Raw genomic sequence first — 57,671 nt, forward strand, 5'->3', positions numbered from 1 at the left:
TATTGCGGACGAATGCCGTCTTTGGATTACTGTGCATTTCTATCCAAATGAAACACATCATCAGGTAGCACAAGAAATCGAGAGCTTTATCCGTAAAATTGCAGATGCCGACCCATGGCTGCGGGAGAATCCTCCGCAATTTCAATGGGGCGGTGAATCTATGATTATTGATCGAGGGGAAATCTTCCCGTCTTTAGAAGTAGACCAGAATCATGCAGCCGTACAAACATTATTCTCGCTCCATGAGAAAACACTTCATCGCCAGGCGACGATTGATATGTCCCCAACGGTTACAGACGGAGGGTGGTTTAGTGAGTTTCAAATTCCAGCGGCTATTTATGGACCGGGAACGCTGCAGGAAGCGCACTCTGTGAATGAAAAGGTAGCGGTAAAGCAGCTTATTGAGTTTACGAAGGTAATCCTTGCATTTATTTATGAATGGTGTCATACGAGTAAAGCTGAATAAGAGATAAAAGGAAGGGACGCAGGCGTTGTATATGTTTGCGTCCCTTTTTTTGTACTTTAAGAAAGAGGAACAAACTTATATCCGCAAGGTATTGCATACGTGCCAATTCAGTATATCGATGTGTTTGATGCAATACGTGTTATTCGGAAGGCAGGAGGTGTTCCGGTCCTGGCTCACCCTGGTCAATTCAATAACTTTGAGGCAGTTACGGGGTGGGTGGCAGCTGGACTCGACTCGAAGGAATTGAAGTGAAGCATCCGCTGTATAATGAAGAACACGAAATGAGGGCACGAGAGTTAGCCGAGCGATATGGTCTTGTTCAAACAGGCGGTTCTGACTTTCATGGGTTCTATGGTGATTCTGGTGCACAGCTCGGTTCAAAAAACATCGGTATGGCTCATTTTGAGGAGCTGAAAAAACGAAAAGAGCAGCTTGAACGGAAGAAGGAGCAGGTGTAACAGGTAAGAGTCAACTTCACTAATCATTCCTAGTGAAGCGAATAAAGGGCAAAATATAGCAGCAAAACGAGTCCCTAAATGAGTATAATAAAGATGACCAAGCAAAGAAGGGAGAAATCATTTTGCCACATATTGTTATTCGGGGAATTACACTTGAACAAACAAAGGAAATCAGCAAGCCTTTAGTGGAAGAGCTTGCAGCTATTTGCGATTGTGGAACAGATAATTTCACATTCGAAGTACCACAATCTGTTTTTATCTTTGACGGAGAAGAAGTACCATCGTTTCCTCTAATTGAGGTGAAATGGTTTGAGCGTGGACAGGAAATCCGTGATAAATTCGCCCAAGCTATTACAAAGTATATAATGGGGACAGGTATTCAAGAGGTAGAGGTTACATTTATTTCATTGGCAGAGTCCGCTTATTACATAAATGGAAGCAGATGTGACGAATAGAGTATTTGTGAGAAACGGAAGCCAGTCGTGTATATTCGAAAGGCTTCTGTTTTCTTTTTTTATTTGAAAAGCTATAAAATTTGAGCCAAGAAGGAATTCGATGTATGGATAAATCATAGAAATACACTATGGGTATGAAGCAGTTATTTTTACCTTTTGTTACACTGTAGGAAAGTATAAATTTCTGGACGGAAGCCAACTCGACGTAGCCGGAAATTTTAGGAATACAGTATAAGTAGGGCTGCGCCTCTGTCTTCACCCAAGGGCAGGGCTTGCCAATCGGCGAGTTTTCTTCAACAAATTACGTAGTTTTTATTGCAAAAGGTGACGATATGAGTAAAATTTTCAACAAAAATATGTAAGCGGTCACAATTTAAGTGCGATTAGGTGTGGTGTTTTGAAAAAAATGGATATATAATAAGGCTGTAAGAAATAACTTAATTTGAGGGAGGTAATGGAAATGTCTCTCGTTCAATTTGATGAAGTATATGAAATCTGTTGTGAAATGGCCGATGTAAAGGTACTGAGGACAGTGCAACCAGTTATTCCGGAGCAGGATGAGCCTTACTGGTGGGAAGATGCAGTGCGGGAAGTATTGGATAAGAAAGAGGAAAAGAAAGAAGAAAAGAAAGAAGAAAAGAAAGATATTTTTATCATGACATGAGTCCTCATGCAGTGGAAAGGAAAGCATATAGGTGAAACATACGGTGTGTACTTAGATCCCTTGTTGTTCTGTTTATAAATGGAGCAGCAGGGGATTATTTCATTTTAGGAATAGCTTTTTGTATTACTGTCATATTGAAAATTCAGTTTCAAATTTTAAGAATTACAAGTATAATCAAACTTTCTTTATCATCATATAAAATAATTCTTAGCTGTTTTTAGATTTGAACCAGAACAGCTTGAAAGCATATTTGAATTATACAGACTGGAGAGAAACGAATGAAGATGGAAATACAAAAAGCCTATGATTATATAGAGCTATGGAAGGAATCCATGACAGATCATAACGGAAACATACCGAAGCGATTAAAAGATGACCAGGCTGAAGAGGATTTTTGGTCTTCTATGCTGAAGAGAAAGGAACGGCATAAACCAGATCCATACGCACAAATCGTGCAGCAGGAACTTCTGACGCTTTTAAACAGTGATGATCACGTATTGGAAATTGGTCCTGGATGGGGAAATTATACCTTTGCAATCGCCGATCAAGTTCAGAAGCTTACATGTATAGACAGTTCAAAAAGCATTGTCCAATTTCTAGAAGCCCAAGCTGCTGACAAAGGTATCGGTAACATGCAGCTGATTCATGAAAAGTGGGAGAATGAAAAAGCAAGCGCAACATATGACGTGGTGTTTGGATTTAACTGTTACTATCGAATGTATGATATAGGGAAGGCATTATTAAAAATGAATGAGACGGCAAATCGTCTAGTAATTGCAGGAATGACAACCGGGCCGGAAAAACCTCACTATATGGAGCTCCAGCAAATGGGATATAAAATCAATTTAAGACGCCGGGATTATATTCATATTTTGAATGTATTGTATCAGCTTGGAATTTTAGCAAATTGCAAGATTGTGAAATTACAAAGCAAAAAAAGCTATTCCTCTTATGAAAAATTGCTTCGTGACAACACTACAAAGATTTTGGATACGGCCTATAACGCTCGTGAGGTGGAGAGTGTTATCAATAAATATGTGTTAGAAAAAGACGGTACATATGAGTATGTATATCCGTTTCATGCTGCTTTAATATATTGGAATCCGGTGCGTCTCTGAAAATAAAAGTTTATGTAGGGATTTTCTTGTAACGGACTAGCCTGTGGGCTTGGGAAAGTATTATCTTTGGCGAACTGATAATTCAGATTCGCCTAATTTTTTCATTTTTGTCCGGTTTTTATTATAGTTATATCTTTATATTATGTATATAGTATTTTGATTGTAATAAACTCATAGATCTTTGTCATTGTTCTTGCATTTTAACAAAGAAAGTATAAACTTTTAGCTAGGAGACCATTCGACGTAGTGAGAAATTTTAGGCATACAGTGTAAGTGTAACTAGGCTTCTGTCTTCGCCAATCGTCGAGTTTTCTTTAAAAAACCGAAAGTTTCTTTGAAATCATGTTAAAATTTTTACATAAAACCTCTTTATTGTCATGTAAATGAAAGTTAAATAAAACTTTGTCACACAAAAAATATGATAAAATAAAGAGATTGAAAAAGGACAGTTGTCCAAATTTTGGTCCCTATTTTTAATGAATTTACTGTATATCGGAGGAAAACCATGACAGTCGAGAAGCAGTTTATTAACAAGTCATATTATGAAACCTTTTTAATAGAAAATGAAACGAGACAGCCGATTGAAGTACTTGGAGCGTTGTACCGGACAGAGGAAAGCAGTGAGACCGCTGATTTGTCTTATATTCGTTTTGCGCAAGGCGAGATCTATTACCACAGCAAGGATTTAGAAGCAGCTATTTTTAAATGGGAAAAGGTCGAGAATGAATTGCAGCCGTGGGCAATAAAAAATATCGCTGATAGCTATTTTGAGATTGGCATATTAGACCGTGCCGAAGAGCTGTATACATCTATTGTTACAGATTGCAGTACGTTAACGACAGAAATTGCACTACAGCTATTTTCGCTTCATATCGAACAGAATAAAACGGAGTCTGCTTTCAAAGTAATTCAGGAGGCAGTATCGCTCAACCCTGATTATCCAAACGTCACATCCTTAGCTCGTGCCTTTTATGAGGAACAGGAAGATTGGAATAGCGCCATTGAGCTTGCGGCGAAGGAATCTATTCGAACAGAATCCCTGCAATGGTTTGTAATTTTAGAGGGCTATGTAAGTAAGGGCTACACGAAGGAAAAGGCGCCAGGTTATTTCTATGAGCTGTTAGCTGTGCTGCACAGGTTGGATCACGGGCAGTTTGTGCAAATGGTTTCTGTACTTTGGCAGAGCTATAAAAACCAAGACTCTTATTTGGCTTGGATACAAATTATTAATCTTGTATTTGTAGAGGCTGAGGTGAATCCTTATAATGCTTGGGATGAGATCTCTTTTCTATATGAGGATGCATACCATGAGTTCATGGCGGGACAATATTTTATTAGTGAGTTGCACGACGTTTTACCGAACTTACTTACAAATTGGTTGAAGCTGACTCCTCATTTGCGTGCTGTATTTCCAGCAGCGGCATTGTTGGCATGGAGCGAAAAGTTTCCGTACAGTATAGAAGCGAGCTTTGTAAGTACTGCTAAGGATTTAATCTATCGCTCTGAGTATAGCCATGATTTTCTAGAGAATGCGCTTCGGCTTTTTGATTCCATTACACAGTGGGCGGAGCGAAATGATTTAGAGGCAGGGCCGCGATGGGATTGGCTCGCTCACCAGCTTGCAGACGCGAAAACACGTCATCTTGTAGTTACTGGTGTAAAGGGGAATGGAACATCCTCCTTCATTAATTCCCTACTAGGGGAGACTGTATCTGGATATGCAGCTGGTGCAGCTGTTGCTATTAGCGATGGTCCAGAGACGGAAATTGCGATTATGGATGAAACTACAGTAAGGACAGTTTCTAGTCTTGCTGAACTTGAGCTATCCAGTCCTCAAGGAGAGTACGTTCATGTCAGAGTACCAAGCCAGTTTTTATACGATCATGCTCTTACTATTTTCGATATACCAAACTTTCAAGGCGCTGAACTGTTTGAATATGCTCGTGCCTCCAATGGTCTGTTAGTCGTGCTTAATGTGAATGAGCCGTTTACGGAGCAGGAACGGAGGGTGCTGCTTCAGGTTCGAAAGCAGCTGCCTAACCTGCCAATTCATTTTCTATTGAATAAGATGGATACCATTTACAGTGAGCAGGAAGCGATGCGGATTACAGAAGGTACGCAGCTGCGCATACAGGCTGATTTTCCTAATGCAGCGGTTTTACCGTATTCTTCCCTATATGCAAGCAGACAGCAAGTAAGTGATATGACAGGCTTTTTAGCGGCTGTTTTTGCACTTAATGGTGCGGAAGAGGGACGTGCAGCGAAGATTTTATACCTCATTAAAGATATGATTATGTATCTAATTAGAAAGCGTGAGGAGAAGGAAAGAAGATTAGCAGGTTCTATCGAATGGAATGAAGATGTGCTTGCAAAGCTGAATGCTGCTATCCATAAGGTAAGTGATCTGGAGCAAGAAAAGGCACAGCACATCGCAAAATCGTATGCAGTTGTAAAAGAGGCGATTCAAGATGAGCTTACGGAGCAAATTCCAAAGCTACTGCAGGAGTGCTCTGACATTTTGAGAGAGGATAGCGATTTCCGAAATATTCATGTGCAGCTCAATGAAGAGATGAATAAGAGAATCCAAAGCTACTTGCAAAATAAAATACTGCCGGAATGTCTCGTTTCGATGCAGGAGTGGATTGCCTCGTCCCGTGAGGAGCTGCTGCAGGGTCAGGACTATTTAGAGGAAATGAGCGAGGCATTTAATGCGCTGTACGAAGAAGAGAAGATCAGACTCCAGTGTGATTTTAGGGTGATCGATGATTGGCAGCGCGATGCGGAGCGCATTACAAGTACGGTGCAAGTTGGGGAAACGAATGTGTTCCTGCGAACCAAGCCGTCACAACTTTTATTAAAGAGCGCTGGGAAATTGTTCGGGGCTCTCGGACAAAATAGAACGGTGTTGTATAATCAATATAAAAAGCATGTTGAGAGTGAGGATTACAGCGAAACAGCAGCTGCCGTGACAAATAAGTTTCTCCTGCAGTTTGAATTGCTAGAAAAGGGACTTGTGCGGGATGTAGGAATGTTCTTCCGAAATCCACTTTCTATTTTGAGTAGAATTGCAGAAGAAACAGATGCAGATATTCAAAGCAAGCAACAGCTGCTTGATACGATGAAGGCTAGACCTGAAATGTATCACGATCCGCTTACGCTGTTCCAAGTGAAGCTTCGTCAGTATGAATGGGTAACAGGGACAGCTGAAGCGAGAAATCCTTTAACTTTATCTTAAATATAAAAAGCTTGTAAAACTGCAGTGGCTTGCCCTGTAGTAGTTATAAAGGCTGTCAAAGGGGAGGGAATCCTCTTTCGACAGCCTTTTTGTATGTATTTGACCGTATACGAGAAATCATTCGATGCAGAGGGAAAGCATAAGATATAAGCTAGACCTCTGCTTTTTTACAATGCAAGAAAGTATAAATTCCCAGCTAGAAGGAATACAGTATAAGTGCAACTACGCCTCTGTCTTCGCCTAAGAGCAAGGCTCGCCAATCGGCAAGTTTTCTTTACAAGATAAGAAAGGATAACTTTTCGAGGTGCTGTCTAGCTCCCAAGACCCAAAATGGCCGACTCCGAGCTGAACCTCCGCAAAAGGCAAAAAGCGCCTTTTACTCCGGCCCACCCCTACGCTACCATAAAAGGCGGGCCTTGTTCGCTTTTCTTAATATAAAGTAGTACAATTTAAGAATAAAATATGGTAAGGTTTGGGTGTACGAATTCATAAGGAGGAATGTTGAAATGACAACACATCATGAAAATCAGGCGTTACCGCCGAAAACATGTACAATTGAGCGTCTTGTGACACTTCCGGAGGATGTTGCGAAGGTAATTGCAGGACAAAAGACAGCAACGCGCCGCAATGGCAGATATGCGGATGTTGGAGAAATCATGACGCTAGAGGGGAAACAGTTTGTGGTAGAGCGTGTATATGCGCAAACACTTGGGGAATTAACAGACGAACATGCTCAGCAAGAGGGTTTTGAAAATGTAGAAGCATACAAGCAATCTATTTTGTCTATTCATCCAGGCATGCCTTGGCTTCCACATATGAGAGTGTGGGTTCACGAGTTCCGTGCGGTATAATGTAAGCGCATGCTGTATCAGTTCTTTCTTTATATACATATAGCTAGTGCCATTTTATCAATCGGTCCATTCTTTGTTTTGTTTTCTACAATCAAAAAGCTGCGCCAAGCAGAGACACAAATGGAACAAGCTTATCTTGATACGTTTCGAGCTGCTGTATATTTAGCGAAGCATGCTGGACATGTATTGGTTATTTCTGGAGTCTTATTGGCGGTTACAGGTTCTTGGTCGTGGACAACACCATGGATTGTGATGACCGTGTTCATTTTATTGGCTTCTTTATTTTTTTTGGCACGTGCATTTTCTCCGACAATTCGCAAATTTGAGGAGACGGGAGAGGACAAGGAAGCGTTGGTGCAAAAGCTCCATCGCTCCGTTTGGATTTATCTCATTTTGCTGATGACAATGCTTTGGTTTATGGTTACGAAACCTATGTTATGGTAGTGAGGCACCTGTTTTAAGGGTGCCTTTATATTTTGAAAATAAGAAAGGGTAATTTTTTTTGGGGGGGTGGCTAGCTCTAGCCCTTTGCAGTCGAATAACCATCTCTACAAAAGGCAAAAAGCGTCTTCCGTAGTGAGGAACACAAGGGAAGCTGTCATGTGAATCAACTTCGCTCGAACTAGGGTATTTGCACTGTAAGAAATATTGCTAACTCGGAAGTTATTCAATGTAAATTAGTTTTGCGTATAGCAAAAAACCATTGATAATACTTATACGATGCATATAGGGTAAGCAGTAGAGTCAACCAGCTCCAAAACCAATTCCATTTAATATACTTAATGTTATCTGTATACTTCTCAAGCAAAACTTCACTAATCGTAAGTATAGATGGAAAAACAAGGGTATATAATGTTTTTTTGATATATGTTCCTTCTTTAGGGAAATGTACATTGAATAACACACTTACTGCAGGGAAGATAAAATATTCAAATGTGAAGCTTGATCGAAAAGCATAATGAAAAAAGCGAACAGGGTAAGCGATGAGATGTAATTCTACTACTACGGCGCCAAACACCCATGTGAGAGCCTGCATGAATAGGAAGCTTACATGGGCTTCACGATATTTATGCTTTGGTACAAAGATGTACAACAAGACTATTGTAATAACCCAAGATACTATTTCGATTTTAGTTTCAATAGCCACCTCAGGTCCCTCCATTCTAAATCTTCATTCCTCTATATATTAAATATTAACCAAAAAATGTCTGAATCAATCCAGCTAGAGAGTAAAGAAGGACCTTATCTAAATTTTTCTAGGACTTAAGACCTAATTTGTCATATCTTCACACGAAAAAATATTAAATATAATCTTTTTGGTTTAAAATGGTGGTAGGTGAGTTTTTTCTGCAAGAACTAATGAGGGAGGGATTTATATTGGACAATTCACAAAGAACAGAACTCCTATCCTCATCAACAGAGGGCGAATTGGAGACAATGGCAGATGTTATTATTCGTGAGGACGAGCTTGTTGAATTAAATAAGGAAGCGGATATGTATGTGCAGAAGCTAAGCGGTGAGAATCATGGGGATCTTTCGCATGTGTTGGCTCAGCTTTCTGCTCTCGGAGATAAGGAGCAGCGCGAGGCAGGGGAAACACTCTCGGCTTTAAAGCGCCCAGTTGCCGCAATGATGAGCGGCAAGCACGATGAAATTCCAAAAACACTGCTCTCCCTCCGTAAGGCTGTTTCAGAGCTAAACCCGAACGCCTTGGAAGCGTCTGGAGTGAAGCGCATGGTATATAAAATGCTTCGTAAAAATCCACTAGAAACGTATGTGTATAAATATCAAACTATTGATAAGCAAATTGAGGAAATTATTAAGGCATTGCTTGTTGGGCGCGATAATTTGCAGGAGGATAGTGTTAATCTTGGAATGCTGAAGGAGCAGTCGCTGCAGAAAATTCAAGCGCTTGATCGGCAAGTGTATCTTGGGGGAAGATTATCTGATATGCTTGAGAATGAACGACAAAAGCCGGAGCGGCAGCGGGATAAGCCGCTTATTAACGATGCTCTTGAGAAGATCCTCGTTCGCACTCGCAACATGCAGCAGGCGAAGAGCATTTTGCTGCAGTCGATTGCTTCGATTGATATTATTAAGAAAAATAATGAAAAGCTGCTAGAGGCGATTCGCAATGCGATTACAATGACACAAAATGTGGTAACTGTTTCTGCTTCTATTCAGCTGGCGCTGAACAATCAGCGCAAAACAATCGATGCGGTGAACGCGACAAATGAAGCAATTGAAACGATGATTCTTAGTAACTCCCGTGCACTAAAACAAAATACTGAGGAGACAACCCGTCTGCTTGAAAATCCGGCCATCGGAATGGATAAGCTTCGCGAGTCGTTCCAAAATGTATTTGCTGCGATTCAGGCGTCTGAGGAGTCGACAGAGCGTATTATTCAGTCAAGCCGCAATTTTGTAAGAGAGTTGGATTCCTTTAACGATGAGATGAAGAAAAAGCTAATTCATCATACAACGAAATAGAGAGGGGACTGTAATGAGCATTTTGACTTTTATTTTGCTTGTATTGGGAGGATTGCTGCTGCTTGGCTTAGGTACTGCGGCATTCTTGGTTTTTATCGGGAGAAGAATGTTTCTATCATGGAAAGAACCGTATAAACGGGCAACAGAATCGTTAATGCGCCTTTCAGGTCCATCTCTTTCTTTTCTGCAAGAATTTTCGCAGCAACCATCCTTATATCAATGGGTTCGTAATGAAGCGAACCGTGAGCCAGCCGCTTTGTATGCTTTGTTTTGTGCGGCTGATGATAGTGCAAAGGATCGGATTTTTGCTTCGCTGACTAAGCCGGAACAAAAAAGGCTGCGCACAGCGTTGAAGAGAAAAAAGAAATTTTCGCAGCAAGAGCTTGATGATGCAAAATATACGGTAAGACGATACATGGAAAAGGAATATCAAAATCCATTAAGAAAATCCAGCCTTTCCTTTTATAAGCTGTATTTTTACGAGGAGTATGGACAGGCGTTGCAGCATATTGAGCATTATAAAAAGGCGGTAAATCCTGTTATGCAGGAAGCTATCACAGATATTGCTGCATCTGTCCTAAGCAGTATTCCATATTATAAGGAACGTCGAATGTATGAGCAACAGCATAAATTTGAGGTGTTTTTGACAAAGGATTTACCAGATATGCTAACACTGATTTCTAATCTTCCTCCAGCGCAGCGTAAGGAAAAGGAACAGGAGCTTACCGTATATTTGCAAGAGTTCCAAGAAGAAATTAATAGTTCACATGCGGCGCTTGAGCAGGAGCTGAAAGTGAAAATGCGTGCGGCGAAGGAAAAGTTTCATGCGAACTAGATAGTTTTTATACAGGGAGATCCAATGCGGGTCTTCCTTTTGTGTTTTATTTAGCCTTGGGTATACCGTGACATTACTGTTTTTCGTTTAAAGGAAAACTCTGTTAAGTGATAATGAAAGCAACGAATCTAAAGTGTATGGATACTTTCTGCTTATTTACACTTTAAGAAAGTATAACTTTTCGGGGCGATGTCTAGCTCCCAAGTCCCAAAATGGCAGACTTCAGGCTGAACCCCTGCAAAAGGCAAAAAGCGCCTTTTATTCTGGCCCACCCCTACGCTGCCATAAAAGGCGGGCCTTGGCCGCTTTTCTTATCTTCCCTGGATTCGTTGGCCCCAAGGTTTGAATACAGATATAATAAATAATATTGCTAAAAGACTGACTTGTATTATAATCCAAATCATAAGTTGATAATGATTTGTAATAAAATCCTCATTTATAGAATCTGCTGAGAGATGAATACCATTTAAAGTCCAATAATAAATGAAGATAAATCCTAAAGCCAAACAAATCAAGGTTATAATTTCTTTTGTAATAATCCAGTAGAATCTAAATAGCCCCCACTTTGTTAAGATAGAAAGTAAAAGCCCAGTAATAACTGTTCCAATAAGCGAGGCTCTACCCGCAGTTTGTTCCAGCCGGAGCATACTCGTATAGTAGGCTTTTATTACTTGACCATCATTAGTATTTAAGACGCTAATGCACAGGATTAAAAAGGTAACAGTAACTCCTAACCAGATTGCAGAAAATAATATATGAGCCGATAACCACCATTTTTTCTGAGTCAGAGATAAGTTTTTCAAAGTCACCTCTCCTTAATTAATTTCAAATTGATATGTATAGAATCAATTATATCATTTACTTTTATGGAAATAAGTTTTTATAACTTGGAAAGAGGAATGATAAAGACCATATTTTTAACTAAAGGGGCACTTATGCTTTTTATGTATAACCATGTCGAAACAAAAAACTATTTCCGTGGAAATATAACAAATTTCTCTCGTGTTATAGTTCTCATCATTTTTTCCCATACTAAAATCGACAAAGGAGGGAAGAAGATGGGAAGAGGCAAAGCATTTAACCATAAGAAAAAAGGACACGAGCCGACACTGCCAGATAATGCGATTATCCATAAGGATATTAATGAGCATACGGTAGAGGAAGAAGAGCTTCCGGTTGTGAAGGAAGCTTATAAAAATAGCTTAAGAAAAGGCTAAAGAAAAGAACCTCTTGCATGGGCAGGAGGTTCAATTTCTTTCCGTGTAGGCATGTGATATGCTTAGAGAAAAAGGGAGAGTGAGATTATGATATTGCACAGATTGCTGCAGGCACTTGTGCGCGAACAGCTTATTCCACCACAGCATGTTAAACTAAGGCCGCCTTTGTTATACATACAGCTTTCAGGAAACCGATCCTTGCAGGCAAGCGTTCAGAGAATTCTTTCGTTTGGAAGATTTGATATGGATGATATACATATGATAGACAGTGGAGACAGGAGAGTTATCAAGAGTTCTGAGGAATTGCTTGATTTGGTAAGAGAGGAAGGCTGGATCCAGCATACAAAGCAATACGAGCGGTTTCGAGATGAGCTGAGAAACAGCGAGGAAAACCATATACTCGCTCTTGCTGCCGCTGGAGACCGGCGCCAATCCCTTGAGCAAGCATCTATTCAATGGGTGGAGGATAGGCTAGAAAGAGAGGACAGTTTCAGCTCGCTTATTTTTTATGAGCAATGTGTAATTGAAGGTCATCCGCTTCATCCTGGAGCAAAAATAAAGATGGGTATGAGCAAGGATGATGTTATTCGCTATTCTCCCGAGTTTGCAGCACAGCCTGCTGTTAAATTAGCTGCGGTGCGAAAGGAGTGCGCGGTTTCCGTATGTACGGATGAGAAAAGCGTTACCGATTTTTTATACGATGAATACGAGGGTCTAGCAGAACGTGTGCGAAATGAAGTTGGGGAAGAGGCAGGAGCATATGAAATCATTCCGCTTCATCCATGGCAATGGGAGCATACGATTCCTGTGCTGCATAAGAGCGCTTTAGGGAGAAAAGACTTAATTTTGCTGCGGGATAGTGCGATACCTACTGCAGCTCTTATGTCATTTCGTTCATTAGCCCCGCTTGGAAGGCGTACTGATAATAAGCACCATATTAAAACAGCTGTAAATGTACAAACAACGGGTGCGATACGGACAGTTTCCCCTAATTCAGTTGAAAATGGTCCTATGCTATCTCGTTTGCTGCGCAGCATTCAGCAGAAGGAACAATACTTTCAAAATCAGTTTCGTATTTTAGAAGAACAGGCAGGAATTTACTATAATCCGAGTGATAAGGGGTTATCACAAGACCAACAGGTACTTCTTCGCAAAAATGCAGCAGCGATTTTGCGCGAAAATCCAGAGCAATTTATTGAGTCAGGAGAAGTGATGATGCCATGTGCAGCCTTAATCGCACAATCACCGTTCCAAAACAAACCGATTGTTGCGGAGGTGATTGAGCGCTTTGCAAGCAAAGGGCAGATTAAGGAGAACGTTATAGCTTTTCTAGCTGCATATGCGGAAATATGTATTCCTCCTATGTTAACGCTAATGAGCAAGTATGGGATTAGCATGGAGGGACATCTGCAAAATAGTATCATTGTGCTGGATAAAGGAGAGCCTTCTCGTCTATTTATCCGTGACTTCGGTGGTGTTCGTATATTAGAGGAGCGCTTAAAGAAGCAAGGAATGAACATATCTCTTTACGAAGGATCTGCAATTCGGGCGAAAAACGGCGAGGATTTGTGGAACAAAACATTTTATCCTGTTTTTCAAAATCATTTTGGCGAGTTGATTGCATGTCTCGTTCGGTATTTCGATGTATCAGAGGATCAGCTTTGGAGACAGGTTGCAGCTGTTTGCCGGAGGGTATTCTCTCTTTTGAAGAAGGATGAAGTGATTCAGGCATATGCCAAGGAGGATGAGACCGCATTGTTTGCTCCTTATATGGATTTAAAGGCGATGACGAGCATGCGTCTTAAGGGAGATGTGACGGACTATACATTTGCGAAGGTACGAAATCCATTGGCGGAGGCAGAGTTATGATTCAGGAGCTTACGCTTACGCGGGAAGAACAAGATGTTGTTTCTATGCTGGAGGAGCAAGCACCGTATTTACTGCCATACTATGCGAATAGTGTACCAGAAGCGAGAACTGCTACATTGCAGCGCTTTGTCATGTCGCTCATGAGAGAGGATATAGATGGAATCTATTCAACATCGTACGATTTACATAATGTTTCCCCGCAAAAGCCTGTTCCTCTGCTGAAAGATGGTTCGTATAAGGTGTATACATTGGAGAGTGGCGAGCTGCTTTTTATTCCAATTCGGCAGATGTACGCGTTTCAGAGAATGGAGGGCGGAGAAGCAGTTTTTCATCTTAAAGCAGAGGAGCTGTATACATACACATCTGTTTCGGAGTTGATCCATCTTTTTCAAGCTAATTCTAGCTGGGGAGCATTGCTTCTTGAATTGGAAGACAGCAGTGCCAATCTAGCCCTATCGTTGGCTTATTGGAAGTATCGAAAATACGTGTCAGAAATCGAAGATGAAACTACAATTCAGTATGCGCTTTACCAAAAACAGCAAAGCCGTTCGTTTCATGCGGAATTATTGTTTGAACAATTCTCTGTACTTGGTCATAATCTTCATCCGTGTGCAAAAACAAGAATGGGAATGGACGCTTGTGAGGTCATGCGGTACGCTCCGGAATTTGAAAATAGTATACCGCTTCGTTTTCTTGCTATACATCGGGAGTGGATAGAGCAACGAATTGTCAAGGGAAGGGAGCTGTTTACAGTATTTCTGGGGCTGGAGCGAGCAATGGAGAAGGAACTCGGTTATCGAAATCTGTCCCTGAGCGATTATGTACCGGTTCCGGTTCATCCATGGCAATTGCAGCATGTTACTCCTGTAGTGTATCAGGATGAGCTGGAGAATGGGGTAATTGTCATTCTAAAAGACTATGAAGTGAATAGCTTTGCACTGTCATCATTTCGGACAGTACAAGCGGAAAGCTTGGTTGTGAAAGCAGCTCTACGTGCCCAAATGACATCCACAATTCGCTCGATTTCTCCGCAAACTGCAAATAATGCTGCTGTATTTACAGAACTGCTGCAAGCTGTGATGGGGAGGGAGCAGCAGCTAAGCCAGCACTTCGTTCCTGTATATGAATGGGGAGGAGGCAGCTTTCGGTCCCAGGATGAGCAAAAGAAGCGCAATCTTTCATTTGTTTTGCGGGAGCAGGTTACAGTGGAGGAACAAGAGTTGGCCATTACGGGTACAGCGCTTTACAGTGAATCGCTCGTAAGCGATCAGCCGATTTTACTTGAACTCATTTATCAGTACAAACAGAAGCTTGGGAGCAAATCGCTTGAGCAAGCTGCATTTCAATGGTTTTCAGAGTATGCGTCACTGGCTTTAGAAGGATTTGTAACGCTGATGGTGAAATACGGAATTGGTCTTGAGGGACACTTGCAGAATAGCATTCCTGTTTTTCGTGATGGTTGTATCGTCCGCATGCTATTCCGGGATTGGGGAGGAACAAGAATATACAAGCCGCGCTTAGAGCAAGCTGCCTTATCTGTAGACTTTTACCAGGATTCAGCCATTCTCACATCCTCATTGATTGAGATGCAAAATAAAGTTTTTTATACAGTTATACAAAATCATTTAGGGGAAATTGTCTATCTGCTCTCCAAACATATGAATCTTTTAGAGGAGGTGTGCTGGGCAGAGGTAAGACGAATTTGTGAATATCTGTTCCAAGGTCTAGCGGGGGAATACAGTGCAGCCGCTCGGCAGGATCGCGACGCCTTTTTCGCCCAGACAGTTGATTATAAAGCATTGCTTACGATGAGGCTGAAAGAAGGAGAGAAATCATATAGCTATGTAAAGGTGGATAATCCTTTATATAAAGGTGATATTTAAAAAGCAGATTCTAGCATACGATGCTCCTGGCCGGAAATGTATACTGTCTTAAAGTGTAAAAAAGCCGAGGGGAGTCCCCTTCGGCTTTTATGCTCCAAGTGAATCTTTATTTGTTTCATCAATTGGGACCACTGCGTCATGGATTTCTTTTTCCAGCTGCTGTACAAAGCGCAGCTTCTCCTGTGTACTCCAGTTTAAATGTTGTGCCATATAGTCTATAACAGGCTCCTTCCATGTGCGGACCCAATCGATTCGGAAAAATAACGCTCCCGTGCGACGGATGAAGAAGTCTACAGGTGTGGCCGCCATTTCATATTCCATTGCATAAATAAGCGGCAAAAGTACTGTCACCGGCATATTTAAGCGAATCGATTCCTCTTTATGCTGCTGTGCAAGAGAGAATAGAATATCGATATTTGAACCATAAGATGCAGCAAATTTCCGCGCTTCTTGCTCGGTTAGTCCATAATGTTTCCCCTCTTGCACTTTTTTCTCAATAAAGGAAGAGAGACGGCTGGAGCCTCCTACGTGTCCTCCTGAGATTGGCATATTCTTTGTCTGAGAGGCAGGGATAGGAGGGTGTCCTTCCTGCTTTAATAGCTCAGCAATACGATCGACTACCATTTCCGCCATTTTTCGGTATCCTGTCAGCTTGCCTCCCGCAATTGTAATTAAGCCGCTATCAGACTGCCAAATTTCATCCTTACGAGAAATTTCCGATGCATTTTTTCCTTCTTCGTAAATGAGCGGACGTACACCAGACCAGCTTGATTCAATGTCCTTTTCAGAAATGTGAACTCCTGGGAACATATAATGAATGGCATCAAGAATGTATTTTCGGTCTGCTGCTGTCATTTTTGGTGTTGCTGCGTCATCTTTATAGAAGGTATCCGTTGTGCCAATATATGTTTTTCCATCTCGCGGAATCGCAAATACCATACGTCCGTCCGGTGTATCGAAATAAACAGCTTGCTTGAGCGGGAAGCGGCTTTGATCAATAACAAGGTGTACACCTTTTGATAATTGGAGCTGTTTTCCCTTTTTTGAGTTATCCTTTTCCCGCAATTGATCTACCCATGGGCCTGCCGCATTTACAATCTTTTTCGCATACACCTCGTAAACCTTGCCCTCGATAACATCTGTTACTCGTACACCGCAGATTTTCCCATCGTTATATAAAAAGCCTTGTACCTTGGCATAATTTACGGCTTTCGCACCACGCGCAACCGCTTCTTTTAATACTTCAATTGTTAATCGGGCATCATCTGTTCGGTACTCTACATAGTAGCCTCCACCTTTTAGACCGTCTTGCTTTAACAAAGGCTCTTTTTGGATCGTTTTCTCCCTTGTTAGCATAGAGCGGCGTTCACTGCGTTTTACACCTGCTAAAAAGTCGTATACTCTTAAGCCAATTGACGTGGAAAATTTACCGAATGTGCCTCCCTCGTGAAGAGGAAGAAGCATCCACTCAGGCTTTGTCACATGCGGACCGTTCTCATATACAATAGCCCGCTCTTTTCCAACCTCTGCCACCATTTTGACTTCAAATTGTTTTAAGTAGCGAAGCCCCCCATGTACCAGCTTTGTAGAGCGGCTTGATGTGCCTGCCGCAAAATCCTGCATTTCAAATACTACCGTTGATAATCCGCGTGTTACCGCATCGAGCGCGATGCCGCAGCCTGTAATTCCCCCGCCTATAATAATCACGTCTACGTTTTGTTTGTGAACCTGTGCCAATACGTCTTTTCTTTGTTTACTTGAAAACATGTGTATACCCCCTTTTTTTGATAAAAAAAGAGAGACCACAAACAACGCTATGAAAATATATCATAACGAGTTGTGGTCTCTCCAAATCTCCTGCCAAATTATTAACTTGTTTATATCATACTACAATTTACATTTATTTGAAAGCCTTTGTTGCGAAAATTGCTTTCTTCCAGCCTGCATACAATTGTTCACTTTGCTCTTTTTCCATGTGAGGCTCAAAACAATGCTCTCGGTTCCATTGTGCTGTCAGTTCCTCTTGGCTGTTCCAATAGCCTACTGCCAGACCAGCTAAATATGCTGCGCCAAGTGCTGTCGTTTCATTGACAACTGGGCGCTCCACAGACACTCCTAATATATCGCTTTGGAATTGCATTAAGAAATTATTCTTTACGGCTCCCCCATCCACACGTAATGTCTTTAACTTAATACTGGAATCTGCTTCCATCGCATCCAGCACATCTTTTGTTTGATATGCGAGTGACTCCAGAGTTGCACGGATAAAATGCTCTTTCGTTGTACCGCGAGTCATACCAAACACAGCGCCGCGTACGTCACTATCCCAATATGGTGTTCCAAGCCCAACAAATGCTGGAACGACATACACACCTTCTGTTGAATCTACACGCGACGCGTAGACTTCGCTTTCCTTTGCATCTGCAAACATACGCAGTCCATCCCGCAGCCACTGAATGGCGGAGCCTGCCACAAAAATACTTCCTTCTAATGCATAGTGAACTTTTCCGTTTAAGCCCCATGCAATTGTTGTTAATAGTCCATGCTCTGAAGCTACTGCTTTTTCGCCGGTATTCATGAGCATAAAGCACCCTGTACCGTACGTGTTTTTTACCATGCCTTCACTAAAGCACGCTTGCCCAAACATTGCAGCATGTTGATCACCTGCAATACCGGAAATGGGAACGTTTTGACCGAAGAAGTGGTAATCCACTGTATGGGCATACACTTCAGAGGACTGACGAACTTCTGGAAGCATGCTTTTTGGAATGGTTAACATTTGTAATAGCTCATCATCCCATTTCAATTCGTGAATGTTGTACATAAGTGTACGGGATGCATTGGAATAGTCGGTCACATGTACTTTACCTCCGGACAGCTTCCATGTCAGCCATGTATCGATTGTGCCGAATAATAACTCGCCGCGGTCTGCTTTTTCGCGTGCACCTTCTACATGATCAAGAATCCATTTCACTTTTGTACCTGAAAAGTACGCATCAATTAATAATCCTGTTTTAGCTCGTACTGTTTGTTCATGGCCTTTTGCTTTTAACTCTTCACAAATATCGGATGTTTGGCGGGATTGCCAAACAATAGCGTTATAAATAGGATTTCCTGTTTCTTTTTCCCACACAACAGCTGTTTCACGTTGGTTTGTAATCCCAATGCCGGCGATTTGCTCTGCTTTAACATTCGCTTCGCTTAAACAAGAAGCAACAACTGCTAAAATGGATCCCCAAATCTCATTTGCATTATGCTCTACCCAGCCTGGATTCGGGAAGTATTGTGTAAATTCCTTTTGCGCTGAATGTACAATCTCACCATTTTTATTGAATAAAATTGCACGAGAGCTTGTAGTACCCTGATCTAATGATAGAATATACTTTTCCATAATACGTCCTCCTTAAGCAGCTGTTTTTTTCGCATTTTTATAATCTGGTTTAGTACCTAGCGTATATGATAATAATAGAATAAGAACAGTTACAATTCCCACATAAACAAATGCAGGAGACTCTTTTCCTTCAAATGCATAGTGGTAAAATATTCCACCCAGGGAGCCCCCTAGTAAAGGACCAACGACCGGAATCCACGCATATTTCCAGTTAGATTTCCCTTTGCCCGGTATTGGAAGGAAGAAATGTGCCAGGCGGGGTCCTAAGTCACGAGCAGGGTTAATTGCATACCCTGTTGTTGCTCCTAAGGATAGGCCGATTGCTACGATAAAGAAGCCGACAATAAACGGATTTAAACCATCTGTAAACTTGTTTGCACCAATTGCTAAAATACCAAATACAAGTATAAATGTACCAATAATTTCGCTAAGCAAGTTGGCAAACGTATGATGAATGGCTGGTTCAGTGGCAAAAACACCTAGCTTTGCGCCAGCATCTTCAGTTTCTTTCCAATGTGGTAAATAATGCAGTACTACAAGGCCTGCACCGAGAAATGCACCAATCAGCTGTGCTGCAATGTAAGAAGGAACTTGCTCCCAAGGGAAGCTCCCGTTAAATGCTAAAGCCATTGTTAATGCCGGGTTTAGATGTGCACCGCTGATTGGTCCAGAAACATAGACAGCAATTGCGACAGCCAATCCCCAACCCATTGTAACAACTATCCAGCCGGCATTTTGTGCAAATGACTTTTTTAACGTCACAGCAGCACAGACACCGGCACCAAATGTAATGAGTACCATTGTACCAATTAGCTCGCCCCAGAATGAAGACATAGCAGCCCCCTATTAATATAGTATTTTAAGTTTCATATAGAGGTACGGTCTACGAATGGCCATTCTTTAAAAATAAGAAAATCCACACCTACATAAGTCTGCCTAAGGGCAGAACTGTACAGGTGTGGATCTCTATTTCTCCGTCACTTATATTAACTTATTTTTAATATAACGCAATGATGTAAGCGGTGTCAATCGTACTTTAACTATTTTTTCGTAAATTCTCCGTACTTTTTCCATAGTTCTGTGTTGGAGGTAGTAATCGCAGCTGCACCTGCTTGCAAAGCCTGTTCAATGTCAGTTACTGTACGAATAAATCCTCCCGCGATAATAGGGATTCCTGTTTGTTCATGTATTTCAGTAATGACTTGTGTAAGAGCCCCTGGCAACACTTCTATATAATCCGGTGTTGTTTTTTGTAAGAGCACATAGCTTTTTGCAAGGGAGGAGGAATCGATCAGAAAAATGCGCTGGATTGTAACAACCCCTTTTTGCTTTGCTTTTAAAATCACATTTGTTTTTGTTGATAAGATCCCGTACGGTTCAAACTCCTGACAAACATATTCTGTGGCGTATGCGTCGTTTTGCAGCCCGTGAATTAAGTCGATATGTAAAAATACCTTTTTCTTATGCTTTCTTGTTAGCGACATAATGCTGTTTAGCTGTGCTATATGTATATCTAAAATGACAAGATACTCGTATGTACTATGTAATAATTTTTCTAGATCCTTGATATGACGTACAGCGGGTAAAATTTTTTGATCGTGGAATCTCATTTTAATCTCCTTTCTAGATATGCATGTCATACGTAATTGCTTCTATTATTCTTTGCTATAAAGGAAACGTATAACCTCTGTCATATTATATACTGTCAGCTGCATGATTAAATCAGAAAAACAATAAAGGCTGTACAAAAAGGAATTTTTCCTTCATAGAATATAAGTGCTGATGCGTACAATATACAGCAGTGCGCGGAAGAAATGCTGATATGTTATTGATTGCCATTTTTTCATAGCAATGTAGTATGATAGAGAAAAAGATGTATGGAAATAAAAGGGTGACATGGATGTTTAGTTTATTGCCGTTTATGATTGAACGTGTTGGTGTTTTAATTATTGTCGCGTTTTTATTGTCTCGATTGAAGGCATTTCGCCGCATTGTGCGAAATGAGAATGGACTTAAGGAAAAAGGGATTCTTATTGTCATTTTTGGCCTGTTTGGAGTTATTAGTAACTATACAGGTATAGAGATCCACGGTGCTCAAATTGTACATGAGAGCTGGCTGATGGGAGTAGAGCCAGCAAATGCTATTGCGAATACGCGTGTTATGGGAGTCGGTATCGGCGGCTTGCTCGGGGGTCCGCTTGTTGGATTAGGGGCAGGGCTTGTTGCGGGGGGGCATCGTTATTTTTTAGGCGGATTTACTGCCTTTGCATGTGCGGTGTCTTCGATATTGGCAGGATTGGCTGCTGGTTGGGTCGGAAAACGATATAGCAGGAATGGAATCGTCTCTCCGTGGCTGGCTGTGCTTGTTGGTATGTTTCTTGAAGCGTTTCAGATGGGGGTTATTTTATTAATTGCCGAGCCGTATGATTTGGCATGGGAGCTGGTAAGTACCATTGCTGTACCAATGATTTTTATTAATGGCTTGGGCAATCTTTTATTTATGTTTATCATTCAGGCGATTTTAAGAGAGGAGGAACGTACAAAGGCACTGCAGACGTATAAGGCGCTGCAAATTGCCGACCAAACGCTCCCGCACTTCCGTCAAGGACTGAATTTACAGTCCTGTAAGGAAGCGGCGTTGATTATCCACCGTCTAACAGGGGCTGATGCGGTTGCAATTACAGATAGTCAGCAAGTGCTTGCGCATGTCGGAGCTGCTTCAGACCATCATACTCCGCTGCATAGCCCGGCTACGAAGCTGACGCGCGCTGTATTAGAAAAGGGAATTATTATTACAGCAAGGAAAAAGGGCGAAATCAATTGTTTTCGGAGTGATTGTCCGCTTCAGGCAGCTGTTATTCTTCCATTGCGTGTACATGATACAATAGTCGGCACGCTAAAGCTATATTTTGAGCACCCAAGTCGTCTGGATCAGGTGGAGCAGGAACTTGCAGAAGGACTAGCTAGATTATTCTCGACACAGCTTGAACTGGCAGAAGCGGAGCAGCAAACAAAGCTGCTGCAGGATGCTGAAATTAAAGCATTGCAGGCACAGATAAATCCTCACTTTTTGTTTAATGCGATTAATACGATTTCTGTTCTCTGCCGGATAGACCCGGAAAAGGCACGAAAATTGCTGTTAAAGCTTAGTGTTTATTTTCGAAGCAACCTGCAGGGGGCACGTCATATGCTTATTCCGCTTGAAAAGGAGCTAGAGCATGTTGGAGCATATCTTTCGCTTGAGCAGGCGCGTTTTCCGAATAAGTATACGGTTTTGTTTCAAATTGAGCCAGGATTAGAGCAGATACCAATACCTCCTTTTACACTGCAGCCTCTTGTGGAAAACTCAATTCGCCATGCATTTCGTAAAGTACAAGAGAAAAGGGAAGTAAATATTCATATTTTTTCAGATGAACGATATATATACGTATCTGTAGCAGATAATGGAGAGGGGATCCCCGCAGAGCGTCTGCCAAAACTGGGAGTAAAAGCTGTTTCTTCCGAACAAGGAACGGGAACCGCGCTGCATAATATCCATGCGCGATTGAAGGGGATATATGGAGAGGAAGGGAATTTTTATATTAAGAGTGAGCAGGGTATTGGAACAGAAGTAGCCTTCCGAATTCTGAAGTAAAGGGGATTTGTATGTTTAAAGCATTTATCGTAGATGATGAGCTATTGGCGCGTGAGGAGCTGAAGTATGTGCTTCGCCGCGGAAAGCAGGTAGAGATTGTGGGGGAGGCAGAAACTGCCGAAGAGGCGCTTGAACAGCTTGTATCCTTGCAGCCTGATCTTGTGTTTTTGGATATCCAGCTTTCTGACGAGAGCGGCTTGGATGTAGCGAAACGGCTGAAGGAGCTGCAGCAGCCGAGCATCGTTGTGTTTGTTACAGCATATGACGAACATGCACTGCAGGCATTTGAACTCAATGCTTTAGATTATATATTAAAGCCATTTGATGAGAGTCGTATTGAACAAGCACTTGAGAAGATTAAAAGGATAAAACAGCCGATCAGAACAGAATTTATTGTACGGAACCCTATAAGAGGCGCCCGAACAGGAAAGCTAGCTATTGAGGCTGATGAACGGATTGTATTAGCAGATATGGAGTATATTGTGTTTATAGGTCTTGTAGATGGCAAAACCGTTATCAAAACATTAGAGCAACAATATGCGGTAAATGATGCGCTTATCACAATTGAAAAAAAGCTGCCGCATGATACATTTATGCGTGTTCATCGGGCATTTATCATTAACCTAAAGCACATTGTGGAAATGGAGCCTTGGTTTCACTCCACTTATAATTTAACCATGAAGGATGGGTCAAAGGTACCGGTCAGCCGGACATATATGAAAGAGTTAAAGGAGGTGCTCGGTTTACACTGTAAGAAATTATAAATCTCTAGCAGGAAGACAATTCGACGTAGCGAGAAATTTTAGGAATACAGTATAAGTGCAACGACGCCTCTGTCTTCGCCCAAGAGCAGGGCTCGCCAATCGTCGAGTTTTCTTTATAGCTGCATTTTAGTTCTTTTCTGCTGCATTTCGTTTTCTGAAAGCTGCTTTTTATCATGAAAATAAAAAGAAAATATTTTCATAGTGTACGATAGGGAACAGAAGAGGAGAATATAGGAAAGGATGAGGTAGAATGAATGCGGTTACATTTGTTATTGGTTCAATGTGTGTACTTATGATTGCTTATCGCTTATACGGTACGTTCATGGCTGTAAAGGTTTTAAAGCTTGATGACTCAAAGCCGACTCCAGCTCATGATTTACAAGACGGAAAGGATTATGTTCCGACAAATAAATGGGTTGCATTTGGTCATCATTTTGCAGCGATTGCAGCTGCTGGTCCTCTCGTCGGTCCGATTTTGGCAGCACAATTTGGCTATCTTCCGGGTTTACTATGGCTTTTAATTGGTGCGGTAATCGGTGGAGCCGTTCATGATGCGGTTGTATTGTTTGCTTCTATGCGTAAAGAAGGAAAATCATTATCTGAAGTAGCAAAAGAGGAGCTCGGTCCTGTTGCGGGATTTTGTACAGGCCTGGCAATGCTATTCATCATTACAATTACAATGGCTGGGCTGTCTATGGTCGTACTACATGCCTTAGAAAACAATCCTTGGGGCACATTCGCAGTGGGAAGTACAATTCCAATTGCAATGGGTGTTGGTTTGTACTATAAGAAAACAGGAAACCTAAAAGGAGCTTCTGTAGTTGGATTTATTCTTGTAATGGCGGCAGTATTTGCGGGTCCGTCCGTTCAACATACAGCATTAGGTGAGTTTTTAACAATTAACAAGCAAGCACTGTCACTGATCCTGCCAATTTACGCATTCTTTGCGGCTGCACTGCCAGTGTGGTTCTTATTGGCACCTCGTGATTATTTGAGCAGCTTCATGAAAATTGGCGTATTTATTGCACTGATCATTGGAGTATTTGTAGTAAATCCATCCATTCCATTTCCTGCTGTAACAGAGTTTGTAAATGGTGGAGGACCTATTTTAGCTGGTCCAGTTTGGCCGTTTATTTCTATTACTATTGCTTGCGGCGCGATTTCCGGCTTCCATGCATTTGTAGGCTCAGGTACAACGCCAAAAATGCTGAATCGTTGGAGCGATATTAAAGTAGTAGGCTTTGGTGCAATGTTAGTGGAATCGCTAGTAGGGGTGATGGCTTTAATCGCAGCAGTAGCCTTACAGCCGGCGGATTATTTTGCCATTAACTCTACGCCGGAGGTATTTAAAACATTAGGTATGCAAGTAGAACACCTACCACAGCTCAGCAGGGAAATCGGTCTGAATCTTGAAGGGAGAACAGGCGGTGCGGTAACACTTGCAGTAGGGATGACATATATTTTCACTGCTATCCCGTGGTTTGAAAATTTGGCATCTTATTTCTTCCAATTTGTTATTATGTTTGAAGCTGTGTTTATTCTGACTGCAATTGATGCGGGCACACGTGTAGCACGTTACCTCATCCAGGACTTCTTCGGAGAGGTCTATAAGCCATTGAAAAAGGTCGATTGGCTGCCAGGTTCTATTTTTGCAAGTGCGTTAGCATGCTTTATGTGGGGGTATTTGTTGTACTCTGGTGATATTGGTTCCGTGTGGGCATTATTCGGAGTGTCAAACCAGTTGATGGCATCTATCGGATTAATTATAGGGGCAACGGTTATTTTGAAAATAGCTGATAAAAGAGTATATGTGTTGACTTGCCTCATTCCGTTGGCATACTTATATGTAACAGTCAATTATGCAGGATATTGGATGGTTACAAATGTATATTTAAATGCGGCGTCTAAAGGCTATAACGTTCTAAATGGCATATTATCTATTATTATGCTCATCCTCGGCGTTATCATTATGGTAACGGCTATTCGAAAATGGATCCAGCTTTGGAATGGACCGCATTATAATGTAGATAGAGGAAAAACAAGAATTGTATAATATATGTAATGAAAGAGATGAGCGATATTCATCTCTTTCATTTGTGTAGAGAAAAGGAAGAGATGCGTCAAGCGCATTTGCTTCTCATCCGTTTTCTTACATAATTAATAAGAAGGTTCCTATTCCACTATGTGGACCTTCAGCAAATTTGTTGTTCCGACCTCCCCGACAGGCACACCTGCTGTAATAATGACAACATCCTGCTTTGCAATCAGATTTGCGTTTTTCGCTGCTATAACTGAGTTTTGAATCATTTCATCAGTTGTGTGGATGCTGTCGGACCATAATGCATGTACGCCCCAAATAAGTGAGAGCTGCCGCTGTACTGCTTGATCACATGTAACTGCGAGAATGGGCGCCTGTGGTCTGTATTTTGAAATCATTTTTGCTGTATAGCCGCTCATAGTCGATGCAAGAATCGCTTTTGCCCGCAAAGAGAGAGCAGCATGGGCAGCGGCTTGTCCGATGATTTCAGGAGTTTTTGCTTGCTGATCCATATGATCGTGCTGTAAGTTCGAAGAGTGCAATGATTGCTCAACACGAGCGGCAATACGATTCATCATCTGTACAGACTGAAGAGGATATTGACCAGCTGCAGTTTCTCCAGAAAGCATAATGGCATCTGTTCCATCAAATACGGCATTGGCAACATCGGATGCTTCTGCGCGCGTTGGACGCGGGTTGCGCTGCATCGAGTCAAGCATTTGGGTTGCAGTAATAACAGGCTTTCCTGCTAGGTTGCACTTTTTAATCAGTGCTTTCTGAATGATTGGCACTTCTTCTGCGGCTATCTCAATTCCCATATCACCGCGTGCAACCATTAAACCATCAGCTGCTTCTAGGATAGAATCAATATTAGCAATTCCTTCCTGATTCTCGATTTTTGCAATGACCCCAATGTGCAGAGCATGATGCATGGAGAGGATATGCTTTACCTCCAGAATATCTTCTGCTTTTCGTACAAAGGAGGCTGCGATATAATCAACATCTTGCCCGACTCCAAAAATAATGTCTTGTACATCCTTTTCCGTCACACCTGGAAGCCGGATTTTGACATTTGGAACGTTTACACCTTTATGATCTTTTATCAGTCCTCCATGGAGGACCTTTGCCTGTAATTCACCATTTGTCTTTTCAACAACCTCAAGCTCCAGTAGGCCGTCATCAATCAGTAAATGTGAACCAACCTCTACATCATCATACAAACCCTCGTATGTAACGGAGAATTTGCTTGCGGTTCCTAATACCTCCTGCATGGAGATTGTTACTACCGATCCATCCTCTAATTCAGCCTGTCCGTTTTCGAAATTATGGGTACGGATTTTTGGTCCTTTAATATCCAGTAAAATAGCAATTGTACTTCCTGTTTGCTTGGCAGCTTCCCGAATCGATTGAATGCGGGCTTGGTGCTCCTCATGGGTGCCGTGTGAGAAGTTGAGCCGGGCGACATTCATCCCAGCCTTCAGTAGGCGTGTAAGCATTTCAACGCTGTCACTTGCAGGACCAATTGTACAAACGATTTTTGTTTTGCGCATATATAGATACTCCTTTTTTATTTTAAATCATAAATAAAATGTGATAGGTGACGGGTAGTTTCCATACAACCTTAGATTAGGATTTGTTTCACTTCCTCATTCATCGAAGTGCACAACATTTTCTGAAATAATGTGCGCCTGTCCTTTCACAAAGAAGTTCATGGTTGTATACATTGATAAAGGAAAAGCGGTTTGCCTGCACTTTAAGAAAGTATAAATTTCTAGCAGGAAGACAATTCGACGTAGTGAGAAATTTTAGAAATAAAGTATAAGTAGGGCTACGCCTCTGTCTTCGCCCAAGGGCAGGGCTCGCCAATCGGCGAGTTTTCTTTACACTTTAAGAAAGTATAAATTTCTAGCAGGAAGACAATTCGACGTAGTGAGAAATTTTAGGAATAAAGTATAAGTAGGGCTACGCCTCTGTCTTCGCCCAAGAGCAGGGCTCGCCAATCGGTGAGTTTTCTTTATCTAGCGCTGTATGATTGTGAAGAAGGGATATTTAAGTATGGTCAATAAGTTTTCGAGCATGATTGCGCAATTTTTAGAAAAGCAAATCAAGCTTATTTTGGACAAACACCTCCTCCCTAAAATTGAAGATATATTATTCTCCCAAAAGTTTGCACGGTATATTCAGCAGCAAACGAAGCAAGCCATTCAAGAGATGGATGCATCGGACAAGCCAATGGCTTCTTCCTGCAGTTTTCCAAAGGAATGCACAGGTATATCTTTTCGAATGATTGCCGAGGAGTTTTTGTACCAAGAAGCTGAGGTTGTAACGAATTCTGGTGTTCTAAAGGGGGTCGTTATCGAGGTGAAGGAGGATTATATGCGATTGCAAGAAACACCCACTGTTAGTGTCGTTTTGCCATTTGCGAGCATTTCGTCCATCCGTGAGTCTTGAAGGAAAAAGGAGGGAAAGCATGTTTTATGATATATTGCGTATTTGTGCGGGAGAAGTAGTACAAGTTATAACAGCAACGGAAGCAGTAGAAGGTACAGTTCTTTCTGTGATAGATGACGGGATGATTCTTAGCACAGGGAATCAAGCTTCAGAGGGGCTGCAAGAGGAGGTTGTTGTTCGTATATCCGCTATTTCTTATGTTAGGTTCTTGGATTAAAGGTAAAAAACAAATGGACGAGCTGTTCGTACAAGGTCCGTGCTTGTCCTACATAAGCAATTACGAGATTTTCCGAGATGGAGCTGTAACAGTTGATGGAGATTGACTGTTACAGCTTTTATGATGATCATGCCGGACTTAGTCTTAAGAGAAGTGCCAGAGAAAAAGAGGGACTTAAATAAAATTGCTTGCAGTTTTCTATGTTCACACTTATTTGCTCATTCCTTCACAATTGTGTCACATCTCCTTCTTTCGAACAGTTAGAAGCATAGTATGATATGTGTAAGAACTGTTATAACCAAAAAAATCTCTGTATTAATTTAGGAATGGAGGAAATTTGGATGACACAGACAATTGAAAAAGCAGTAAATGCATGGCAAGCGTTTAAGGGTGAAAAATGGAAAAATGAAATTGATGTTCGCAGTTTTATTTTAGATAATGTAACCGTTTATAAAGGGAATGACAGCTTTTTAGCAGCGGCAACAGCGGCGACAGAAAAGCTTTGGGAGCAGGTCATAGAGCTCACGAAGCAGGAGCGCGAGAACGGTGGCGTGTTGGATATGGACACAAGCATCATATCTACCATTACGTCTCATGGTCCTGGCTATTTAAATAAAGATTTGGAAACGGTAGTCGGTGTCCAAACAGACAAACCGTTTAAGCGCTCTCTTCAGCCGTTTGGCGGTATTCGCATGGCGGAGCAGTCGTGCGAGTCCTACGGTTTTAAGGTCGATGCGGAAGTTAGTCGTATTTTTAGTGAATTTCGTAAAACGCACAATCAGGGTGTATTTGATGCATATACAGATGAAATAAAGGCGGCACGTAAATCAGGAATTATTACGGGTCTTCCAGATGCATATGGCCGAGGCCGAATTATCGGTGATTATCGTCGTGTGGCGTTATATGGAGTAGATCGTCTCATAGAGGAGAAGAAGAAGGACCTGCAAACAACAGGAAAAGCGATGAATGAAGAAACGATACGTCTTCGTGAAGAATTATCTGAACAAATTCGATCCTTAGCGGAGTTGAAGCAGCTGGCGGCTTCCTATGGATATGATATTTCTAAGCCGGCAATAAACGCGCAAGAGGCTATTCAATGGTTATACTTTGCTTACTTAGCGGCGATTAAGGAGCAAAATGGTGCTGCGATGAGCTTAGGACGTACGTCCACATTTTTAGATATCTATATTGAACGCGATCTGCAAAATGGTACTTTAACAGAAGAACAAGCACAGGAGCTTGTCGATCACTTTGTTATGAAGCTTCGCCTTGTAAAATTTGCAAGAACGCCAGACTATAATGAATTGTTCTCAGGTGACCCGACTTGGGTTACAGAATCCATTGGCGGTATTGCACTTGACGGCCGCCCGCTTGTAACAAAAAACTCATTCCGTTTTCTGCATACGCTAGATAATCTAGGTCCAGCACCAGAGCCAAACTTAACAGTACTTTGGTCTAAGCAATTGCCAGAGGGCTTCAAAAACTACTGTGCGAAGATGTCTATCAAAACATCAGCTATTCAATATGAAAACGACGATATCATGCGTCCAGAGTACGGCGATGATTACGGGATCGCATGCTGTGTATCAGCAATGAGAATCGGTAAGCAAATGCAATTTTTCGGAGCGCGTGCGAACCTTGCAAAGACTTTGCTATATGCGATTAATGGGGGGAAGGATGAAAAGCTGAAGGTACAAATTGCACCGGAGCTTACTCCAATTACATCAGAGGTACTAAACTTTGATGAGGTTATGCACAAGTTTGACAACATGATGGAGTGGCTTGCGGAGTTGTATATTAATACATTGAACGTGATCCATTATATGCATGACAAATATAGCTACGAGCGTATTGAAATGGCGCTTCATGATACAAAAATCCTCCGTACAATGGCAACGGGCATTGCGGGGCTATCTGTTGTAGCTGATTCCTTAAGCGCAATTAAATACGCAAAAGTAACGCCGGTCCGTGACGAGAATGGTATTGCTGTTGATTTTGAAGTTGAGGGAGACTTCCCGAAATATGGCAATAATGACGATCGTGTAGATTTAATTGCTGTAGATTTAGTAAAACGCTTTATGACCAAGCTGCGTAAGCATAGTACCTATCGTAATTCATTGCATACTATGTCTATCTTGACGATTACCTCTAACGTTGTATACGGTAAGAAGACGGGAAACACGCCAGATGGTCGAAGAGCAGGTGAACCGTTCGCTCCGGGTGCGAATCCGATGCATGGCCGTGATACAAAGGGAGCGCTTGCATCATTGTTATCCGTTGCAAAGCTGCCGTATGAGCATGCATTAGATGGTATTTCCAATACGTTTTCTATCATCCCGAAGGCGTTAGGCAAGGAAATAGAAACGCAGGTGCGCAATCTTGTATCTATGCTGGACGGCTACTCAGTGAAGGAAGGTCATCACTTAAACATTAATGTATTTAACCGTGATACATTGCTCCATGCAATGGAGCATCCAGAGAAATATCCGCAGCTTACGATTCGTGTATCCGGCTATGCAGTAAACTTCATTAAGCTCACTCGTGAACAGCAAATAGATGTAATTAATCGTACAATGCACGGAAACATGTAACAAGGAAAGACTGGATTGTATGTTACAGCCTCCCTGCGCAGGGCAGGGAGGCTATTTCTGAGGGAGGAGCCGAGATGAAAGGTTACATTCATTCAATAGAGTCATACGGAACGGTAGATGGTCCTGGAATTCGTTATATTGTATTTATGCAAGGATGTTTATTGCGCTGTCAATATTGTCATAATCCAGACACATGGGAAATTGGGAAAGGAAAGGAGGTTACTGTAGAAGAGATTATTGAGGATGTAAAAAGCTATCTCCCGTTTATGGAGGCGTCAGGAGGCGGAATTACTGTTAGCGGGGGAGAACCGCTTTTGCAGATTGACTTCTTGATTGAATTGTTTAAGGGGTGCAAACAGCTAGGTATCCATACAACCATTGATTCTTCAGGAGGCTGTTATTCCGAGGATAAGGAGTTTCAGCAGAAGCTCAAAGAATTAATGCTGTATACCGATTTAGTTTTGCTTGACCTGAAGCATATTGATTCTAAAAAGCATCGTAAACTAACAGGAAAGCCGAATGAACATATTTTAACATTTGCCCGCTATTTGTCCGATATTTATAAGCCTGTATGGATTCGTCATGTACTTGTTCCTGGTGTAACAGATTATGAAGAGGATTTGGTACGTTTATCAGCTTTTATTAACACGCTTGAGAATGTGGAAAAGATAGAAATTTTACCTTATCATCAGCTGGGCGTTTATAAGTGGGAGGCACTTGGATTAAAGTATCCATTAGCTGGGGTAGAACCGCCTACGGAAGAAAATGTGGAACATGCAAAGGAAATTCTGATGCGAAGCTAAGGAATAAAAAAGAAAGGGTGCTCCTAAAGTCGATGTGTAGTGCGTCGCCTTTGGAAGCACCCTTTTTCACACTTTGGGAAAGGACCAATCGCCAGCTAGAAATGAATTTGACGTATGAGGAAATTTTAGGCATACAGTATAAGGGCAACTACGCTTCTGTCTTCGCCCAAGGGCAGGGCTCGCCAATCGGCGTGGCTTTGGAACATGTGCAGCTTCAGCGAGCCAAGGGTCCCACGATTGCTTGATGGTAAGATGAATAAAACTTGCAATATTCAGTAAAAGGTAGAGCAAATGAGAAGAAAGGAGTATACTTAGGTGTATCGTCGTTTTAGGCATTAGAAACATAAAAGGAAATATATGGGAAAATATAGAAATGAAAAGGGAATTTTGAATTATGACAAGAATTAAGAATTAAGAAGTAAGATAAGCAGTATGCTTTATATAAACAGCAAGTTGCGAAAGCATTTGTAGATAAGTATAATGATGAAATAGTATAGTAGGATGCAGGGGTCCTATATAATGTGTTGCATATCCACGAAAGGTATACAGCCGGCTCGAGGAAGATTCGGGACGTATGAAGATGTAGGAAATTCGTTTTAATACCGTTGGAGCGGCGCTATTAAGAACCGTAAGCTAGGAGTGGATTTGTTTTGATTAACAACCCCAAGGTATTAATTTTAACGGCACATTACGGTAACGGTCATGTGCAAGTAGCAAAAACATTAGAGGAAACGTTTCGACAAAGAGGGATACAAAATGTTATAGTGTGCGACCTGTTTGCTGAATCACATCCTGTTATTACAGATATTACAAGGTATTTATATTTAAAAAGCTATACAATCGGAAAAGAACTTTATCGTTTGTTTTACTATGGCGTAGAAAAAATTTATGATAAAAAAATTGCAACATGGTATGCCAATTTTGGAAGAAGGCGTTTAAAGGCTATTTTAAAGCTTGAAAAGCCTGATGTTGTGATTAATACATTTCCTATTATTGCAGTCCCTGAACTAAAAAAACAAACAGGGATGGTTATTCCTGTGTATAATGTGCTCACTGATTTTTGTCTTCATAAAATTTGGATTCATCATCATGTAGATCGTTATTTTGTGGCAACGGATGCTGTGAAGCAGGTTATGGCAGAAATAGGTGTTCCTTCAGGAAGAATCGCAGTTACCGGTATTCCCATTCGCCCGAGCTTTGAGGTTTCCATGATTTCTGATGCCTTGTATGCAAAATATGGATTGTCTCCTGATAAGAAAACATTGCTGATCGTAGCCGGAGCACATGGTGTGTTGGACAATGTAAAGGAACTGTGCGAGTTATTTTCAACCGTACCTCAGCTTCAGGTAGCCGTTGTATGCGGAAGAAACAAGCTGCTTCAGGAGGAGCTGCAAGAGCTAAGCAGGAAGAAGCCAGATATAATCAAGGTGTTTGGTTATGTCGAAAAGTTGGACGAATTATTTCGTATTGCTTCATGTCTCATTACCAAACCAGGCGGTATTACGTTAAGTGAGGTAGCAGCCCTGCAAGTTCCTGTTGTGCTATATAAGCCAGTTCCTGGACAGGAACGCGAAAATGCGCTTTATTTTGAAAGAAATGGAGCAGCTGTTGTCGTTCGAGAAGAAGAGGATATATTCTTAAAAACGAAGGAGCTGCTGCAAAATGAGGGCAAGCTGCGGCACATGAAAGACGCGTTGCGGCACATCTATCGTCCATATTCTGCGTTTCGAATTGTAGATGCTGTTTTAACAGAAAATGTAGTACAAGAACGGCCACGTGTTCTTATGCAGCCTGTTCATTAATGCTAAGCCTTGCTTCCGTATATATACGCAGCAAGGCTTTTTCACACTGTAAGAAAGAATAACTTTCTAGCTAGAAGCAAATTCGACGTAGTCGGAAATTTTAGGAATACAGTATAAGTAGGGCTCCGCCTCTGTCTTCGCCCAAACTGTGTTCGCTTTTGCTGCGTATTCCTGTGGGGACAACAAAAAGAGGAAAAGATTACTTATCCACAAAGAAAGAAGTCGAAAAAGCCAGTATTATGAAAATATTAACAGGATAATCCACATTATCCACAATTGTGATTATTTTTATCCACAAAGTTAGGAACAAATACTCCTAATTCCATCGCATATAAGAGTAGAGAATTAACAGTTTATTCACAACTGTGGGAATTTTGTGGAAAAACTTATGCACAAAAGAAAAAAGAGCGAAGAATCGCTCTTTAAAAAATTCCCTTTGTTTTATAACCTGCCGCACGGTCAGCATTTCTAAATTCTCTTTGATATAAGACCTCTTGTGTAGATGAAAGCTTATTTCGTGATTTTTCGCGTTTCTTTTTTGCGCTATCCATACTTATCACCTCCGGCAACATATTCATTACCTATGTTTTCCAATGTTGCCGGAGCGTATACTAGAATTAAGCCTCTTTCAAATGCTGTGCTTCGTGAACTGTATTTCCTTCACGCATCGTATGCAACGTATACTGATCTTTTGCAATCTCATATAAATTGTAAAGATCGCCAGTTACATTAATTTCTTCATAGAGTGCTTTTCTCGATTCATTGGCTAGTGTGACGTACGGGAGCTTCTCTGCAGCTTTCATAGAGCGGATATTGAGCTTTCGGATTTTCATGAAAATCGTTTTAATGTTCAGCTCGAAAAAGACTTCATGAAAAAAGGCAGCCTTTGCTGGTTCATTGTATCCCTGACCATGATATGGCTTACCAAGCCATGTTCCTAGAAAGCCGGCATTGTCCTGAATATCAAACAGGGAAATAGTACCGATTGGGTTTCCCCATTCATCTAGAATCGTACGGGAGATAGTTTCTCCTCGTTCTTCTGCCTCTATTGTCTGTTTTGTCAAAAAGAGAAATTCATCATAACAATATGCTTTTTGACGCACAAAAGGGAAGACTTCAGGGTGCACCAGCAGGTCATATAAAGCGTGACATTCTTGTAGGTCGCGTTTTTTTAACATTTTGCATCCTCCTTAAGCGAGGGCAGAACGTTCGTGTAGTTTGACGGACTACAACCCACCCTCGAAATTTTTTGTATCAAGCATTTTAAAAAATTTCGGGGTGGGAATCGAACCCACTAGAACCAGACCTGAATGCTGGTGGCGCACCATTTGCCTTCCCCATTCATCAATTTGAAAAAACGAAATGTGACAAATTGACTATGGTTATATGAGGTTTATACAAAGGTATGATACTTTATCTTGTTAAGGAACAGAAACATACTTTATGTGTTTTTTTTGTAAATAATTTTCCCATCAATCATTGTAAGAAAGGGCTTTGCTAGATAATGAAATGGGTGATGTGACCAAAGCACGATATCCGCATCTTTTCCTGCCTCAAGGCTGCCGATGCGATGATCGAGTCTTAGGTTTCTAGCAGCATTAATTGTAATGCCCTCAAGAGCGGTTTGCTCCTCTAAACCTTCTCGAACAGCAAGAGCGGCGCATAGGTTTAAGTACTGTATTGGTGTGTATGGATGATCGGTTGTAATCGAAATTTCAACGCCATGCTCTGCTAATATCTGATATGTTTTCCATGACTTATTTTTCAATTCGATTTTTGACTTCCGCGTCAACGTAGGACCAACACATACCTTTAAATTACGGTTTGCTAACTCTGTTGCAACAAAATGCCCTTCTGTACAGTGCTCAATGCGCAAATCAAGGCCAAACTCATCCGCAAGACGGATGGCAGAGAGAATGTCGTCAGCGCGATGTGCATGAATACGGACGGGAATTTCTCTGTTTAATGCTTTAATAAGAGAAAGCATACCGAAATCGGCTTCATTTCCGTAGTTTTTTGCTTCATAGAATGCTTCGCGAAGCATCCCCATAATTCCCATTCGTGTGATGGATTCTTTGTTGCCATGGCTATGCACACGTTTTGGATTCTCACCAAGTGCCATTTTAAGTCCTGCTGGCTCCTGCAAAAGCATCTTATCGATACTGATGCCTGTTGTTTTAATAACACACGTTGTTCCTCCGATAATATTTTGACTGCCAGGCAGAACGTGAACCGTCGTGACGCCGCTTTGAACTGCATCTTGAAAAGCGATATCCAGGGGATAAATGCCATCCATAGAGCGGATATGCGGAGTCAAGGCTTCAACAGTTTCATTAGCATCATTTCCAGCCCAACCAGTTCCTTCATCATATAGCCCCAGATGTGTGTGTACATCAATAAAGCCAGGTAAAAGATGAAGACCGCGTGCATCAATTACTTCCATATCCCCAGTTTGTTCAATGAATGGTGCGACTGCTTTAATTTTGTTATTTTCTATTAATACGTCACCTTGTAGCTTTGCGGATGTAATAGGATAAATGGTTGCTTGCTTAAATACAATCTTCATTTCAAACTCCTTACTTCAATAGGTCTGTCAGAGCATCTTCAAGATTAGAGTATGAGTGTATATATCCATGCTGCACTGATGTTTCAGGAAGAACTCTTTGGCCATCTAACACAAGTGTACTCATTTCACCGAGCAGAATTCGTAGGGGTAAGGAAGGAATTGGAAAATAATGAGGCTTTCGTAATACTTTCGCGATTGTCTTTCCAAAATCCTGCATTGTAACAGGCCTCGGTGCTGTAAGATTAAGAGCGCCTTGAATCGCTTCATTTTCAAGTGCAAAGGAGATCATGTTTACTACATCGTCAATGTGAATCCAAGAAAGCCACTGTTTTCCCGATCCAATCGTTCCACCGCTAAATAGTTTGTAGGGCAGAATCATTCTTGGAAGGGCTCCCCCTTTTCGACCGAGTACTACACCAAAGCGTGCATAGATGGTTCTCATTCCTAGAAGTTGCGCATGAGAGGCTTCTTTTTCCCATTGAATCACTGTTGTCGCTAGAAAATCTGTACCATGCGTTGTCGATGCCTCTGTAAAAGTTTTGTCAAGAGAGGTACCGTAGTAGCCGATGGCACTCGCATTCACAAATATGCGTGGACGGCGTGAGAGTTTTGCGAGCTGACGAACAATCCCTTGTGTTGTCTGGACTCTACTTGTCAGAATGCGTGCTTTCCTCTGTTGTGTCCAGCGGCCGCTATTAATTGGTTCTCCTGCAAGATTAATAAATGCATCAATCCTAGAGAGAGGAAACGTCTCATTTTCTGCGTTCCATTGAACAAAGCGTATGTTTGCTCTTGTAGATGTAAGCTTTGCACTTCGTGTTAAAATATATATAGTATGTCCTTTATCGGCGAGGTGAGCTGCTAAGACGCTGCCGATGAAACCTGTTCCTCCTGAGATGGCGATCTCCAAGAAAATTCCTCCTAACTTATATATATGAAAAGAAATAGAATTTGACTCGCCTATGATAAAATAAAATTGTGCTAGTACATGGTAAATTAGGCTAGGCGCCAGTGTAAACCTGATTGGGATAAGTCATGCTATAATGTAAATATGAGGTGAAAATAATGGCTGTCATTACGAAGATTCAGGTGCAAAAAAACAATAAAGAGCGCTACAATATTTACATAGATAAAGGATCAGGCGAAGAGTACGGCTTTAGCGTAGATGGCTATACGCTCGTGAAATATAACCTAAGAAAAGGAATGGAAGTAGATACATTTGAGCTTTCCACTATTTTGTTTGATGAAGAGGTGCGGAAGGCATATTTGCAAGCTATTTCATATTTATCCTATCAAATGCGTACGAAAAACGAGGTGGAAGAGCAGCTGCGCAAAAAAGAAATCGGACAAGCTATTATCAATGAAGTGATTGCGAAACTAACAGAAGAAGCATACATCAATGATAATGAATATGCGCTTGCTTACGTACGTACACAAAGCAACGTTAGTTTAAAGGGCCCGCAGCGTATTACACGCGAGTTACAAGAAAAAGGAATTAGCTCTTCTATCATTATCAATAGTTTACATGAATATACGAAGGATAAGCAAATAACTAATGCTATTACGCTCTGTGATAAAAAGAAAAAAACATATCGGAATGTTTCAGCCTTGCAAATGAGACAAAAACTAGAGGAAATGCTCCTCCGTAAAGGATATACAAGGGATGTAGTCAGTATCTGTCTAGAAGAGCTGGAGGAGGAACCAGAAGCTGATGCTGAGTGGGAGGCTGTGCTATATCAAGGGCAGAAATATCATCAAAAATATAAGAAGTACAGTGGTTGGGAGTATCAGACGAAGATAAAAGGCGCCTTATACCGAAAAGGATTTTCGCTAGAGCTAATTGAACGCTTTTTAAGCGAGAGAGAAGAACTGGATTTTGAATAGATCCTTTCTTTTTGCACTTTAAGAAAGTATAAATTTCTAGCTATAAGACAATTCGACGTAGTGAGAAATTTTAGGAACAAAGCATAAGTGCAACTACGCCTCTGTCTTCGCCCAAGGGCAGGCGCGTCAATCGGCGAGTTTTCTTTAAGGCAATAACGAAAGAGAGGAAAGAATAGTGGATATTCCAAAGCGATACAGCGAAATGTCAGAGTACGAGCTGCATAAGGAAATACGAGAGCTTAAGGAAAAAGCAACGAAGGCTGAGCAAATGGGCATGATAAATGAATATGAGGTGCTCACTAGGAAAATGGCCATGGCTAAAGCATACATGGCTGATATAAATGATTTTCAGGTGGGTGAAACATATGAGCTTCTGGAGGAGCCAAATGTTTATTTTACCATTACATATTTCAATGGCGTGTTTGCTTGGGGCTATCGAGAGGGAAAACAGGAGGAAGAGGCAGGCATTCCTATTTCTTTATTAAAGAAACGAGAGAAGCGGTAAGCTCTCTCGTTTCTAATGTTTACACTGTAAGAAAAATATAAGTTTCCAGCTGGAAGCGAATTCGACGTAGTTGGAAATTTTAGGAATACAGTGTAAGTGCAGCTACGCCTCTGTTTTCGCCTTCAGCAGCTCTCCATTTAGTTTCCTTGGTCAATTCATATAGCAAAATTGACCAGTTCCGCTTTTCTAAATTACCAGCGGTGTGCTTTTGCGTTGCTTCGCAGAATAATATTTGTTTGAGACGGCTCTGTTTGTCCGTTAATTTGCGACTTTTGGCGTTTTGGACGTGTCCATGTACTCATAAACAATTCAGAACGTTGGTCTACTCGCCCACGATAGCTCATTCTGTCACCTCATAGTTAGGATTGGTGGTTAGAAGCTCGCATACGCTCTTGCGGATGCGTATTAATCGTACCATCAGGACGCTTTGAAGCAAAGCGTGCCTTTGCTCTTGTCGTTTCATCTGATTGACCCCTACTATGGCGTTCAGAAGACGTTGATATATGTGTACCCAAGGAGAAGACCCCCTTATGTGGAATTGTGATACCGAAGTATCCTTTATAGAATGTGTTAAGATGGAATAGAATATGTTAGATGAAAGATGCCAAAGGAGTGAAATTAATGAAGGAAGCTATAGATCGTTTAATTAACATGCTTTTGGAGAAAAATGAGATGCTATCCTATGCACAAGCACGCGCTTGGGTAGAGCTGCTATGGGAGGATTTTGAAGCAACCTATGCCAAGGCAGGACAATATAATGGAAGCGATCGAACAGAGCTTGTTGTAAAGACATGGATTGAAAACCATGGGGGAAGGCTGCACGAAATCCAGACGAACAATCCAAAGTATAAGCATTTGCTGAATCGAAACGATTATTTAACGCATTAAAGAGCGGTCTAAGAGGCCGCTCTTTAATTTGGAATCAGCTCTAATTTTTTGCGCAGCTTTTCTTCGCTGAAAATCCATCCTGTATAGGAGCTAACGATTTGTAGGTCTTTATTTAGTTGAACAATTGCTACAAATGGATAATAGCCCTTGCTTCGATAGCGCAAATCAATAAAACGTACCTCATAATGGTCCATGTAGTCAAATATATCCCAGCGATACACGGGTGAGAATGACAGGAATGCTGAAATGTTTACGTCCTGTTGTGCTGCTTGAATGATCGCATTATCCGGCAAAGGGACGCGTTCAAATTTATCATGTACCATAATGCTTCCACGGTGAAAGCGGGCGACATAATAATACTCATGCGTTACAATGGCAAGATGATAGTGATAAAAGCGATATGTCGGCGAAATTAGAACTTGCTCAACATTTTTAAATTGTTTTCGAACGGTGCTCTCAATATTTATTTTCATCGCAAAACGTCCGATGTAATATATAAGTGTTAGTGCGTAAGCAGCAATTCCCGTAAGTCCTTTGCTTCCGTCAGCTGTAATAATCAGTATCGCTCCAAGTGCATGGATTAGAAAAATAACGACATCGAACGTATTAATAACGCCAAGTGCAACCCATTTTCTTGTAAAAGGCCGAAGTGCTTGAGTTCCATAGGCATTAAAAATATCCACAAATACATGAAGAAATACAGCGACAAAGGACCAAAGAAGAAGATGAAGATATGGAACGTTTGAGAATAATGCAAATGCTGCTCCACTTACAGTAAATGACCAAAGAAGAACAGCGGGAATAGAATGTGTGATGCCGCGATGATTACGGATGTACTTCGCATTATTTCGCAGCTTTAAAACTGTATCAATATCCGGAATATTAGAGCCGACAATTGTAGCGAACATGACAGCTTGCGGTCCCAAGTCGCTTTGCGCGATAGCAGGATCAAGTGTAGCAAGTCCTCCGAGCGTAATGCCCATCACTAAATGTGTGGCTGTGTCCATAGTGAGACGACCTCCATTTTCATACGCTTTTTCTTTACACTGTAAGAAATTATAACTTCTTATCTAGAAGCCAGTTCGACGTAGTCGGAAATGTTGGGAATACAGTGTAAGTGTAACTGCACCCCTGTTTTCGCCAATTGGCGAGTTTTCTTTACACTTTAAGAAAGTATAACTTTCTAGCTGGAAGATCATTCGACGTAGCGAGAAATTTTAGGAATACAGTGTAAGTGCAACTACGCCTCTGTCTTCGCCCAAGGGCAAGGCTCGCCAATTGGCAAGTTTTCTTTACTGTACTCTTTTGTTTTCTGCTAAACAAGCCCCTTTCCTTCAGTTTCCATTTGCAAAACACTTAGGAATTTTAATGGAATTCTTTATAATGTTATTTATATGCTAAAAAGAAGGTTCTCATAGAAGATACAGACAGTTAATTTTATTTTAGATAAAATAGAACAGGCAAAATCATGCACTTACAGGTTTTTGTAGGGGCAGTTATTTTGCGTTTCTGCTTAAGCCGATTTAGAGGAGGATTAATTTGAAACAAGATGTAAATGTTTTAGACACATTTGATATAAATGGGTTTCAGCATGATTTAATTAGCTGGTTTGAGGCAGAGCAGCGTGACCTGCCTTGGCGCATAAATAAGGATCCTTATCGTGTATGGGTCTCAGAAATTATGCTTCAGCAAACGAGGGTAGAGGCAGTAAAGCCGTTTTATAAAAACTTTATGGGAAAATTTCCAACGCTAGAAGCGTTGGCTGAGGCCCATGAGGATGAGGTATTAAAGGCTTGGGAAGGTCTCGGCTATTATTCCCGTGCACGCAATCTCCATTCGGCAGTAAAGGAGGTAAAAGAGCGGTATGGAGGCAGGGTACCGGATACACCGAAGGAAATTGGAAAACTCAAAGGAGTTGGTCCTTATACGCAGGGGGCAATTTTAAGCATTGCCTATGGTATACCGGAGCCAGCTGTAGATGGAAATGTTATGCGTGTAATGTCACGGATTTTATCTATTTGGGACGACATTGCAAAGCCAAAAACAAGACAAGTGTTTGAGAATATTATCCGCGAAGTGATTTCTAAAGACAATCCATCCTACTTTAATCAAGGTCTCATGGAACTTGGCGCCCTAATTTGTATCCCGAAAAATCCAGCCTGTCTCCTTTGTCCAGTACGCAGTCATTGCCGCGCCTTCCATGAAGGAGTGCAAAAGGAGCTTCCTGTAAAAAGCAAAGCGAAGGAGCCGAAGGTTGTTCCTATTGTTGCTGGTGTATTTCGTACAAAAAGCGGCGGTTATATTGTCAATAAGCGTCCTAAGACAGGACTTCTAGCAAATATGTGGGAATTTCCAAATGTAGAGGTGCAGGAAGGGATAAGCAACCATAAGCAGCAGCTCGCATATTACATGCGAGAGGCATTTGGACTTGAGGTAAGTGTAGACGAGTATGCAGCAACTATTCAGCATTCCTTTACACACCGTACTTGGGAGATTTTTGTCTTTTTTGGTGCAGCAGAAGGAACTATACAGGAGTCGGATACGTTGAAGATTCTAACGCCAGAACAGTTTGAGCAATACACATTCTCCCGTTCACACAAAACAATTTTTGAGGACTGTATTGAGAGAGCCAGCCTTTTATAAGGACTGGCTCTGTTTGCACTTTAAGAAAGTATAACTTCCTAGCTGAAAGATCATTCGACGTAGCGAGAAATTTTAGGAATAAAGTGCGAGGGCAGTTATGTCTCTGTCCTCGTTCAACAACTCGCCCATCGACAATTTTCTTAGTCGTACGTAATCTTTGTTCCGTGTGTCCAGTCTGCTTCATGCCGCTGAAAACCACCGCGACCTTCGATTTCCATGATAATTTCTTTATACATTGTTTGGCCTTCCACATTCAAATATGGCAGCATTTGCTGCAAGGAATGATGAAAGTACGCAAGCTCTTCTTTGTTCCACTCATTTTTTGGAGTCATGGATAACTCGGTCATATCTCGCCCGATATACATGAAATCCCCCCTTATCTCGTTTGTTTTAGTTTGAATAATGAGAGGATATCATATGCTCAAAAAATATAGCTTCGGAAAAATTTTCTCAGGATATGAAAAGAACACAATGGTTATATTATCTTTTGTGGAGGTGATAACAATGACTAAACAACAAGGTTATGGCAAAACAACTTCTGGAGCTAGCATTCAAAAAGCGAAGCAAGCAAGCGCTGGTTATGGTGCTGAATTTTCTACTGAGTCAACAGACGTTCAACAAGTAAGAAAACAAAATGCACAAGCTGAAGCGCGCAAATCGCAAGCTTCTAGCAACTTCGGTTCCCAGTCTCAATCTCAACAGTAATGGTAAAGGCACTCTCTTTTTTCAGAGAGTGCCTTTTTAGTTCCATTTGTAGGAGGGTGTAAATTTCAGCTAGAAGCGCATTTGACATAGCCGGAAATTTTAGGAACAAGATATAAATGCAATTACGTTTCTTTCTTTGCTTAACAGCTCACCAATCAGAAGGTTTTTTATGAAGAAATACCTGAGCCTTCACAAGTAAAATAAATCGTACCCGCTTTTTTGAGTAAACGACATAACTTCTTATTGCTCAACAAATGTAGCCAAAGGAAAAACTGCATGAAAAGCGAATTCTTCTTATTAAATACTTTACTGCAGAGGAGAGAAGAGTGTGAAGCAGTTCGACCTTCTTGTAAGTGAACAGTTAAAAACGATGGACCAGCTTTTGGACTTGCAAACGGAATTAGAGCGGTATAAGAGCTTGGAATACTTACGGGAGCGGGAACGGGATGAGGAAAGCCTGCGGGAGCTGCGCGTAGAAATTCGGAAGAGGCAACAGGAACTTCATCTGCTTCATCAAACCTTTGAGCAGCAAACAAGGCAGGTTATTGAATCCTTTCAGCAAGAGAAAAGTTATACATAATTTAGGAGCCGCCTGCTATCCGAGCGGCGCTACTGTTTTAAAATAGGAGGATAACCGTTATAATAGAAAGAAAAGATCATTACAGAGGCAGCTTCCGAAATGAAAGAAGGGAGAAAACATGGGGTTTCCGAATGAAGGAGAAAAAATACAAATACATAGCTATAAGCATAATGGCTTTATTCATCGAATTTGGGAAGAGACGACAGTTCTAAAAGGGACGTCAAGTCTTGTGATCGGAGCTAATGATCGCACACTTGTGACGGAGTCCGATGGAAGAACCTGGATAACGAGAGAGCCAGCCATTTGCTATTTTCATGGCAGTCAGTGGTTTAACATTATCGGGATGCTAAGACAGGATGGCGTATATTATTATTGTAATCTTAGCTCTCCGTTTGCTTACGACGAGGAGGCCCTGAAATATATTGATTATGATTTAGACATTAAGGTGTATCCTGATATGACATATACACTGTTAGATGAAGATGAGTACGAGAAGCACCGGAGAATGATGAGCTATCCAGATGTAATTGATAAGATTCTAAGGCGCAATGTAGAGCAATTAACGCAGTGGATTCATCAGCGAAAGGGACCTTTTGCTCCGGATTTCATTGATATATGGTACGAACGGTATTTGACATACAGAGGGTAGAGTAGCCTGCTAGATGCATATTCGGCAGGCTTTCTTCACACTTTAGGAAAGGCTAAAGTTTCGCAAAAAGTGAATTCGACATAGTCGGAAATTTTGAGGAACAAAGTGTCAGTGCAAGTTTCTATTCTCGCCAATCGGCGAGTTTTCTTTACACTGTAATAAAATAGGAATTTCTGACTAAAAATGAATTCGGCATAATGGGGAAATTTGGGAATAAAGTATAAGTGCAGCTACGCCTCTGTCTTCGCCCAAGGGCGGGGGCCTGCCAATCGGCGAGTTTTCAGCAGGATGCTTGTGCTATATGTATGAAGAGAAATGGGTGGTGAGTAAAATGGATGGTATCAAGCGGTACCTCCGATTTGTAAGGCCGTACAAGTGGCAAATTGGGGCGACTATTATTATTGGCTTAATTAAATTTGGAATTCCTCTTATTTTACCGCTTTTGTTGAAGCACATTATTGATGATATTATTCAAGGATCCGGCTCGTTGGACGATAAAACGACAGAGCTCGTTACGATTATGGTGGGGGCAATTTTTATTTTTGCTGTGCTTCGTCCACCAATTGAATATTATCGCCAATATTTTGCGCAAAGCATCAGCAATAGGGTGCTCTATGATTTGCGTAAAGCGATTTTTGACCATTTGCAAAGGCTAAGTCTTCGCTATTATTCTAATACGAGGACAGGAGAAGTTATTTCACGTACTATTAATGATGTAGAGCAAACAAAGGATTTTGTAGTTACAGGTTTGATGAATGTTTGGCTTGATACGGCAACGGTCTTTATTGCGATTGCAGTTATGTTTTCTATGAGCGGAAAACTAACATGTATTGCACTGCTTGTGTTGCCTGTTTATGCTGTGGCAGTAAAATATTTCTTTGGTCGTCTGCGTCAGTTGACGAAAGCACGCTCTCAAGCGCTAGCCTCGATGCAGGCTTATTTGCATGAGCGCATCCAAGGTATTTCCGTTACACGGAGTTTTGCGTTAGAAGAGTATGAGAAGGAGCAGTTTAAAGGGAAGAATGGAGAGTTTTTAACAAAAGCACTATCTCATACGAGCTGGACGGCTAGAACCTTTGCTTCTGTGAATACTCTAACAGATTTAGGACCTCTTATCGTGATCGGTTTTGCAGCGTACCAAGTGCTTCATGGGCATCTTACATTAGGAACGATGGTTGCCTTTGTCGGATATATGGATAGCTTGTACAATCCGCTGCGCCGGCTTGTCAATTCCTCTACAACGTTAACGCAGTCATTTGCATCGATGGATCGGGTGTTTGAATTACTTGATGAACCATATGAAATTGTAAATCGTCCTGTTTGTGTGGAAAAGGAACAGATGCATGGAGCTATATCTTTTCGGGATGTATCCTTTCGCTATAATCCAAAAGACCCAGATGTATTAAGGAATATTTCTTTACTTATTGAGCCAGGTGAAAAAGTAGCGCTTGTTGGGTTGAGCGGCGGTGGGAAATCTTCGCTTGTTGGTCTCCTCCCGCGTTTTTATGATGTCACAGAGGGGAAGATTACGATTGATGGCATCGATGTTCGTGACTATGATTTAAAAAATCTGCGGAGTCATATTGGGATTGTGATGCAAGATAATATTTTATTTAGTGATACGATTCGTTCTAATATTTTATACGGAAGACCAGAGGCAACTGAGAAAGAAATAATTGAAGCAGCAAAGGCAGCTCATGCGCATGAGTTTATTACTGAACTGCCAGACGGCTATAACACGATTGTCGGCGAAAGAGGAGTGAAGCTGTCGGGAGGACAGCGGCAGCGTGTTGCGATTGCTCGGGTGTTTTTGAAAAATCCATCCTTGCTGATTTTGGATGAAGCAACGTCTGCACTTGATTTGGAAAATGAGAAATACATACAAAAGGCGTTAGATATTTTGGCAAAGGATCGAACTACACTGATCATTGCACACCGTCTGTCTACTATCACACATGTAGATAAAATTGTATATTTGCAGGATGGAGAAATTAAGGAAGTTGGTACACATGAAGAACTCATGGAACGGCATAGCTTTTATTATAATCTATACCATATTCAGAAGGTAGAATATATAGAGCAGTAAAACCTCCGCAAAATAGTGCGGAGGTTTTTTACACTGTCTGTTGTTTGTATCTTTCTATCTTTCTTGATTATAAATGAGTAAGGTTTGAACTCTCTACTTGTGAAAGTAGCCTATTCTATTGCCATTGCTTTTTGTGGAAGCAGGCATCGTCCTTTTCCATACGGAATGCAAAGAGGCGTACCGAAGATTGGATCAGTCGTTACCTCACAACTCATCCGAAATACATCCTGCACTAGATTTTGCGTAATGACAGCTTCCGGCTGCCCTTGTGCATATACCGTTTTATGCCGAATGGCCACAATATGATGTGCATAGCGGCAAGCTAAGTTTAAATCATGAAGCACCATAACAATTGTACGATTTTCTTTTTCGTTTAAATCAAACAGTAGGTCCAATATTTCGATTTGATGCGTCATATCTAAATAGGTAGTCGGTTCATCTAGCAGGATAATGTCCGTTTCTTGTGCCAATGTCATCGCGATCCAAGCACGCTGCCGCTGTCCGCCTGATAGAGAATCTACCTGCCGCTCGGCTAAATCAGCCATTCCCGTTGCTCGCAGCGCCTTCTGAACGCTTTCTTCATCCTGCTCCGACCATTGCTTTAACCACGTTTGATACGGATAACGCCCTTGTTTGACGAGCTGAAGAACGGTCAATCCTTCTGGTGCCTGTGGTCCCTGCGGCAAAATGGCGAGTTGTTTTGCTACTTCCTTTGTGGAAAGTTTTCCGATTTCCTCTCCTTCGAGCAGAACAGTGCCGGAAGCAGGTTTTAATAGGCGGGCCAGCGAACGGAGCAGCGTTGATTTTCCACACCCATTTGCCCCAATAAAGACGGTGATTTTCCCTTGTGGAATGACTAAGTCCAGCTCATCTATAATGATAGAATTGCTGTACGATAATGTTAGTTTCTTCGTTTGTAATGCATCCATATATACACCGTACCTTTCTTATGAGTTTCTGCCTCTATATAATAAGTAAATAAAATAGGGTGCTCCGATAGCTGCTGTGAATACACCAGCTGGCACTTCCAGTGGAGATAATATTATTCGACCGATTAAATCTGCCCCCATCATGAGTAGGGCTCCAATTAATGCCGCTGTTGGAATAAGTGCTCCGTAAGAGGAACCGACCAGCTTTCGGGCAATATGGGGTGCGATTAACCCGACAAAAATGATACCGCCTGCAAATGCAACTGATCCTCCGACCAATGCTGTACAAAGCAGCAGTAAATAGAATCGTTGGCGTCCGACTCTATTGCCAAGCCCCGTTGCCAGAGCATCTCCTAATTCCTGGACGTTTAGCTTACGCGCCATCAGCCAGGCAATTAGACTAAGGACCGTAATCCAAGGAGCTAAAACAGCAACATTTTTCCAATTCGATCCATGTACTGTTCCGGTTAACCAGATGTTAGCTTGGCTGGCATTGTGAATGGGACCGAGTACCATAAGTAAAGTAGTAACAGCCTTCAACAGTGCAGCAATACCGATTCCGATGAGTACCATGCGCAGCGGCGTGATTTCACCATGTTTCCAGGATAGTACATATATAAGAAACGCAGTTAAGCTCGCTCCAAGGAACGCGGCGAGCGGCAGCCACTGAATACTGATTGTTAAGGAGCCATTAGTGTCGCTAAACAGCGCTAAACATAAAACAACAGCAGCACCGGCACCGTCTGTCACCCCGATAATTTCTGGAGAAGCAAGCGGATTCCGTACAAGACCCTGCAGGATACTGCCGGCTATCGCGAGACCGATGCCCACTAACAGTGCTATTAGAATACGAGGCAGGCGAAATGTCGTAACAACAAGTCTGTCCATCTCATTTCCTTCACCAATCAATGCCTGAAAGACGTGCACAGGTGAGATTTGCATCTCGCCTATTCCTGCGCTTACAAAGAAAAGGCATATTACAGCCCCTAGCAAGCATCCTATTGTAAGGAGCGCTTTTTGCTGCAGCAAAAATGAAATGTTATGACCGATTCTAAGGGGAATGTGCTTTTTCATTTTGCGATGCCTCCTTTTCTAGCAATATAAATAAAGAACGGTGTACCAATCACCGCAGTCATGACTCCAACCGGCACCTCTTGCGGCATTAAAATGTATCGTGCTCCAATATCAGCAGCAAGCAATAAAATCCCGCCGAGCACTGCGCTGTAAGGAAGAACCCATCTATAATCAAGCCCAACAAATGCACGAGCCACGTGCGGAATGATAATTCCTACAAATCCAATAGGTCCTGCCACCGCGACTGAACTTCCGGCTAACAGTATAACAATGAGTACGAGGATGCCTTTTACAAGCTGTGTGCGCTGACCTAGTCCACGTGACACATCATCACCCAATAATAAAATGTTTAGCTTTCCAGCCATTATTGCTGCACCAAGCCAAGCAATGATTAGATAAGGAAGAACACTTGTCAGCATTTCCAGCTTGCGTCCTTGCACGGAACCGGATAACCAAAACAATACTTCATCAAGTAGTGCCTCATTTAGTACAAGTAAGCCTTGAGTAAATGATGAGAATACAGCCCCGATTGCTACTCCAGCAAGTGTAAGTTTAATAGGAGTGAGCCCTTCCCGGCCAATTGAAGCGATGATAAACACAAGACAAGCTGTAACAGCTGCACCAAGAAAAGCAATCCAAGTAAAGGCTTGAAGCGATTGAATTGAAAAAACGGAAACAGAACATACAATAAAGAAGGAAGCTCCAGCGTTAATTCCCAGCAGGCTTGGGGAAGCAAGGGGGTTTTTTGTTAATACTTGCAAAATAGCGCCGGCTACTGCCAAGCTTGCTCCGACAGCTGCTGCAATGAGAGAGCGCGGTAGCCGTACCGTTTTGATGATAATATGCTCATTTGAACCGTTATAATTTGTAAATGCATTTACTGCAGTTTTGATATCTGTATCTACATAGCCATAAATAATACTTGCCCACATACCATAAAGAAGTAACAAGGTAAATAGTAATAGTCCAAGTGCTTTTGTTTGTCTCGTTTTACAAATCATTATATGTATATCCTCTCTTTTGCTCGTTAGCTTCAGTCTAGCGAAGTTCAGATATCCCGTCAATGAGAATGATAACTTTTTTCAATTAACCGTTGACAGAACTTTCAACCATATTGTATCATTCATTTTGTAAATGAAAATCGTTATCAATAAAATGGGGGTTACATAAGTGAAAAAGTTTTCTTGGGGTTTGCTTATGCTTGTTTTATCTGTTTCCTTATTGCTAGGCGCATGCGGGAAACAAGAGGAACAGCCAAAAGAAGAAGCAACAAAAACAACCGAAACGTATACGGTAGAACATGCGATGGGTACAACAGAAATAAAGGGTACACCAAAGCGTATTGTAATCTTAACAAATGAAGGAACAGAAGCTCTCCTTGCTATGGGAATAAAACCAGTAGGAGCCGTACAATCGTGGTTGGGAGATCCATGGTATGACCATATTAAAGATAAAATGAAGGATGTACAGGTTGTCGGAACGGAAAGTGAAGTAAATGTTGAAGCAATTGCGGCATTAAAGCCAGATCTTATTATTGGTAACAAGATCCGCCAAGAGAAAATTTATGACCAGTTGAATGCCATTGCCCCAACAGTCTTTGCAGAAACACTAAGAGGAGACTGGAAGGAAAACTTTAAGCTATATGCAAAAGCTGTAAATCAAGAAGAAAAAGGCAACGAAGTATTAAAGAAATATGATGATCATGTAGCAGCGCTAAAGAAAAAATTAGGTGATAAAGTAAATCAAGAAGTTTCTGTTGTTCGTTTCATGGCCGGAAAAACTCGTATTTACTACACAGATTCCTTCTCTGGAGTTATTTTGAACGAATTAGGATTTAAACGTGCTAAGCAGCAAGAAGCGCTATTTACTCCTGACAATAAGCTTGGCAACCTTGCTATTGAGGTTGGTAAAGAAGCTATTCCACAAATGGATGGAGATCTGCTCTTTTACTTCACTTATGCTCCTGCAGGTGACCAAGCAGCTTTAGATACTGAAAAAGACTGGACGAACGATCCGCTTTGGAAAAATTTAAATGCTGTTAAGAGTGGAAATGCCCATCAGGTAGATGATGCCATTTGGAATACTGCTGGCGGTGTACTTGCAGCTGAACAAGTGCTAGATGAAATTGAGAAAATGGTGCTTGGTAAATAAGAAATCAGAATTGGAAGCAGCTTTGTAATTGCTGATTTCCTAGCGTGGGGAAAGAGCCCCCAAATGATAAAGTAAAAAGATGGATCATCCTAGAAACTCGTGTATTCACTAAGTTTCTGCGGTGGTCCATTTTTTATACCTTAAGAAAATATAAATTTCAAGCCGGAAGGCAATTGGACGTGGCGAGAAATTTTAGAAATAAGGTATAAGAGCAACTTCGCCTCTGTACAGCCCTTGTCTCGATTATATTAAAGCCCAATATTAGGAAAACAAAACCAATTGACAATGATTATCATTTTCCTTAAAATATTATTGAAAATACTTTTATATTGACTAGGGGAGAAATCGTATGTTTAACATGTTGCATGGGTTAAAAGATATTCATACTGTAATTTCAAATTACCGTAAAATAGGCGGGGCGGCAGAAGCAAGCGTTATTTGTTTATCGTCTGGAGAGATATATCATAACCCAGTATTTACGAATATTGACGTCTCAAAAGGTCAGTATGTTTCCCTATGCTTTATAGATGAAAATGGCACGAACATTATGGTACATGTTGATCAAATTGCTATGATAAAAGAGTTACAGCATAAGTTGATTTGCCAGTTAAACAACAATCATGTAAAACAAATGTTATTAGGCGATACTCTACAATACTTACAAAAGCTGTGTGAAATTAATGATGGATTTGTAACACATACCTTCAAGAAGGAAGCATTAAAGCTTATTCGAGACATAAGTGTAAATGAATTCAAAAAGCATGATATTTCGCTTCCATTTCAAATTGAAGATAATCTTGTTCATTTAAAGGAACGGCTATTTGCATAATCTTGAAAGTGATTGATTCGAAAGTCTTCTCATTAGAAAAATAAAAAAATACAAAATGGATCATCCTATAAACCCTGAATATAGCTGGGTTTTCTCGATGATCCATTTTGTATTTGGTCTCAAGAAGGGCAGTATCATCTTTTGTTTCATTTACACTTTAAGAAAGTATAAATTTCTAGCAGGAAGACAGTTCGACGTAGTTAGAAATTTTAGGAACAAAGTATAAGGGCAACTACGCCTCTGTCTTCGCCCAAGGGCAGGGCTCGCCAATCGGCGAGTTTTCTTTAAGTGATATTTGCCTGACAAGCTAAGCGATAACCGTCGTTTATGCCTTTTTTGAGTTTTTTCTGCTCCTTTTCATTTGGAGAGGATAAGCAGGATGCCCCTTTTACAACTTGAACAGTGCATACTCCGCAGGTTCCCTTTCGGCATTTATACTGCAAAGCTTGGCCTTGCTTCAAAGCGACATCTAATAAATTCCCTTTTGCAGGTCGAACCTCAAATGGTATTTGATTTTGCAGCAGGTTAATGCTGTTAGGATGACGATGCTCTGTAGCAGACGGGCTGGCTTTTACAATTGGATGAATTACCAAGTGGTTAGTCAATAGCATGTGTTTTGGAATAAGAGATCCCACTGTTAACATTCTTTTATTCATGGGCATCGATTCCTCAGCTCTTAGGATCTTCTAATGTACAAATCGCGGAAGGCCGTTTAATCCGCAAAACAATCATTTCATACACACGGAACGGGTGATTCATACCTTCTTCCCCTAAATATGCTGTTTCAAAGTCTTCGGAAACAGCCAAGTCTAAATTATTCCGTCCTGTATTGACTAAAACACCTGTTTTTCCTTTTAAAACTGGTGATTGAAACACCCCGTCCGTAACAAGCTCACGAACATGTTCAATTTCTAGAACATTGGTGTCTTTATGTACACGATGCAATAGTGAGTATAGCTCTGGAGATAAGACTAGAGCAAAGGGGCCATTATGCTTCATTTCAAGCAGCTTGTTTCTAGCTTCAACTACATCTTGAAAAGCGCTTCCTGACTCATACCAATTTCCAATTAAGTGTGTTAATCGGCCTTTTACATTCATTAATCCAGGGATATCAAATTCCTTTGAACCATGGAAAATCATTTGATCCTCTAATATGGCCACATCACGAGCAGCATTTGCAGCTACAGAAAAATCGATAGGAATATCTAATACCTTTGTTTGTTCCAGGTCACGCCAATATAAAACAAAATCTTTGTAAAGTAACGGAATAGTATAATTTACTCGTTTGCTATCCTCGATATCTGTATCAAATGACCCTTGGAAAGCCATCTTTGCTTCGTGATTTTCCATAAAAATATCATTGGAGATACTTTGCACTCCTCTGCCAAGTGGGCCGTACAGCTCAATGAAACGACGTCCAATCAGTTGTTTTCGTGCAGCCTCAATAACGGTCTGATCTAATTGTAAGAAGTCTTGATCTGTTAATGGTGAGTCTGGAAATAGTTGTGATTTACTCATACTTTTTACCTTCTTCCTGCATCTTTACTTATATTAAACTTCCGACCGTAAACCCTTTTTTCTTTTGAGATGATTTGGCAATCGATGAAGAACCTGGCGGAGCTAAATGGTCGTGGTGCTCATCATGATGTGCATGCGGATCGACATAGTTATGGTCAAATTTCGCGTTAATTTCATTTAACATGTTTTTTACTTGTTGATAATCTTGGTAAGAAACATTTCTCATTTGATTTAATTGAGTGCTGCGTTCCTCATCTGTAAATTGAAAGAGTGCTAAATCTAGGTGTTCTACAAAATTATGTAATCCGAATTTTTCAAGGTTTAATTCTTGTAAAAGACGATTAAATTCATTATTGGTGGGTGAAAAACTGTTCTCTTCCTTTTCTTTTTCAAATTTACTAATAAGGGGGATAAGTTCAGCCAGACGCGATAGCCGTTGTTCTTCCTCTTCGTAAATATGATGATAATAAAGGCGTTCATGATCATCTTTTGCATTTTGAATCACGGGTTCTAGTATATTCATAAATTTTTCAATGGCATCTTTAGTAGTAGTGAAGATTTGATAGAAAGCATGTAGTTCGTCTTTCAATCATCACACCTCCTTCTTTAACTAATTTGCATTATTTCCAGTAATCATAAGATTTAGTACATAATTATTATTTTTTCCTTGAAAAGAATCGTAGGAGATCTCGTACCTCCTTGTAATAAAGAAAACTCGCCGATTGGCGAGTCCTGCTCTTGGGCGAAGACAGAGGCGTAGTTGTCCTTATACTTTATTCCTAAAATTTCTCACTACGTCGAATTGTCTTCTAGCTAGACATTTATACTCTCTTAAAGTGAAATATAAAAAAACTCGCCACTTGGCGAGTTTCCTTTACAAGATAAGAAAGTATAACTTTTCGGGGGGATGTCTAGCTCCCAAGGCCCAAAATGGCAGACTCCAGACTGAATCTCCGCAAAAGTCAGAAAGCGCCTTTTACTCCGGCCCCCCCTACGCTGCCATAAAAGGCGGGCCTTGTCTGCTTTTCTTATTCATCCTCTCGTTTTTCTTGAATGTGTAATTCATCTTCCGGATTGTTGTGATATGTGTAGAAGCTGCTAATTAACAAGTCAAGATGCTCTACCTTCTCACTGTAATCTATAATAGAAGATACAAGCGGGAAGAGGTGAAGCCACGTTTTATATTGTTCGCTATCCTCGTTACTTTGATAGGACATAAATGTTTGAATGAGCTGCTGCCTGCATATGGATACTTCATTGAGTATATACGAAGAATGCTGAGTCTTCACCTTACCGATAAATTTCAGCAGCATCTGCTCATGATAATTTACAAGAGAATTGAGCTCATTTTGAATATGATCCTGAAAAGCGGATGGCATACGGTGCAGCTCATTTTCAAGACGATGCAGCAATTTCAGCGTCTCGAGGGCGCGGCTTGTAGTCGCTAGCATTTGGCGGAATAAAACGAGCTTTCTTGATTTTGCGTAACGGGTTTTTTTCGTATAGCTTCTTTCTTCCTGATATAGCAAATACAGATGATTCAGCTTAATCATTTTTTCTTTCATCTTATCTAAGTCTGCTTTTAAACTAGCAAAATCAGATGCTTTTCTACTATTTAAGCGAATCCATTTTAGAATTTCCTCTGTATTTGCTGCCATTCTATGATAAAGCTTTGTCTCATACTTTGGGGGCATAAAGACTAGATTTACAACAGAAGCTGCGAGAATTCCAAACATAATGGTAACAAAGCGCAGTAACGCGAAGTCAAGGAAATCGGCGCCCTCATATTCCATAATCGCAATAACGGTTACGAGAGCAATGGGGATTGTATTTTCCAATCGCAGCTTAAGCGCCAATGCAATGATAATCACAGATGTTAATCCGATAATAAAGGGGTTATTGCCAAAAGCTAATGCAAATGCAATTGCGAAGAGAGCTCCAATTACATTTGCCTGTAATTGTTCCAAAGCCGTTAAGTAAGAACGATAAACAGATGGCTGGATAGCAAATACAGCTGAAATTCCTGCAAGCCCAGGAGAGGGTATTTCAAGCAGTATGGCTGCATACAGCGCTAACGTAATCGCAATCCCTGTTTTTAAAATCCTAGCACCCAATTTCATGATTTTCTAAGATTCCTTTCTGTATTCACGAATTCACATTACGTTACTATACAGGCATTATAAGTGGTTCGCAAGAGGTATTTTGAAAAAGAAAGTGAGAGTCGTGTGGGAAAGGAAAAAATGTATGACAAAAGCACCTGACTCGTGACAGGTGCTTTTGTCTCCCCATATATAGAAAGAGTGTCTAGCTGCATCGACCAGCTTCAATTGGGTAAGAAAATTTCATTCTGTTGATACAGACGGATCTGCCTGCTCTTTTGTTGGAATCACTTCGAAGAAGCTATTTTTGATATCGTCAAGTAAGGAAGAAATGATAGTTGCTTCTTCATATTGCTCATGTGCGTTAAGGATACGGATATAATCTGTCAACATTTCTGTTACATCCGCTACACCTTTTGAGCTGAGTGCCTGCACTGTTACACTTGCCCCCTTGGCGATACGGCGGCGGATCGCAGCTTCTGTTAATCCCATTTCTGGCTGGTGACGTAAGTATACGACTCCGCCCGTCATACCTGCGCAAATCCATGGACCTGGATCTCCTAAAACGAGACCGCGTCCGTTTGTCATATACTCAAAGGCAAAACCTTTAATATTGGAGTGTACGCCAATATTTCCGTGCTCCTGAGCAGGAATTGCTTTGGTAATGCGGCCCCCGATAATCATATCAGCACCAGAGAGGCGGATACCAGCACGTGCATCAGCATTTCCTTGTACATACAAGGAGCCCTTTTGTGCACCGTAGCCGAAGCCTTTACCAGCGGAGCCATTATAGTAGCTGCCGTCTTTTCCCTTTGCCTTCATTACATAAATGCCGCCGCCAAATGATGTTTTCCCGATACCGTCTTGTGCACCGCCGCTGACATGGATGAAAATATCCTTGCTATTAAAGGCACCAAGACCGTTTCCTGGAATTGCATTTGCATATTGAAGCGTAATAGGGTGGAGCGATTCGCCTGCAAGCTTGCTTCGGGTACGATAACAAGACTCTAACGCCCCCATGGCGCGTTGTTCAACGCCGACAGCAACCAATTCTTTTGAGTCTGCCGAGAATTCAGAGGCAGTTTCTTGTTCTGCTGTTGTCAATGTAACTGTTAAGAATGGTTTTGCCTCCAAGACGCGAAGGAGGCGGGATAAATCTATAAGCTGTAAGCCACGGGTCTGTTCAAGCAAATCGGAGCGACCCACAACTTCCTGCAGGCTATTAAAACCTAGCAGACCTACAAGGCGTTTTAGCTCTAATCCAAATGTTGTAAATAAGTTCATAAGTCCTTGCACGGCACCGTCAAATTCACGAGGAACGAAGCGGCGTAATCCATGCTCCTTCGCTTGTGCTTCGGATTCAATTTGCGTTGCAATCCCCACATGACATGTATCGAGATGACAGCCGCGGCAAGTTGTACAGCCAATTGCAATCATAGAGAGTGTTCCAAACCCAACGCGGTTTGCGCCAAGTAGCATCACCTTCAATGCATCAGCTACACTGCGCAGACCACCATCTGCCCAAATTTCGACACTGTCGCGCATGCCCGCTTCAATAAGGGCGTTATGAGCTGCTTTGACACCAATTTCCACTGGCAATCCAACGTGCTGTAGTGCATGAATTCTCGCTGCACCTGTACCACCATCAAATCCACTGATATTTATAAAATTAGCACCTGCCTTGGCAATTCCAACTGCGATGGTTCCAATGTTCGGAACGACTGGCACCTTAACAGCTACTTTTGCTTTATTATTGCCTGTTTTGATTTCAGCGATAATTTGCGCTAAATCCTCAATCGAGTAGATGTCGTGGTTATTAGAGGGTGAGATTAAATCTGAACCGATTGTGGCATTGCGCGCTTCAGCAATTTTCGCTGTTACCTTTGAGCCAGGCAAATGCCCACCTTCACCAGGCTTTGCTCCTTGCCCGATTTTAATTTCGATTAAGTTGGAGGAGTTCAGTAAATCTGCATTGACTCCGAAGCGTCCGGACGCAACCTGTTGTCCACGCGTTTTCGGATATTTGCCGATCATATCCTTAATTTCTCCGCCTTCACCGTTTAAACTGATCATGTTCAAACGCTCTGCCGCCTCCGCATATGCCCGGAATGCAATTTCGTTTTGTGAACCAAAGGACATGGAGCTGATAATAAACGGTAAATGATGCTCTCCAGCCTTGATACTTACCTTTTCTGTTGGGACAGGAGTCTCAGATTCTTTAAAATCAGCCAAGTGACGGATGGAAATTGGCGTTTTTGTTTCAATGTCCGTCAACTTTTCACGGTAATCATCATATGCATTTCCTTTTGCTACATCGCCAATTGCTTTCCATACACGAGGGAAGATATGGAATGTTTTGCGCATTTTCACGGTTTCTTTGCTATAGTCCTCCGCACGCTGGACGGCGTCCTCCTTCATGCTTTCAAAATTGAATGCAAGAGTATCAGCTCCTAAGAAGTTGACGATATTTAACACCTTTGCAACTTCCTCATGTAATCCGATTGAGGAGAAGAGGCGTCCGTATCCACGCAATTCGTGAATACCGATTGTTGAGATAACCTTTTCTAATCCTTTATTCAAAGCATTATAAAGGTTGAGACAAGGCTTTTCTGTTCCGTCGCTTACCGTCGCTAACATAAGATATGGGTTAATCACATCTGCGCCTAATCCGTATGCGGTCACAAGATCATGCAAGGAGCGGATCGCACCAGAGCGGAGTAAAATGGAACAGTCACGGCGTAACCCAGCCTTAACAAGTATTTGCTGCATCTTTGCTGTAATGAGGTGCGGATCAATCCAGAGGTTTCCGTTTTGATGAGCGTTGCCATCATCTAATACAAGCAATGAAGCACCATTTTTTACAGCGGCAATGGCCTCCTCTGCCAAGCGTTCTAATGCGGCTGCTAATGTTTCAGAATCCTTATAGGTTGCAGATAGCTTGTAAAGAGAATCCTTTGCTGCAAAAAGTCCTGCAAGCTGTTCATAAGAAAGCTGTCCTGCTTGCTCTGCGGCCTGCTGTCCGATTTCTCCTTCTAGTAATACAGGGGAAGGAAGCTCTAAAATTGTTGTTTGCCCTGTTTTTTCAAATAGCGAAGGTCGTTTTCCTATAACTGTACGCGTCGAAAAATGTTCAATTTCGCGGTCGCGGTCAATCGCTGGATTGGTTACAACGGCAACACTTTCTTTTATAAAGTCTGCGATATTGCGCCGGCCGGAATCTAGCGCAGCAAGCGGTGCATCATGTCCGAGAGAACGAATTGGCTCGGCGCCTTTTTCTGCCATTTGCTCAAGCAATTGAATGTTCTCCCGGTCCCATCCGAAAGCTGCATACTG

54 protein-coding genes and 1 pseudogene (2 of these 55 cut by a window edge) are annotated in these 57,671 nt (G+C 41.4%); 32 read left to right on the forward strand and 23 right to left on the reverse strand.

The window, feature by feature from the left end; all coding sequences use genetic code 11:
* From AAHB12_RS13715 to AAHB12_RS13755, 9 genes are all read left to right on the forward strand, one after another.
* Positions 1 to 466, forward strand: partial view of an acetylornithine deacetylase gene (locus AAHB12_RS13715; protein WP_129728569.1) — the 3' end only. 815 nt of this gene lie to the left of the window's left edge; only the last 466 of its 1,281 coding nucleotides appear in the window; its start codon lies beyond the left edge, outside the window; it ends in the stop codon at positions 464 to 466.
* 99 nt (positions 467 to 565) lie between these two features.
* Positions 566 to 718 carry a hypothetical protein gene (locus AAHB12_RS13720; protein WP_165350795.1) on the forward strand — a complete coding sequence of 51 codons (153 nt, stop codon included), beginning with the start codon at positions 566 to 568 and terminating at the stop codon, positions 716 to 718.
* On the forward strand, positions 715 to 924 hold the full coding sequence (locus AAHB12_RS13725; RefSeq protein WP_342045678.1) for a PHP-associated domain-containing protein: 210 nt from the start codon (positions 715 to 717) through the stop codon (positions 922 to 924). The genes AAHB12_RS13720 and AAHB12_RS13725 overlap by 4 nt, the downstream gene beginning before the upstream one ends.
* Positions 925 to 1,046: 122 nt before the next feature.
* Positions 1,047 to 1,379 carry a DUF1904 family protein gene (locus AAHB12_RS13730; RefSeq protein WP_129728567.1) on the forward strand — a complete coding sequence of 111 codons (333 nt, stop codon included), beginning with the start codon at positions 1,047 to 1,049 and terminating at the stop codon, positions 1,377 to 1,379.
* 460 nt (positions 1,380 to 1,839) lie between these two features.
* Positions 1,840 to 2,043, forward strand: a complete 204-nt coding sequence (locus AAHB12_RS13735; RefSeq protein WP_342045679.1) for a hypothetical protein — start codon at positions 1,840 to 1,842, stop codon at positions 2,041 to 2,043.
* A 278-nt stretch (positions 2,044 to 2,321) separates the two neighbouring features.
* Positions 2,322 to 3,161, forward strand: coding sequence for a class I SAM-dependent methyltransferase (locus AAHB12_RS13740; RefSeq protein ID WP_129728565.1), 840 nt, complete (start codon positions 2,322 to 2,324; stop codon positions 3,159 to 3,161).
* Positions 3,162 to 3,666: 505 nt separating this feature from the next.
* Positions 3,667 to 6,396, forward strand: a complete 2,730-nt coding sequence (locus tag AAHB12_RS13745) for a GTP-binding protein (protein ID WP_342045680.1) — start codon at positions 3,667 to 3,669, stop codon at positions 6,394 to 6,396.
* A 506-nt stretch (positions 6,397 to 6,902) separates the two neighbouring features.
* Complete coding sequence (locus AAHB12_RS13750; protein ID WP_129728563.1) at positions 6,903 to 7,247, forward strand: ASCH domain-containing protein; 345 nt, start codon at positions 6,903 to 6,905, stop codon at positions 7,245 to 7,247.
* 9 nt (positions 7,248 to 7,256) lie between these two features.
* The gene (locus AAHB12_RS13755) at positions 7,257 to 7,691 is read left to right on the forward strand and encodes a DUF2269 family protein (protein ID WP_342045681.1); all 435 of its coding nucleotides are present in this window, start codon (positions 7,257 to 7,259) and stop codon (positions 7,689 to 7,691) included.
* Positions 7,692 to 7,914: 223 nt separating this feature from the next.
* Here AAHB12_RS13755 and AAHB12_RS13760 read toward each other — a convergent pair whose 3' ends face one another.
* Positions 7,915 to 8,394 (reverse strand): CBO0543 family protein, encoded by a 480-nt coding sequence (locus AAHB12_RS13760; protein WP_342045682.1) that lies wholly within the window; start codon positions 8,392 to 8,394, stop codon positions 7,915 to 7,917.
* Between the two features lie 290 nt (positions 8,395 to 8,684).
* Here AAHB12_RS13760 and AAHB12_RS13765 point away from each other — a divergent pair, with 290 nt between their 5' ends.
* Positions 8,685 to 9,737: a toxic anion resistance protein gene (locus tag AAHB12_RS13765; protein WP_246040261.1), complete on the forward strand. Its 1,053-nt coding sequence runs from the start codon at positions 8,685 to 8,687 to the stop codon at positions 9,735 to 9,737.
* A 13-nt stretch (positions 9,738 to 9,750) separates the two neighbouring features.
* Positions 9,751 to 10,572 carry a DUF3974 domain-containing protein gene (locus tag AAHB12_RS13770; RefSeq protein ID WP_342045683.1) on the forward strand — a complete coding sequence of 274 codons (822 nt, stop codon included), beginning with the start codon at positions 9,751 to 9,753 and terminating at the stop codon, positions 10,570 to 10,572.
* A gap of 311 nt (positions 10,573 to 10,883) precedes the next feature.
* Here the strand turns inward: AAHB12_RS13770 and AAHB12_RS13775 are convergent, their stop codons facing one another.
* On the reverse strand, positions 10,884 to 11,375 hold the full coding sequence (locus AAHB12_RS13775; protein ID WP_342045684.1) for a hypothetical protein: 492 nt from the start codon (positions 11,373 to 11,375) through the stop codon (positions 10,884 to 10,886).
* Positions 11,376 to 11,630: 255 nt separating this feature from the next.
* Here AAHB12_RS13775 and AAHB12_RS13780 point away from each other — a divergent pair, with 255 nt between their 5' ends.
* The 3 genes from AAHB12_RS13780 (at position 11,631) to AAHB12_RS13790 (ending at position 15,541) form a co-directional block, all read left to right on the forward strand.
* Complete coding sequence (locus AAHB12_RS13780) at positions 11,631 to 11,789, forward strand: hypothetical protein (protein ID WP_165350793.1); 159 nt, start codon at positions 11,631 to 11,633, stop codon at positions 11,787 to 11,789.
* An 87-nt stretch (positions 11,790 to 11,876) separates the two neighbouring features.
* Positions 11,877 to 13,658, forward strand: coding sequence for an IucA/IucC family protein (locus AAHB12_RS13785; protein WP_129728557.1), 1,782 nt, complete (start codon positions 11,877 to 11,879; stop codon positions 13,656 to 13,658).
* Positions 13,655 to 15,541 carry an IucA/IucC family protein gene (locus AAHB12_RS13790; RefSeq protein ID WP_342045685.1) on the forward strand — a complete coding sequence of 629 codons (1,887 nt, stop codon included), beginning with the start codon at positions 13,655 to 13,657 and terminating at the stop codon, positions 15,539 to 15,541. Before AAHB12_RS13785 ends, AAHB12_RS13790 begins: the two co-directional genes overlap by 4 nt.
* An 87-nt stretch (positions 15,542 to 15,628) precedes the next feature.
* Here AAHB12_RS13790 and AAHB12_RS13795 read toward each other — a convergent pair whose 3' ends face one another.
* The 4 genes from AAHB12_RS13795 to AAHB12_RS13810 all read right to left on the reverse strand — a co-directional run bounded on the left by AAHB12_RS13795 (position 15,629) and on the right by AAHB12_RS13810 (position 20,542).
* Positions 15,629 to 17,308: a glycerol-3-phosphate dehydrogenase/oxidase gene (locus AAHB12_RS13795; protein ID WP_342045686.1), complete on the reverse strand. Its 1,680-nt coding sequence runs from the start codon at positions 17,306 to 17,308 to the stop codon at positions 15,629 to 15,631.
* A 133-nt stretch (positions 17,309 to 17,441) separates the two neighbouring features.
* Positions 17,442 to 18,932: a glycerol kinase GlpK gene (glpK, locus tag AAHB12_RS13800; protein WP_342045687.1), complete on the reverse strand. Its 1,491-nt coding sequence runs from the start codon at positions 18,930 to 18,932 to the stop codon at positions 17,442 to 17,444.
* Positions 18,933 to 18,944: 12 nt separating this feature from the next.
* Positions 18,945 to 19,766: an MIP/aquaporin family protein gene (locus AAHB12_RS13805; RefSeq protein WP_342045688.1), complete on the reverse strand. Its 822-nt coding sequence runs from the start codon at positions 19,764 to 19,766 to the stop codon at positions 18,945 to 18,947.
* A gap of 206 nt (positions 19,767 to 19,972) precedes the next feature.
* The gene (locus AAHB12_RS13810) at positions 19,973 to 20,542 is read right to left on the reverse strand and encodes a glycerol-3-phosphate responsive antiterminator (RefSeq protein ID WP_342045689.1); all 570 of its coding nucleotides are present in this window, start codon (positions 20,540 to 20,542) and stop codon (positions 19,973 to 19,975) included.
* A gap of 290 nt (positions 20,543 to 20,832) precedes the next feature.
* Here AAHB12_RS13810 and AAHB12_RS13815 point away from each other — a divergent pair, with 290 nt between their 5' ends.
* From AAHB12_RS13815 to cstA, 3 genes are all read left to right on the forward strand, one after another.
* Positions 20,833 to 22,566, forward strand: a complete 1,734-nt coding sequence (locus AAHB12_RS13815; protein WP_342045690.1) for a sensor histidine kinase — start codon at positions 20,833 to 20,835, stop codon at positions 22,564 to 22,566.
* Positions 22,567 to 22,577: 11 nt separating this feature from the next.
* Positions 22,578 to 23,330: a LytR/AlgR family response regulator transcription factor gene (locus AAHB12_RS13820; protein ID WP_342045691.1), complete on the forward strand. Its 753-nt coding sequence runs from the start codon at positions 22,578 to 22,580 to the stop codon at positions 23,328 to 23,330.
* A 250-nt stretch (positions 23,331 to 23,580) separates the two neighbouring features.
* Complete coding sequence (gene cstA, locus AAHB12_RS13825) at positions 23,581 to 25,383, forward strand: carbon starvation protein CstA (protein WP_129728549.1); 1,803 nt, start codon at positions 23,581 to 23,583, stop codon at positions 25,381 to 25,383.
* 125 nt (positions 25,384 to 25,508) lie between these two features.
* Here cstA and pyk read toward each other — a convergent pair.
* Positions 25,509 to 26,918, reverse strand: a pseudogene (pyk, locus tag AAHB12_RS13830) (pyruvate kinase); the annotation flags it as partial.
* A gap of 505 nt (positions 26,919 to 27,423) precedes the next feature.
* Between pyk and AAHB12_RS13835 the strand changes: the two are divergent.
* The 5 genes from AAHB12_RS13835 to AAHB12_RS13855 all read left to right on the forward strand — a co-directional run bounded on the left by AAHB12_RS13835 (position 27,424) and on the right by AAHB12_RS13855 (position 33,232).
* The gene (locus AAHB12_RS13835) at positions 27,424 to 27,819 is read left to right on the forward strand and encodes a DUF2642 domain-containing protein (protein ID WP_129728547.1); all 396 of its coding nucleotides are present in this window, start codon (positions 27,424 to 27,426) and stop codon (positions 27,817 to 27,819) included.
* Between the two features lie 19 nt (positions 27,820 to 27,838).
* Positions 27,839 to 28,036 (forward strand): hypothetical protein, encoded by a 198-nt coding sequence (locus AAHB12_RS13840; protein ID WP_342045692.1) that lies wholly within the window; start codon positions 27,839 to 27,841, stop codon positions 28,034 to 28,036.
* A gap of 341 nt (positions 28,037 to 28,377) precedes the next feature.
* A complete protein-coding gene (gene pflB / locus AAHB12_RS13845; RefSeq protein WP_342045693.1) occupies positions 28,378 to 30,627 on the forward strand; it encodes a formate C-acetyltransferase in 2,250 nt (749 codons plus the stop codon).
* Positions 30,628 to 30,701: 74 nt separating this feature from the next.
* Positions 30,702 to 31,430: a pyruvate formate-lyase-activating protein gene (gene pflA, locus AAHB12_RS13850; RefSeq protein ID WP_342045694.1), complete on the forward strand. Its 729-nt coding sequence runs from the start codon at positions 30,702 to 30,704 to the stop codon at positions 31,428 to 31,430.
* A gap of 650 nt (positions 31,431 to 32,080) precedes the next feature.
* The gene (locus AAHB12_RS13855; protein WP_129728543.1) at positions 32,081 to 33,232 is read left to right on the forward strand and encodes a diglucosyl diacylglycerol synthase; all 1,152 of its coding nucleotides are present in this window, start codon (positions 32,081 to 32,083) and stop codon (positions 33,230 to 33,232) included.
* A gap of 422 nt (positions 33,233 to 33,654) precedes the next feature.
* Here the strand turns inward: AAHB12_RS13855 and AAHB12_RS13860 are convergent, their stop codons facing one another.
* The 4 genes from AAHB12_RS13860 to AAHB12_RS13875 form a co-directional block, all read right to left on the reverse strand.
* On the reverse strand, positions 33,655 to 33,783 hold the full coding sequence (locus AAHB12_RS13860) for a YfhE family protein (RefSeq protein ID WP_129728542.1): 129 nt from the start codon (positions 33,781 to 33,783) through the stop codon (positions 33,655 to 33,657).
* 66 nt (positions 33,784 to 33,849) lie between these two features.
* Positions 33,850 to 34,410, reverse strand: a complete 561-nt coding sequence (locus AAHB12_RS13865) for a GNAT family N-acetyltransferase (RefSeq protein WP_129728541.1) — start codon at positions 34,408 to 34,410, stop codon at positions 33,850 to 33,852.
* A gap of 263 nt (positions 34,411 to 34,673) precedes the next feature.
* Positions 34,674 to 35,798, reverse strand: coding sequence for an amidohydrolase (locus AAHB12_RS13870; RefSeq protein WP_129728540.1), 1,125 nt, complete (start codon positions 35,796 to 35,798; stop codon positions 34,674 to 34,676).
* 10 nt (positions 35,799 to 35,808) lie between these two features.
* Complete coding sequence (locus AAHB12_RS13875; RefSeq protein WP_129728539.1) at positions 35,809 to 36,708, reverse strand: TIGR01777 family oxidoreductase; 900 nt, start codon at positions 36,706 to 36,708, stop codon at positions 35,809 to 35,811.
* Positions 36,709 to 36,863: 155 nt separating this feature from the next.
* Here AAHB12_RS13875 and recX point away from each other — a divergent pair, with 155 nt between their 5' ends.
* Complete coding sequence (gene recX, locus AAHB12_RS13880) at positions 36,864 to 37,682, forward strand: recombination regulator RecX (RefSeq protein ID WP_129728538.1); 819 nt, start codon at positions 36,864 to 36,866, stop codon at positions 37,680 to 37,682.
* Between the two features lie 175 nt (positions 37,683 to 37,857).
* A complete protein-coding gene (locus AAHB12_RS13885; protein ID WP_129728537.1) occupies positions 37,858 to 38,187 on the forward strand; it encodes a YfhH family protein in 330 nt (109 codons plus the stop codon).
* Positions 38,188 to 38,378: 191 nt separating this feature from the next.
* Here the strand turns inward: AAHB12_RS13885 and AAHB12_RS13890 are convergent, their stop codons facing one another.
* Positions 38,379 to 38,531, reverse strand: a complete 153-nt coding sequence (locus AAHB12_RS13890; protein WP_129728536.1) for a YpzG family protein — start codon at positions 38,529 to 38,531, stop codon at positions 38,379 to 38,381.
* Positions 38,532 to 38,546: 15 nt separating this feature from the next.
* A complete protein-coding gene (gene sspK, locus AAHB12_RS13895; RefSeq protein ID WP_129728535.1) occupies positions 38,547 to 38,702 on the reverse strand; it encodes a small, acid-soluble spore protein K in 156 nt (51 codons plus the stop codon).
* 106 nt (positions 38,703 to 38,808) lie between these two features.
* Between sspK and AAHB12_RS13900 the strand changes: the two genes are divergently transcribed.
* The gene (locus tag AAHB12_RS13900; protein ID WP_129728534.1) at positions 38,809 to 39,075 is read left to right on the forward strand and encodes a YfhJ family protein; all 267 of its coding nucleotides are present in this window, start codon (positions 38,809 to 38,811) and stop codon (positions 39,073 to 39,075) included.
* A 23-nt stretch (positions 39,076 to 39,098) separates the two neighbouring features.
* On the opposite strand, the gene AAHB12_RS13905 is transcribed toward AAHB12_RS13900, so the two are convergent.
* On the reverse strand, positions 39,099 to 40,082 hold the full coding sequence (locus AAHB12_RS13905) for a metal-dependent hydrolase (RefSeq protein WP_342045695.1): 984 nt from the start codon (positions 40,080 to 40,082) through the stop codon (positions 39,099 to 39,101).
* Positions 40,083 to 40,614: 532 nt separating this feature from the next.
* Between AAHB12_RS13905 and mutY the strand changes: the two genes are divergently transcribed.
* Positions 40,615 to 41,718 carry an A/G-specific adenine glycosylase gene (gene mutY / locus AAHB12_RS13910; RefSeq protein WP_342045696.1) on the forward strand — a complete coding sequence of 368 codons (1,104 nt, stop codon included), beginning with the start codon at positions 40,615 to 40,617 and terminating at the stop codon, positions 41,716 to 41,718.
* 140 nt (positions 41,719 to 41,858) lie between these two features.
* Here the strand turns inward: mutY and AAHB12_RS13915 are convergent, their stop codons facing one another.
* Positions 41,859 to 42,083, reverse strand: coding sequence for a hypothetical protein (locus tag AAHB12_RS13915; protein WP_129728531.1), 225 nt, complete (start codon positions 42,081 to 42,083; stop codon positions 41,859 to 41,861).
* A 52-nt stretch (positions 42,084 to 42,135) separates the two neighbouring features.
* Between AAHB12_RS13915 and AAHB12_RS13920 the strand changes: the two genes are divergently transcribed.
* From AAHB12_RS13920 to AAHB12_RS13935, 4 genes are all read left to right on the forward strand, one after another.
* On the forward strand, positions 42,136 to 42,423 hold the full coding sequence (locus AAHB12_RS13920; protein WP_446715558.1) for a gamma-type small acid-soluble spore protein: 288 nt from the start codon (positions 42,136 to 42,138) through the stop codon (positions 42,421 to 42,423).
* A gap of 328 nt (positions 42,424 to 42,751) precedes the next feature.
* The gene (locus AAHB12_RS13925; RefSeq protein WP_129728530.1) at positions 42,752 to 43,003 is read left to right on the forward strand and encodes a YgaB family protein; all 252 of its coding nucleotides are present in this window, start codon (positions 42,752 to 42,754) and stop codon (positions 43,001 to 43,003) included.
* A 118-nt stretch (positions 43,004 to 43,121) separates the two neighbouring features.
* Positions 43,122 to 43,652, forward strand: coding sequence for a nucleoside tri-diphosphate phosphatase (gene ntdP, locus AAHB12_RS13930; RefSeq protein WP_129728529.1), 531 nt, complete (start codon positions 43,122 to 43,124; stop codon positions 43,650 to 43,652).
* A gap of 331 nt (positions 43,653 to 43,983) precedes the next feature.
* On the forward strand, positions 43,984 to 45,738 hold the full coding sequence (locus tag AAHB12_RS13935) for an ABC transporter ATP-binding protein (RefSeq protein WP_342045708.1): 1,755 nt from the start codon (positions 43,984 to 43,986) through the stop codon (positions 45,736 to 45,738).
* A gap of 110 nt (positions 45,739 to 45,848) precedes the next feature.
* On the opposite strand, the gene AAHB12_RS13940 is transcribed toward AAHB12_RS13935, so the two are convergent.
* Genes AAHB12_RS13940 through AAHB12_RS13950 form a run of 3 tightly spaced genes read right to left on the reverse strand, consistent with a single transcriptional unit; the run spans position 45,849 to position 48,742 of the window.
* Positions 45,849 to 46,667: an ABC transporter ATP-binding protein gene (locus tag AAHB12_RS13940; protein ID WP_342045697.1), complete on the reverse strand. Its 819-nt coding sequence runs from the start codon at positions 46,665 to 46,667 to the stop codon at positions 45,849 to 45,851.
* A gap of 18 nt (positions 46,668 to 46,685) precedes the next feature.
* Positions 46,686 to 47,741: a FecCD family ABC transporter permease gene (locus AAHB12_RS13945; RefSeq protein ID WP_342045698.1), complete on the reverse strand. Its 1,056-nt coding sequence runs from the start codon at positions 47,739 to 47,741 to the stop codon at positions 46,686 to 46,688.
* Entirely contained in the window at positions 47,738 to 48,742 is a 1,005-nt protein-coding gene (locus tag AAHB12_RS13950) for a FecCD family ABC transporter permease (RefSeq protein WP_342045699.1), read from the reverse strand. The genes AAHB12_RS13945 and AAHB12_RS13950 overlap by 4 nt, the downstream gene beginning before the upstream one ends.
* 196 nt (positions 48,743 to 48,938) lie before the next feature.
* Between AAHB12_RS13950 and AAHB12_RS13955 the strand changes: the two genes are divergently transcribed.
* Positions 48,939 to 49,892 (forward strand): ABC transporter substrate-binding protein, encoded by a 954-nt coding sequence (locus AAHB12_RS13955; protein ID WP_446715560.1) that lies wholly within the window; start codon positions 48,939 to 48,941, stop codon positions 49,890 to 49,892.
* Positions 49,893 to 50,241: 349 nt separating this feature from the next.
* Positions 50,242 to 50,721 (forward strand): hypothetical protein, encoded by a 480-nt coding sequence (locus AAHB12_RS13960; protein WP_129728524.1) that lies wholly within the window; start codon positions 50,242 to 50,244, stop codon positions 50,719 to 50,721.
* Positions 50,722 to 51,005: 284 nt separating this feature from the next.
* Here the strand turns inward: AAHB12_RS13960 and AAHB12_RS13965 are convergent, their stop codons facing one another.
* From AAHB12_RS13965 to AAHB12_RS13985, 5 genes are all read right to left on the reverse strand, one after another.
* Positions 51,006 to 51,377 carry a 2Fe-2S iron-sulfur cluster-binding protein gene (locus tag AAHB12_RS13965; protein WP_342045701.1) on the reverse strand — a complete coding sequence of 124 codons (372 nt, stop codon included), beginning with the start codon at positions 51,375 to 51,377 and terminating at the stop codon, positions 51,006 to 51,008.
* Positions 51,378 to 51,390: 13 nt separating this feature from the next.
* A complete protein-coding gene (locus AAHB12_RS13970) occupies positions 51,391 to 52,239 on the reverse strand; it encodes a family 1 encapsulin nanocompartment shell protein (RefSeq protein WP_129728522.1) in 849 nt (282 codons plus the stop codon).
* Positions 52,240 to 52,267: 28 nt separating this feature from the next.
* On the reverse strand, positions 52,268 to 52,828 hold the full coding sequence (locus tag AAHB12_RS13975) for an IMEF encapsulin system ferritin-like cargo protein (protein WP_129728521.1): 561 nt from the start codon (positions 52,826 to 52,828) through the stop codon (positions 52,268 to 52,270).
* 439 nt (positions 52,829 to 53,267) lie between these two features.
* Positions 53,268 to 54,359, reverse strand: coding sequence for an aromatic acid exporter family protein (locus tag AAHB12_RS13980; protein ID WP_342045702.1), 1,092 nt, complete (start codon positions 54,357 to 54,359; stop codon positions 53,268 to 53,270).
* Positions 54,360 to 54,581: 222 nt separating this feature from the next.
* Positions 54,582 to 57,671: the 3' portion of a glutamate synthase-related protein gene (locus AAHB12_RS13985; protein WP_446715559.1), read on the reverse strand. The gene runs 1,371 nt beyond the window's last position; the window shows 3,090 of its 4,461 coding nt (coding positions 1,372-4,461); its start codon lies beyond the right edge, outside the window; its stop codon occupies positions 54,582 to 54,584.

The organism is Bacillus sp. OTU530 (assembly GCF_038440375.1).

Bases quoted from the DNA above. Each gene is read 5' to 3' on its own strand.
- AAHB12_RS13735 (WP_342045679.1), top strand. From the start codon at position 1,840: ATGTCTCTCGTTCAATTTGATGAAGTATATGAAATCTGTTGTGAAATG.
- AAHB12_RS13740 (WP_129728565.1), top strand. From the start codon at position 2,322: ATGAAGATGGAAATACAAAAAGCCTATGATTATATAGAGCTATGGAAG.
- AAHB12_RS13745 (WP_342045680.1), top strand. From the start codon at position 3,667: ATGACAGTCGAGAAGCAGTTTATTAACAAGTCATATTATGAAACCTTT.
- AAHB12_RS13750 (WP_129728563.1), top strand. From the start codon at position 6,903: ATGACAACACATCATGAAAATCAGGCGTTACCGCCGAAAACATGTACA.
- AAHB12_RS13755 (WP_342045681.1), top strand. From the start codon at position 7,257: ATGCTGTATCAGTTCTTTCTTTATATACATATAGCTAGTGCCATTTTA.
- AAHB12_RS13765 (WP_246040261.1), top strand. From the start codon at position 8,685: ATGGCAGATGTTATTATTCGTGAGGACGAGCTTGTTGAATTAAATAAG.
- AAHB12_RS13770 (WP_342045683.1), top strand. From the start codon at position 9,751: ATGAGCATTTTGACTTTTATTTTGCTTGTATTGGGAGGATTGCTGCTG.
- AAHB12_RS13780 (WP_165350793.1), top strand. From the start codon at position 11,631: ATGGGAAGAGGCAAAGCATTTAACCATAAGAAAAAAGGACACGAGCCG.
- AAHB12_RS13785 (WP_129728557.1), top strand. From the start codon at position 11,877: ATGATATTGCACAGATTGCTGCAGGCACTTGTGCGCGAACAGCTTATT.
- AAHB12_RS13790 (WP_342045685.1), top strand. From the start codon at position 13,655: ATGATTCAGGAGCTTACGCTTACGCGGGAAGAACAAGATGTTGTTTCT.
- AAHB12_RS13795 (WP_342045686.1), bottom strand. From the start codon at position 17,308: ATGTTTTCAAGTAAACAAAGAAAAGACGTATTGGCACAGGTTCACAAA.
- glpK (WP_342045687.1), bottom strand. From the start codon at position 18,932: ATGGAAAAGTATATTCTATCATTAGATCAGGGTACTACAAGCTCTCGT.
- AAHB12_RS13805 (WP_342045688.1), bottom strand. From the start codon at position 19,766: ATGTCTTCATTCTGGGGCGAGCTAATTGGTACAATGGTACTCATTACA.
- AAHB12_RS13810 (WP_342045689.1), bottom strand. From the start codon at position 20,542: ATGAGATTCCACGATCAAAAAATTTTACCCGCTGTACGTCATATCAAG.
- AAHB12_RS13815 (WP_342045690.1), top strand. From the start codon at position 20,833: ATGTTTAGTTTATTGCCGTTTATGATTGAACGTGTTGGTGTTTTAATT.
- AAHB12_RS13820 (WP_342045691.1), top strand. From the start codon at position 22,578: ATGTTTAAAGCATTTATCGTAGATGATGAGCTATTGGCGCGTGAGGAG.
- cstA (WP_129728549.1), top strand. From the start codon at position 23,581: ATGAATGCGGTTACATTTGTTATTGGTTCAATGTGTGTACTTATGATT.
- AAHB12_RS13835 (WP_129728547.1), top strand. From the start codon at position 27,424: ATGGTCAATAAGTTTTCGAGCATGATTGCGCAATTTTTAGAAAAGCAA.
- AAHB12_RS13840 (WP_342045692.1), top strand. From the start codon at position 27,839: ATGTTTTATGATATATTGCGTATTTGTGCGGGAGAAGTAGTACAAGTT.
- pflB (WP_342045693.1), top strand. From the start codon at position 28,378: ATGACACAGACAATTGAAAAAGCAGTAAATGCATGGCAAGCGTTTAAG.
- pflA (WP_342045694.1), top strand. From the start codon at position 30,702: ATGAAAGGTTACATTCATTCAATAGAGTCATACGGAACGGTAGATGGT.
- AAHB12_RS13860 (WP_129728542.1), bottom strand. From the start codon at position 33,783: ATGGATAGCGCAAAAAAGAAACGCGAAAAATCACGAAATAAGCTTTCA.
- AAHB12_RS13865 (WP_129728541.1), bottom strand. From the start codon at position 34,410: ATGTTAAAAAAACGCGACCTACAAGAATGTCACGCTTTATATGACCTG.
- AAHB12_RS13870 (WP_129728540.1), bottom strand. From the start codon at position 35,798: ATGAAGATTGTATTTAAGCAAGCAACCATTTATCCTATTACATCCGCA.
- recX (WP_129728538.1), top strand. From the start codon at position 36,864: ATGGCTGTCATTACGAAGATTCAGGTGCAAAAAAACAATAAAGAGCGC.
- AAHB12_RS13890 (WP_129728536.1), bottom strand. From the start codon at position 38,531: ATGAGCTATCGTGGGCGAGTAGACCAACGTTCTGAATTGTTTATGAGT.
- AAHB12_RS13900 (WP_129728534.1), top strand. From the start codon at position 38,809: ATGAAGGAAGCTATAGATCGTTTAATTAACATGCTTTTGGAGAAAAAT.
- AAHB12_RS13905 (WP_342045695.1), bottom strand. From the start codon at position 40,082: ATGGACACAGCCACACATTTAGTGATGGGCATTACGCTCGGAGGACTT.
- AAHB12_RS13915 (WP_129728531.1), bottom strand. From the start codon at position 42,083: ATGTATATCGGGCGAGATATGACCGAGTTATCCATGACTCCAAAAAAT.
- AAHB12_RS13920 (WP_446715558.1), top strand. From the start codon at position 42,136: ATGCTCAAAAAATATAGCTTCGGAAAAATTTTCTCAGGATATGAAAAG.
- ntdP (WP_129728529.1), top strand. From the start codon at position 43,122: ATGGGGTTTCCGAATGAAGGAGAAAAAATACAAATACATAGCTATAAG.
- AAHB12_RS13935 (WP_342045708.1), top strand. From the start codon at position 43,984: ATGGATGGTATCAAGCGGTACCTCCGATTTGTAAGGCCGTACAAGTGG.
- AAHB12_RS13940 (WP_342045697.1), bottom strand. From the start codon at position 46,667: ATGGATGCATTACAAACGAAGAAACTAACATTATCGTACAGCAATTCT.
- AAHB12_RS13945 (WP_342045698.1), bottom strand. From the start codon at position 47,741: ATGAAAAAGCACATTCCCCTTAGAATCGGTCATAACATTTCATTTTTG.
- AAHB12_RS13950 (WP_342045699.1), bottom strand. From the start codon at position 48,742: ATGATTTGTAAAACGAGACAAACAAAAGCACTTGGACTATTACTATTT.
- AAHB12_RS13955 (WP_446715560.1), top strand. From the start codon at position 48,939: ATGCTTGTTTTATCTGTTTCCTTATTGCTAGGCGCATGCGGGAAACAA.
- AAHB12_RS13960 (WP_129728524.1), top strand. From the start codon at position 50,242: ATGTTTAACATGTTGCATGGGTTAAAAGATATTCATACTGTAATTTCA.
- AAHB12_RS13965 (WP_342045701.1), bottom strand. From the start codon at position 51,377: ATGAATAAAAGAATGTTAACAGTGGGATCTCTTATTCCAAAACACATG.
- AAHB12_RS13970 (WP_129728522.1), bottom strand. From the start codon at position 52,239: ATGAGTAAATCACAACTATTTCCAGACTCACCATTAACAGATCAAGAC.
- AAHB12_RS13980 (WP_342045702.1), bottom strand. From the start codon at position 54,359: ATGAAATTGGGTGCTAGGATTTTAAAAACAGGGATTGCGATTACGTTA.